The 57,671-nt window shown below is 69.5% G+C and carries 44 protein-coding genes and 1 riboswitch (2 of these 45 running past the window's edge); of the genes, 20 read left to right on the top strand and 24 right to left on the bottom strand.

Annotation, left to right across the window (positions count from 1 at the left end; genetic code table 11):
* The 5 genes in view from QSK32_RS29770 to QSK32_RS29750 are tightly spaced (at most 14 nt apart) and all read right to left on the bottom strand, a layout consistent with a single transcriptional unit that may run on beyond the window.
* Window positions 1–713, bottom strand: partial view of an amidohydrolase family protein gene (locus QSK32_RS29770; RefSeq protein ID WP_285473798.1) — the 5' portion only. It extends 391 nt beyond the left edge of the window; the window shows 713 of its 1,104 coding nt (coding positions 1–713); it begins with the start codon at window positions 711–713; the stop codon falls past the left edge of the window.
* Window positions 710–1,936, bottom strand: coding sequence for a kynureninase (gene kynU / locus QSK32_RS29765; protein WP_045744266.1), 1,227 nt, complete (start codon window positions 1,934–1,936; stop codon window positions 710–712). The genes QSK32_RS29770 and kynU overlap by 4 nt, the downstream gene beginning before the upstream one ends.
* A complete protein-coding gene (locus QSK32_RS29760; protein WP_045744267.1) occupies window positions 1,933–2,784 on the bottom strand; it encodes a tryptophan 2,3-dioxygenase in 852 nt (283 codons plus the stop codon). Before QSK32_RS29760 ends, kynU begins: the two co-directional genes overlap by 4 nt.
* Before the next feature lie 11 nt (window positions 2,785–2,795).
* Window positions 2,796–3,203, bottom strand: coding sequence for a YchJ family protein (locus QSK32_RS29755; protein WP_045744268.1), 408 nt, complete (start codon window positions 3,201–3,203; stop codon window positions 2,796–2,798).
* Window positions 3,204–3,217: 14 nt separating this feature from the next.
* Window positions 3,218–3,697 carry a methyl-accepting chemotaxis protein gene (locus QSK32_RS29750; protein ID WP_045744269.1) on the bottom strand — a complete coding sequence of 160 codons (480 nt, stop codon included), beginning with the start codon at window positions 3,695–3,697 and terminating at the stop codon, window positions 3,218–3,220.
* 165 nt (window positions 3,698–3,862) lie between these two features.
* Between QSK32_RS29750 and QSK32_RS29745 the strand changes: the two genes are divergently transcribed.
* The 7 genes from QSK32_RS29745 (at window position 3,863) to QSK32_RS29715 (ending at window position 14,320) form a co-directional block, all read left to right on the top strand.
* Window positions 3,863–4,852 carry a LacI family DNA-binding transcriptional regulator gene (locus QSK32_RS29745; RefSeq protein ID WP_285473797.1) on the top strand — a complete coding sequence of 330 codons (990 nt, stop codon included), beginning with the start codon at window positions 3,863–3,865 and terminating at the stop codon, window positions 4,850–4,852.
* 181 nt (window positions 4,853–5,033) lie between these two features.
* Complete coding sequence (locus QSK32_RS29740) at window positions 5,034–6,407, top strand: ABC transporter substrate-binding protein (protein ID WP_285473796.1); 1,374 nt, start codon at window positions 5,034–5,036, stop codon at window positions 6,405–6,407.
* Window positions 6,407–7,351 (top strand): carbohydrate ABC transporter permease, encoded by a 945-nt coding sequence (locus QSK32_RS29735; RefSeq protein ID WP_285473795.1) that lies wholly within the window; start codon window positions 6,407–6,409, stop codon window positions 7,349–7,351. Before QSK32_RS29740 ends, QSK32_RS29735 begins: the two co-directional genes overlap by 1 nt.
* Window positions 7,348–8,217, top strand: a complete 870-nt coding sequence (locus QSK32_RS29730) for a carbohydrate ABC transporter permease (RefSeq protein WP_045744273.1) — start codon at window positions 7,348–7,350, stop codon at window positions 8,215–8,217. The genes QSK32_RS29735 and QSK32_RS29730 overlap by 4 nt, the downstream gene beginning before the upstream one ends.
* A gap of 11 nt (window positions 8,218–8,228) precedes the next feature.
* A complete protein-coding gene (locus QSK32_RS29725) occupies window positions 8,229–9,761 on the top strand; it encodes a glycoside hydrolase family 13 protein (RefSeq protein WP_083449222.1) in 1,533 nt (510 codons plus the stop codon).
* A 58-nt stretch (window positions 9,762–9,819) separates the two neighbouring features.
* Complete coding sequence (locus tag QSK32_RS29720) at window positions 9,820–13,092, top strand: galactose-binding domain-containing protein (RefSeq protein ID WP_285473794.1); 3,273 nt, start codon at window positions 9,820–9,822, stop codon at window positions 13,090–13,092.
* 280 nt (window positions 13,093–13,372) lie between these two features.
* Window positions 13,373–14,320 (top strand): endonuclease domain-containing protein, encoded by a 948-nt coding sequence (locus tag QSK32_RS29715; protein WP_285473830.1) that lies wholly within the window; start codon window positions 13,373–13,375, stop codon window positions 14,318–14,320.
* Between the two features lie 266 nt (window positions 14,321–14,586).
* On the opposite strand, the gene QSK32_RS29710 is transcribed toward QSK32_RS29715, so the two are convergent.
* Genes QSK32_RS29710 through QSK32_RS29700 form a run of 3 tightly spaced genes read right to left on the bottom strand, consistent with a single transcriptional unit; the run spans window position 14,587 to window position 20,855 of the window.
* Window positions 14,587–16,473 carry a prolyl oligopeptidase family serine peptidase gene (locus QSK32_RS29710; RefSeq protein WP_285473793.1) on the bottom strand — a complete coding sequence of 629 codons (1,887 nt, stop codon included), beginning with the start codon at window positions 16,471–16,473 and terminating at the stop codon, window positions 14,587–14,589.
* A 9-nt stretch (window positions 16,474–16,482) separates the two neighbouring features.
* Window positions 16,483–18,249: an N-acetylglutaminylglutamine amidotransferase gene (locus tag QSK32_RS29705; RefSeq protein WP_045744278.1), complete on the bottom strand. Its 1,767-nt coding sequence runs from the start codon at window positions 18,247–18,249 to the stop codon at window positions 16,483–16,485.
* A 23-nt stretch (window positions 18,250–18,272) separates the two neighbouring features.
* Window positions 18,273–20,855 (bottom strand): carboxylate--amine ligase/circularly permuted type 2 ATP-grasp protein, encoded by a 2,583-nt coding sequence (locus QSK32_RS29700; protein ID WP_045744279.1) that lies wholly within the window; start codon window positions 20,853–20,855, stop codon window positions 18,273–18,275.
* 199 nt (window positions 20,856–21,054) lie between these two features.
* On the opposite strand from QSK32_RS29700, the gene QSK32_RS29695 reads away from it, so the two are divergent.
* The 5 genes from QSK32_RS29695 (at window position 21,055) to QSK32_RS29675 (ending at window position 27,716) form a co-directional block, all read left to right on the top strand.
* Window positions 21,055–22,125, top strand: coding sequence for an NAD-dependent epimerase/dehydratase family protein (locus tag QSK32_RS29695; protein ID WP_045744280.1), 1,071 nt, complete (start codon window positions 21,055–21,057; stop codon window positions 22,123–22,125).
* 178 nt (window positions 22,126–22,303) lie between these two features.
* On the top strand, window positions 22,304–24,430 hold the full coding sequence (locus QSK32_RS29690; RefSeq protein ID WP_045744281.1) for a SulP family inorganic anion transporter: 2,127 nt from the start codon (window positions 22,304–22,306) through the stop codon (window positions 24,428–24,430).
* A gap of 275 nt (window positions 24,431–24,705) precedes the next feature.
* Entirely contained in the window at window positions 24,706–26,061 is a 1,356-nt protein-coding gene (locus QSK32_RS29685) for an MFS transporter (RefSeq protein WP_045744282.1), read from the top strand.
* Window positions 26,054–27,004, top strand: coding sequence for a hypothetical protein (locus QSK32_RS29680; RefSeq protein WP_045744283.1), 951 nt, complete (start codon window positions 26,054–26,056; stop codon window positions 27,002–27,004). The genes QSK32_RS29685 and QSK32_RS29680 overlap by 8 nt, the downstream gene beginning before the upstream one ends.
* Before the next feature lie 208 nt (window positions 27,005–27,212).
* A complete protein-coding gene (locus QSK32_RS29675) occupies window positions 27,213–27,716 on the top strand; it encodes a mycothiol transferase (RefSeq protein ID WP_083449225.1) in 504 nt (167 codons plus the stop codon).
* Between the two features lie 171 nt (window positions 27,717–27,887).
* Here QSK32_RS29675 and QSK32_RS29670 read toward each other — a convergent pair whose 3' ends face one another.
* From QSK32_RS29670 to QSK32_RS29650, 5 genes are all read right to left on the bottom strand, one after another.
* Window positions 27,888–29,354, bottom strand: a complete 1,467-nt coding sequence (locus tag QSK32_RS29670; RefSeq protein ID WP_045744285.1) for an ATP-binding protein — start codon at window positions 29,352–29,354, stop codon at window positions 27,888–27,890.
* A gap of 3 nt (window positions 29,355–29,357) precedes the next feature.
* Complete coding sequence (locus QSK32_RS29665) at window positions 29,358–31,016, bottom strand: NAD(P)/FAD-dependent oxidoreductase (RefSeq protein WP_285473792.1); 1,659 nt, start codon at window positions 31,014–31,016, stop codon at window positions 29,358–29,360.
* Between the two features lie 12 nt (window positions 31,017–31,028).
* Window positions 31,029–32,147 (bottom strand): NAD(+)/NADH kinase, encoded by a 1,119-nt coding sequence (locus QSK32_RS29660; RefSeq protein ID WP_245674072.1) that lies wholly within the window; start codon window positions 32,145–32,147, stop codon window positions 31,029–31,031.
* A 64-nt stretch (window positions 32,148–32,211) separates the two neighbouring features.
* Entirely contained in the window at window positions 32,212–33,189 is a 978-nt protein-coding gene (locus QSK32_RS29655) for a class I SAM-dependent methyltransferase (RefSeq protein WP_285473791.1), read from the bottom strand.
* 46 nt (window positions 33,190–33,235) lie between these two features.
* Window positions 33,236–33,790 carry a GNAT family N-acetyltransferase gene (locus QSK32_RS29650; RefSeq protein ID WP_285473790.1) on the bottom strand — a complete coding sequence of 185 codons (555 nt, stop codon included), beginning with the start codon at window positions 33,788–33,790 and terminating at the stop codon, window positions 33,236–33,238.
* Between the two features lie 68 nt (window positions 33,791–33,858).
* On the opposite strand from QSK32_RS29650, the gene QSK32_RS29645 reads away from it, so the two are divergent.
* Window positions 33,859–34,818, top strand: coding sequence for an Acg family FMN-binding oxidoreductase (locus QSK32_RS29645; RefSeq protein ID WP_285473789.1), 960 nt, complete (start codon window positions 33,859–33,861; stop codon window positions 34,816–34,818).
* Window positions 34,819–35,080: 262 nt separating this feature from the next.
* Here the strand turns inward: QSK32_RS29645 and QSK32_RS29640 are convergent, their stop codons facing one another.
* Window positions 35,081–36,742: a sulfatase-like hydrolase/transferase gene (locus tag QSK32_RS29640; protein WP_285473788.1), complete on the bottom strand. Its 1,662-nt coding sequence runs from the start codon at window positions 36,740–36,742 to the stop codon at window positions 35,081–35,083.
* A 97-nt stretch (window positions 36,743–36,839) separates the two neighbouring features.
* Between QSK32_RS29640 and QSK32_RS29635 the strand changes: the two genes are divergently transcribed.
* Genes QSK32_RS29635 through QSK32_RS29625 form a run of 3 tightly spaced genes read left to right on the top strand, consistent with a single transcriptional unit; the run spans window position 36,840 to window position 41,201 of the window.
* Window positions 36,840–37,454, top strand: a complete 615-nt coding sequence (locus QSK32_RS29635; RefSeq protein WP_045742866.1) for a TetR/AcrR family transcriptional regulator — start codon at window positions 36,840–36,842, stop codon at window positions 37,452–37,454.
* A 2-nt stretch (window positions 37,455–37,456) separates the two neighbouring features.
* A complete protein-coding gene (locus QSK32_RS29630) occupies window positions 37,457–39,193 on the top strand; it encodes an ABC transporter ATP-binding protein (RefSeq protein WP_045742865.1) in 1,737 nt (578 codons plus the stop codon).
* A 55-nt stretch (window positions 39,194–39,248) separates the two neighbouring features.
* Window positions 39,249–41,201, top strand: coding sequence for an ABC transporter ATP-binding protein (locus tag QSK32_RS29625; protein WP_045742864.1), 1,953 nt, complete (start codon window positions 39,249–39,251; stop codon window positions 41,199–41,201).
* A gap of 63 nt (window positions 41,202–41,264) precedes the next feature.
* Here the strand turns inward: QSK32_RS29625 and QSK32_RS29620 are convergent, their stop codons facing one another.
* The 9 genes from QSK32_RS29620 to QSK32_RS29580 all read right to left on the bottom strand — a co-directional run bounded on the left by QSK32_RS29620 (window position 41,265) and on the right by QSK32_RS29580 (window position 51,650).
* Window positions 41,265–44,261: a Calx-beta domain-containing protein gene (locus QSK32_RS29620; protein WP_285473787.1), complete on the bottom strand. Its 2,997-nt coding sequence runs from the start codon at window positions 44,259–44,261 to the stop codon at window positions 41,265–41,267.
* Window positions 44,262–44,275: 14 nt separating this feature from the next.
* Window positions 44,276–44,355: riboswitch (cyclic di-GMP riboswitch) on the bottom strand.
* A gap of 164 nt (window positions 44,356–44,519) precedes the next feature.
* Window positions 44,520–45,137 (bottom strand): response regulator, encoded by a 618-nt coding sequence (locus QSK32_RS29615; protein ID WP_285473786.1) that lies wholly within the window; start codon window positions 45,135–45,137, stop codon window positions 44,520–44,522.
* A complete protein-coding gene (locus QSK32_RS29610) occupies window positions 45,134–46,312 on the bottom strand; it encodes a sensor histidine kinase (protein ID WP_285473785.1) in 1,179 nt (392 codons plus the stop codon). Before QSK32_RS29610 ends, QSK32_RS29615 begins: the two co-directional genes overlap by 4 nt.
* Complete coding sequence (locus QSK32_RS29605) at window positions 46,273–47,064, bottom strand: ABC transporter permease (RefSeq protein ID WP_045742861.1); 792 nt, start codon at window positions 47,062–47,064, stop codon at window positions 46,273–46,275. Before QSK32_RS29605 ends, QSK32_RS29610 begins: the two co-directional genes overlap by 40 nt.
* The gene (locus tag QSK32_RS29600; protein WP_157411055.1) at window positions 47,061–47,900 is read right to left on the bottom strand and encodes an ABC transporter ATP-binding protein; all 840 of its coding nucleotides are present in this window, start codon (window positions 47,898–47,900) and stop codon (window positions 47,061–47,063) included. The genes QSK32_RS29605 and QSK32_RS29600 overlap by 4 nt, the downstream gene beginning before the upstream one ends.
* Window positions 47,901–47,951: 51 nt before the next feature.
* Window positions 47,952–48,602, bottom strand: a complete 651-nt coding sequence (locus QSK32_RS29595; RefSeq protein WP_285473784.1) for an RloB family protein — start codon at window positions 48,600–48,602, stop codon at window positions 47,952–47,954.
* Window positions 48,599–49,870, bottom strand: coding sequence for an AAA family ATPase (locus QSK32_RS29590; protein WP_285473783.1), 1,272 nt, complete (start codon window positions 49,868–49,870; stop codon window positions 48,599–48,601). The genes QSK32_RS29595 and QSK32_RS29590 overlap by 4 nt, the downstream gene beginning before the upstream one ends.
* A gap of 86 nt (window positions 49,871–49,956) precedes the next feature.
* On the bottom strand, window positions 49,957–50,721 hold the full coding sequence (locus QSK32_RS29585; RefSeq protein WP_245673969.1) for an ABC transporter permease: 765 nt from the start codon (window positions 50,719–50,721) through the stop codon (window positions 49,957–49,959).
* Complete coding sequence (locus QSK32_RS29580; RefSeq protein WP_045742860.1) at window positions 50,718–51,650, bottom strand: ABC transporter ATP-binding protein; 933 nt, start codon at window positions 51,648–51,650, stop codon at window positions 50,718–50,720. The genes QSK32_RS29585 and QSK32_RS29580 overlap by 4 nt, the downstream gene beginning before the upstream one ends.
* 121 nt (window positions 51,651–51,771) lie before the next feature.
* Here QSK32_RS29580 and rnhA point away from each other — a divergent pair, with 121 nt between their 5' ends.
* From rnhA to ligD, 3 genes are all read left to right on the top strand, one after another.
* Complete coding sequence (gene rnhA, locus QSK32_RS29575) at window positions 51,772–52,221, top strand: ribonuclease HI (RefSeq protein WP_045742859.1); 450 nt, start codon at window positions 51,772–51,774, stop codon at window positions 52,219–52,221.
* Window positions 52,222–52,709: 488 nt separating this feature from the next.
* Complete coding sequence (locus tag QSK32_RS29570; RefSeq protein WP_285473782.1) at window positions 52,710–53,951, top strand: ABC transporter substrate-binding protein; 1,242 nt, start codon at window positions 52,710–52,712, stop codon at window positions 53,949–53,951.
* Window positions 53,952–53,971: 20 nt separating this feature from the next.
* Complete coding sequence (gene ligD, locus QSK32_RS29565; protein ID WP_285473781.1) at window positions 53,972–54,925, top strand: non-homologous end-joining DNA ligase; 954 nt, start codon at window positions 53,972–53,974, stop codon at window positions 54,923–54,925.
* Between the two features lie 96 nt (window positions 54,926–55,021).
* Here ligD and QSK32_RS29560 read toward each other — a convergent pair whose 3' ends face one another.
* A complete protein-coding gene (locus tag QSK32_RS29560; protein WP_045742856.1) occupies window positions 55,022–55,543 on the bottom strand; it encodes an SMI1/KNR4 family protein in 522 nt (173 codons plus the stop codon).
* Window positions 55,544–55,699: 156 nt separating this feature from the next.
* Between QSK32_RS29560 and QSK32_RS29555 the strand changes: the two genes are divergently transcribed.
* A protein-coding gene (locus QSK32_RS29555; protein ID WP_285473780.1) for a putative bifunctional diguanylate cyclase/phosphodiesterase crosses the window boundary here: on the top strand, window positions 55,700–57,671 show its 5' portion. The gene runs 782 nt beyond the window's last position; 1,972 of the gene's 2,754 nt are visible here — the first part of the coding sequence; it begins with the start codon at window positions 55,700–55,702; its stop codon lies off the right edge, out of view.

Here is a 57,671-nt window from a genome sequence, read left to right as displayed (position 1 = left end):
ATGTCCGCACCGGCGGCCAACGCCGCGGCAACCGTGCCGGGCCCTTCGGCGTGCACGACGACCGGGAGCCTCGCCGCGTGCGCGGCCGTCACGACGGCGTCGAGGGTGCCCTGCGGCAGCATCGGCCCTCCGGCGTGCGCGGTCACTTTGATCAGCGAGGCACCGTGCCCGGAGGCCTCCGTGACGGCATCGGCCCCGTCCGCGGCGGAGTGGATCTCCCGCCAGCTGCCGGCGGGCGCCCACGACCGGTCGCTGGGATAGCCGCCCGGAGCGATCAGGAACGGTCCCGCATAGCGGATCAGCGGAAGCCCCCGTGCCTTCGCCGCCAAGTCGGCGACGACCGCGGGGTCGGCGCCGAGGTCCCAGACCGCGGCGATGCCACCGGCCCGCACCGCGGCGAGGTCGACCAGCGCTGAGTGCACGTGCGCGTCGATCAGGCCGGGTAGCAGCGTTCCGGGGAGGCTGCGGCTGTCGGCGGGCGCCATCTCGGCCGGCATCGGCTTGGCCCGGCCACCGCCGTCGACCCGCAGCGCGACACCGTTCCGCAGCCGCCCACCCCACCAGACGGAGTCGGCCAGCAGCCAGGTCGCAGAGGGCTGGACGGCGCTTCGCGTGACTGTCGCGGTACACGGGGTACGGCGCAGCGCGGCCACCGCACAGCCGCCCGAGGCCCCACCGCAACATCCGGCAGCCGGTTCCTCCTCGATGCTCACCGGTGCTTCTCCACCAGGTCACGGAGCAGGGCCAGGCCGTCGTGGACCTCGGCGAAGCCGGTGCTCAGCGGCGCCGGGCCGATGCGCAGGCCGTCGGGGCGGCGGTAGTCGGGAATCACGCCGCCATTCCACAACGGCTCCAGCAGCCGCTCGAATCCGGGTCGTCGCAGGGTGACGTGGCCGCCACGCCGGTCCTGGTCGCGTGGGCTGACCACCGTGACGCCGTGCGGCGCCAGCCAGGTGTCGGCCAGCTCCAGCACATAGTCGGTGAGCAGCAACGATTTCGTCCGGACCGCCTCGATGCCGGCCGATTCCAGCATGTCCAGGTTGGCGTGCAGCGGCACCATCGCCAGGATCGGTGGGGTCCCGCTGAGCAGGGCACGGATCCCGGCCGCCGGCTCGTATCGCGGGCCCATCTCGAACGACGCCCGGTGGCCCATCCAGCCCTGGATCGGCTGGCGCACCGTCTCGTGCAGCTCCCGGCGCAGGTAGGCGAACGCCGGCGCCCCCGGCCCCCCGTTGAGGTATTTGTAGGTGCAGCCGACCGCGATGTCCACACCCCAGTCGTCCAGCGCGACCGGCACGGATCCGGCGGAGTGGCACAGGTCCCACAGCGTCAGCGCGCCCGCCGCGTGCGCGATCCGGTTGATCTCCGCGACGTCGGCGAGCCAGCCGGAGCGGTAGGCGACGTGTGAGAACAGCACGAGCGCCGTCTCCTCGTCGACCGCCGCGGCGACCTGCGACGGGTGGATCCCGGTCACCGGGTCGGTCTCGATCCAGACCAGGGTGAGGTCACGTTCGGCGGCGATGCCCTCCAGCACGTACCGGTCGGTGGGGAAGTTGTCGGTGTCCAGGACGACCTTGCGACGGCCGGGGCGGGCGCCGACGGCCGCGCGGGCCAGCTTGTAGAGCAGGACGGTCGTCGAGTCGGCGATCACCGTCTGGCCGGGCGCGGCACCGAGGGCGATCGCGCCGAGCCGGTCCCCGAGGGTGAGCGGCCATTCCAGCCAGCCGTCGGTCCAGCCGCGGATCAGACGGCCGCCCCACTGTTCGCGGACGAACTCCTCGACCGTCCGGGCGGTCGCCTCCAGGGGCCGGCCCAGCGAGTTGCCGTCCAGGTACGACAGCAGGTCGCTGCCGGGCGGGGTGAGGAACGCGTCCCGGTGCGGCGCGAGGGGGTCGGCGGCGTCCAGGGCTGCGGCGCGGGCGAGCAGGTCGCTCAACGAGGAACTCCGATCTCGGTACGCACGGCGAACAGTTCCGGGAAGAACGTGAGGTCCAGGGCCGCCTTGAGGAACGACACCCCGCTGGAGCCGCCGGTCCCCCGTTTGACGCCGATGGTCCGTTCCACCGTCTTGAGGTGCCGGAACCGCCAGAGCTGGAAGTTCTCCTCCAGGTCGACGAGTTCCTCGCAGGCTTCGTAGACGTCCCAGTTCTGGTCGGCGTTCTCGTAGATCTCGCGGAACACGGGCACCAGGGTGGGCTGGTAGTCGTACGCCTCGGTGACGTCGCGCTGCAGGATCTCGACCGGGACGGCGTGCCCGCGGCGGGCCAGGAAGTGCAGGAACTCGTCGTAGACGCTGGGGCTGCCGAGGGCGTCCTCGAGGAGTTCCCGGGCGGCGGGCGCGTCGTCGAAGACGCTCAGCATCCGGCGGTCCTTGTTGCCGAGCAGGAACTCGACGGCCCGGTACTGGTAGGACTGGAAGCCGGAGGAGGTGCCGAGGAAGCTGCGGAACTGGGCGTATTCGGTGGGGGTCAGGGTGGCCAGCACCGACCACTGTTCGGTCAGGGTGCGCTGGATGTGCTTGACCCGGGCGAGTCCCTTCAGGGCCGGCCGCAGCTCGTCCTTGGCCAGGTGCCGTTGCACCGCGCGCAACTCGTGGATGATCAGTTTGAGCCAGAGCTCGGATGTCTGATGCTGCAGGATGAACAGCAGCTCGTCGTGGTGCTCCGGCACGCTCACCGGGTGCTGTGCACCGAGGATCTCGTCCAGGTGCAGGTATTCGCCGTACGACAGGTTGACGTGGAAGTCCTTGACGATCCCGTCCTCGATCGGTCGTTGTGACGCCATGACGCCCTCCCTCACAGGCTCGGTACGGGTCCCCAGTACACCCACCGGCCGTCGTGGTGGACGAAGCGGCTGTTCTCCTCCATCACGCCGGGCCGGCCGTCTTCGGTGTAGTGGGCGCGGAACGCGACGGTGCCCTCGGCGTCGAACAGTCCTCCGCCGGTGGTTCCCAGAATCTCCAGTCGTACCCAGCGCAGGCCCGGCTCAGGCGTGACGTCGGCGGGGCGGGTGTCGGGGTGCCACGAGTGCAGCAGGTAGGCACGGCGGTCCTGCGCGTAGGCGCTGAACCGGGAGCGCATCAACGTCTCCGGGTTCGCGGCGGGTTTGCCGTCGTGCGGCAGGAAGCAGCAGGCGGCGTACGATCCGCCGCCGCAGGGGCACGGCAGGTCGGCGACGTGACGCGGGGGGCGTGGGCGAGGCATCCGCCCATCCTCGCTCAGTGCGCCTGTTGCTCCACGACGATCCCGCTGATGACTTTCTGGCAGCGGTCGAGTTCTTCGATGAGGTTGCGCATCTCCTCGATCGCGGAGACGGCGTCGCCCGTGCCGGACCGGATGCCGTCGACCTGGCTGCCGATCTGGCTGGTGGCGGTGGCGGTCTCGTTGGCGAGGTCCTTGACCTCGCTGGCGACCACGGCGAAGCCGCGTCCGGCCTCGCCGGCGCGGGCCGCCTCGATGGTGGCGTTGAGTGCCAGCAGGTTGGTCTGCCGGGCGATGGTGGCGATCAGCTGCACCACGTTGCCGATCTCGGTGCTGCTCGCTTCCAACCGCTGGATGACCTGGACCGCGGTCTCGGCGGCGCGGACCGCGGACCGGGTGGCGGTGGCCATGTCGTCGCTCACGCTGGCGAGCCGGTGCACGGAGTCGCGCTGCCGGTCCTGCGCCGACCAGTCGTCGTTCTGCTCCCAGTCGGTCATGTGGGGGTGGCCCCTTTCTGCCGTTCGCCACCAACATCCCACCGGACCGTCGGCGGCGCGGCGATTTCCCCGTGCCTGCAAATGTCTGCAAGCACAGCCGGAGCCTGGTCCGCGTACGCAACAAGGAAGTTCATTTCTTGCAAGGATCTGACGTAAGATTCCGACGTGACCAAACGTCTCGCCGAAGTGGCGAAGAAGGCCGGGGTCAGCGAGGCGACCGTCAGCCGGGTGCTCAACGGGCGCAGCGGCGTCTCCGAGGCGACCCGCACGTCGGTGCTGACCGCGCTCGACGTGCTCGGCTACGAGCGCCCCACCAAACTGCGCGGCGAGCGGGGCCGGTTGGTCGGCCTGGTGCTCCCCGAGTTGCAGAACCCGATCTTCCCGGCGCTGGCCGAGGTGGTCACCGCGTCGCTGGCGCAGCGCGGCTTCACCCCGGCGCTGTGCGCCCGCACGATCGGTGGCGTGCCCGAGCGCGACTACATCGAGATGCTGCTGGATCACCAGGTCAGCGGGGTGGTCTTCGCCGGCGGCGCCTACGCGCTGGCCAACGCGGAGCACGCGCACTACCGGGCGCTGATCGACCGGAACATGCCGGTCGTGATGGTCAACGCCGGGGCGGACGTGGGCTTCCCGCACATCTCCACCGACGACGCGGTCGCGGTCGAGCAGGCGTACGGCCATCTGCGCTCGCTGGGCCACGAGCACGTCGGCATGGTGATGGGGCCGGAGGATCACATGCCGTCGCGGCGCAAGCTGGAGGCGCTGACCCGGATCGCCGGGGCCGGCTGGTCGGTGGAGCGCACCAGTTTCTCGATGGAGAGCGCCCGGCTCGCCGCGACCAAGCTGATCGAGCGCGGTGCGACCGGCCTGATCTGTGCGAGCGACGTGCTGGCGCTGGGGTCGATCCGGGCGGCCCGCCGCCTCGGACTGGACGTGCCGGCCGACGTCTCGGTGGTCGGCTTCGACGACTCGGCGCTGATGACCTGCACCGATCCGCCGTTGACCACGGTCCGCCAGCCGATCGAGACGATGGGGCAGGCAGCCGTCGACCTGCTGGTCAACCAGATCGAGGGCGGCGGCGTCGAGCCGGACGAGTTGCTCTTCGAGCCGGAGCTGGTGGTCCGCGGATCGACGGGTCCCGCACCCAAACGCTGACGTAACCAGGCAAAAGGGCGGGCCGAACGGCTCGCCCTTTTTGTGTGTCTAGAAATTTCTCGATCAAGTCGAGTTCTTGCGCGACACAGTCCGTCTTTGTATCGTCACAGCCACGAAACATGCGAGAGCCAGATCACATCTGACTCCAGGCCATAGGTGCGTCTAGGGAAGGACGTCCCCCATGCTCGACACCAGAAAAGCGCTCGGCATCCTGCTCGTGGCCGGTCTGGGCGCCACCCTCACGGCCTGCTCCACCAAGGGCGACGATTCGGGCACCGACACCGACGGCACGGTCACCATCACGGTCGACTGCCAGCCGGTCGGCGCCCAGAAGGAGCTGCTCGACAACTGGAACGCCGACGTCGCGGCCTTCGAGCAGGCGAATCCGGACATCACCATCAAGAGCGTCAGCGTCGGCGAGCAGTGCAACAACCCGCCGGACTTCACCGCACGGCTGGCCGGCGGCACGATGACCGACGTCTTCTACGGGTACATGACCGACCTGCAGCAGGTGCTCGACTCGGGCCAGGCCCTGGACATCACGTCCGCCGTGTCGGCGAGCACCGTCCCCACCTGGGACAGCGTCGACCCGGCACTCAAGGAGGTCTTCACCGACTCCGGCAAGCTCTACGCGGTCCCGGTGAAGAACTACTCGATGGGCCTGGTCTACAACAAGACCCTGTTCACCAGGGCCGGCCTGGACCCGGCGAACCCGCCGACGACGTGGCCCGAGGTCCGCGCCGCGGCCAAGAAGATCGCCGCGCTCGGTGACGGCATCGCCGGATACTCCGAGTACAGCGCCGGCAACACCGGCGGCTGGCACTTCACCTCGCTGCTCTACTCGCAGGGCGGCCGGGTCCTCAGCGAGGACGGCAAGAAGGCCGACTTCAACAACCCGCTCGGCAAGCAGGTCCTGCAGAACCTGAAGGACATGCGGTACGCCGACGACAGCATGGGCGATCGACAGCTGCTCCAGTGGGGTGACCTGCTGACCAACGCCGGTGCGGGCAAGGTCGGCATGTTCATCGGCGCCCCGGACGCCACCCAGGCGATCGTCAGCCAGTTCCAGGGGAAGTACGAGGACTGGGCGATGGGTCCACTGCCCGGCCAGGACGGTCCCGCCAAGGGCACGCTCGGCGGCGGCGAGGGCTACTTCTTCAAGAAGGACCTGAGCCCCGAGCAGGTCGAGGCCGGCCTGAAGTGGATCGCGTACCAGAAACTCACCCCCGGCAAGGGTCAGCTCGACTACGTCCGGGCCAAGCCGCAGAACTACCCGGTCGGCCTGCCGCAGCCGCTGCTGTTCGCCAACGGCAGTGACGCGCAGAAGCAGGAGCTGGAGCTGCGCAAGGCGAACGCGAACGTGGACACCGGCAACTTCGCGGCCTTCGAGAACAACCCGGTCCCGATCCAGGGCGAGCCACGCAACGCGCAGGCGATCTACGCGGTGCTCGACGGAGCGATGTCCGGGGTGCTGACCGACCCGAAGGCGAACGTCGACACCCTCCTGGGGACCGCGCAGGAGAAGGTCGATCAGCTGCTGGCCGCCGGCAGCTGATGAGCGTCCTCACCGCTGCGGCCCGGGTGCACGAGCAGGTCACCGTGCACCCGGCCGGGTCCCGGCGACGCCGCCGGATCCTGGACGACCTCACCGGCCACGCGTTCCTGATCGGCGCGGTGCTCTGCTTCGCCCTGTTCATGTGGTACCCGATGATCCGCGGCGTGGTGATGAGCTTCCAGCGCACCCGGCGCGGCGAGACCACCTGGGTGGGCTGGGACAACTACACCCGGATCGTGGCCGACCCGAGCTTCTGGACGGCCTGGCAGAACACGTTCGTCTTCACGGTCCTGGCCCTGGTCCTCGGGTACGCGCTGCCGTTCTTCGTGGCGATCCTGCTCAACGAGTTCCGGCACGCGACGGGTTACCTGCGGATCCTGGTCTACCTGCCGGTGATGCTGCCGCCGGCCTCGGCACTGTTCCTCTTCAAGTACTACGCGTACGACCCGAGCGAGGCGGGACTGTTCAACGCGATCCTGACGGCGGTGCACCTGCCGACGTCGGAGTGGATGCAGTCGCCGCGGATGACGATCCCGGCCATGGTGATCGCGTCGACCTGGATGAACATGGGCAGCGCCGTCCTGATCTACCTGGCCTCGCTGCAGAACATCCCCGGCGAGTTGTACGAGGCCGCCGAACTCGACGGGGCCGGCGTCTGGCGGCGGATCGTGCACGTCACGATCCCGCAGACCCGGCTGATCCTGGCCCTGCTGGCGATGATGCAGATCGTCGCGACCATGCAGCTCTTCATCGAGCCGCTGATCCTGGCCAACGGCGCCGGGACGCAGGACTCGGCCGTCTCGGTCGCCTACCTGATCTACCAGCACGGGTTCTTCCAGAACGATCTGAACGGTGCCGCCGCCCTCGGCGTGATCATGCTGCTCGTCCTGGCCGTCTTCTCCGCCTTCTACGTGCGGCTGACCACCAGGAAGGACGACGCATGAGCAGCCGGACCCTGATCTCCTCGACACAGGTGAAGCGGGGCCGGGTCGTTTACTGGACGCTGCTCGCGGTCGTCGTCACGGTGTTCACCCTGGTGTTCCTGGGCCCGCTCTACTGGATGGTCACCGGCGCGCTCAAGAGCGGACAGGAGATCGCGCAGACGCCACCGACGCTGTTCCCGCAGGACCCCCGGGTGCAGAACTACGCCGACGCGTGGAACCACCTGAACCTCGGCAAACTGCTGTTCAACACGTTCTACTACGCGGCCGGGGCGGTGGTGTTCCAGCTGGTGCTGGACACCGCGGCGGCGTACGCGCTCTCCAAGCTGCGCCCGGTCCTGGGCACCGCGATCCTGGGATCGATGCTGGCCACCCTGATGATCCCGGCGATGGTGCTGATCGTCCCGCAGTACGTCACCGTGATCGAGCTGCCGGTCGTGCACCTGAACCTGCTGGACTCGCCGTTTGCGATCTGGCTGCCGATGGTCGCCAACGCGTTCAACATCTTCCTGCTCAAGCGGTTCTTCGACGCGATACCCGACGAACTGGTGCAGGCCGCTCAGGTGGACGGGGCGAGTCCGCTGCGTACCCTCGCCTCGATCATCCTGCCGATGGCGCGACCGATCCTCGGGGTGGTCTCGATCTTCGCGGTGACCGCGGTCTGGAAGGACTTCCTCTGGCCGAAACTGGTCATGCCGCACCCGGACACCCGCACGGTCAGCGTCGGCATCTACGCCTTCGCCGGCGGCACCCCGATGAACGTGGTGATCGCGGCGTCGGTGATCGCGGCGATCCCGACCGTCGTCATCTTCCTGATCTTCCAGCGCAACATCATGTCCGGCCTCACCTCGGGTGGGCTGAAGGGTTGAGAGAGGTATCGGTGTCCACAGCTTGGTGGCGTGATGCGGTCATCTATCAGGTCTATCCGCGCAGTTTCGCGGATGCGGACGGCGACGGGATCGGTGACATCGCCGGCATCCGGTCCCGGCTCGGTCACCTGCGGGATCTCGGGGTCGACGCGATCTGGACGAGCCCGTGGTACCCGTCGCCGATGGCCGACGCGGGGTACGACGTGGCGGACTTCCGCGACATCGACCCGGTGTTCGGCACGCTGGCCGAGGCGTCGGCGCTGATCACGGAGGCCCACGAGGCAAATATCCGGATAATTATCGATATTGTGCCGAATCACGTGTCCAGTAAGCATCCCTGGTTCCAGAAGGCTCTGGCCGGCGAGGGACGCGACCGATTCTGGTTCCGCAACGAGCCGACGAACTGGACCGGCGAGTTCGGCGGGAAGACCTGGACACGGCTACCGGACGAATCCTGGTATCTCCATCTCTTCACCCCGGAACAGCCCGACCTCAACTGGGACAACCCCGAAGTCCGAGCCGAATTCGAGAGCATCCTGCGGTTCTGGTTCGACCGGGGCGTGGACGGCATCCGGATCGACTCGGCCGCCCTGCTCGTCAAGGACCCGGCCCTGCCCGAGGTCGTCGACGGCGAACCGCACCCGTTCCACGACCTCGACGCGGTACACGACATCTACCGCTCGTGGCGGCGGATCGCCGACGCGTACCCGGAGAAAGCCCTGATCGGCGAAGTGTGGATGCCGGACGTCACACGGTTCACCAACTACCTGCGCCCGGACGAACTGCACGCCGCCTTCAACTTCGACTTCCTCGGCTGCGCCTGGGACGCCACCCTGATGCGGGCCTGCATCGACCGCACCCTGGCCGCGCACGCGACCGTCGGCGCCCCGCCGACCTGGGTGCTCTCCAACCACGACGTGACCCGGCACGTCACCCGGTACGGCCGGGCCGACACCACGTTCAGCTTCGACAACAACCTCGACGGCACCCCGGTCGACCTGGCGCTGGGCACCCGGCGGGCCCGGGCGGCCGCGCTGCTGACCCTCTCGCTGCCCGGGGCCACCTACGTCTACCAGGGCGAGGAGCTGGGACTCGGCGAACACGAGGGGATCCCGGAGGACCTCGTCCAAGACCCGATGTTCGCCCGGCGCGGGCACACCCGGGACGGCTGCCGGGTGCCACTGCCCTGGTCCGGTGACGAGGCGCCGTTCGGGTTCAGCGGCTCCGCCGTCGAACTGTGGCTGCCGCAGCCCGCCGAATGGAAGGGCCTGACCGTGCAGGCCCAGACCGGCGACCCCGGCTCGATGCTGGAGCTGTACCGCACCGCGATCCGGCTGCGCCGCGGGTTCCGGGACGCGCCGATGGACTGGGTCGGCACGGGCGCGGGCGTTCTCGCGTACACCCGCGGTCCTGACCTCGTCGTCGCCCTGAACCTGTCCGAACGTGCGGTCGCACTCCCGGATCACACGTCGGTGCTGCTGACCAGCGCACCCCTCGACGGCGACCTGCTGCCCCCCGACACCGCCGTCTGGCTCCGCCGCTGATTCGTCCGGGTCCGTCCCGGCGCGCACCACCCCCATCCCCTGTCAGAGAGGCGCTCCCATGTCTCGAACAAGGGTGCTCGCGGTCGTCGCGATCACCGTGGCAGCTCTCCTTCACGCTCCCGCCGCGGCGAACGCCGCCGACACCGACCTGGCCGCCGGAAAGACCTTCACGGCCGCCAGCCGCAACGACGTCTACCAACCGTCCAACGCCGGCGACGGCAACGCCGCCACCTACTGGGAGAGCAGCAGCAACGCCTTCCCGCAGTGGCTGCAGGTCGATCTCGGAGCCACCGCCGCGATCAACCGGACCGTGCTCAAACTGCCGCCCGCCACCGACTGGACCACCCGCACGCAGACCCTCACCGTGCAGGGCAGCACCGACGGCTCCACGTTCAGCACCCTCAAAGCGAGCGCCGGGTACGTCTTCAACCCGGCGAGCGCGAACACCGTCAGCATCGACGTGTCCGGTTCGGTGCGCTACGTACGGCTGAGCTTCTCGGCGAACACCGGCTGGCCCGCGGCCCAACTGTCCGAACTCGAGGTCTACGGCACCGGGGGTTCCGAGCCGCCGCCGACCGGAAACGATCTGGCCGCCCAGAAACCCGCCGAAGCGTCGTCGACCGTCGGCGGCTTCGTCGCGACGAACGCCAACGACGGGAACACCGCGACCTACTGGGAGAGCGGCGCCCACCCGGCGAACCTCACCGTCAAGCTGGGTGCCAACGCGGCCCTGACCTCGGTCGTCGTCAAACTCAACCCGAACGGCGCCTGGGCCACCCGGACCCAGACGTTCGCGGTCCTGGGACGGGAGCAGTCGTCGTCCTCCTTCGCGACGGTGGTGGGCTCGGCGGCGTACACCTTCGATCCGGCCACCGGCAACACGGTGACCGTCCCGGTGAGCGCGACCCTCGCCGACCTGCGCCTCTCCTTCACCGCCAACACGGGAGCGCCGGGCGGCCAGGTGGCGGAGGTGCAGGCTTTCGGCGCGCTCGCTCCGAACCCGGATCTGACGATCACGGCCACCTCGTTCACACCGAGCGCCCCGATCGAGACCGACACGATCACGGCGTCGGCCACCGTGCGCAACGCCGGCACCGCCGCATCGGGATCCTCCGAGATCAACTTCTATACGGGTACGACTCGCGCCGGCACCGTGGCGGTCCCCGCCCTCGCGGCCGGCGCCTCGACGACGGTGTCCGCCACCATCGGAACCCGGGAGGCGGGCAGCTACCAGCTGTCCGCCAAGGTCGACGAGTCCGGCTCGGTCGTCGAGACCAACGAGGCCAACAACGCGTGGACCCATCCGACGGCACTCGTCGTCACCCCGGTCAGCAGTTCCGACCTCGTCGCCTCGGCGGTCACCTGGTCCCCGGGCACCCCGGCGGCGGGCAACACGGTGACGTTCGCGGTGACCTTGAAGAACCAGGGTTCGGCGGCCTCGGCGGGCGGCGCCCACAATGTGACGCTGACCGTCCTCGACGGCAGCACGGTCGTCCGCACCCTGACCGGATCGTGGACCGGCACGCTGGCGGCCGGCGCGTCCTCGCCGGCGATCACCCTGGGCACGTGGACCGCGGTGAACGGCCGCTACACGGTCCGGACCGTGATCGCGAACGACACCAACGAACTGCCGGTCAAGCAGGCCAACAACACCAGCGAGAAGTCGTTCTTCGTAGGGCGCGGCGCGAACATGCCGTTCGACTTCTACGAGGCGGAGGACGGGCAGGTCGCAGGTGGGGCGGCGGTCGTCGGGCCGAACCGCACGGTCGGTGACCTGGCCGGTGAGGCGTCCGGCCGCAAGGCGGTCACGCTGAACCAGACCGGCGCCTCGGTGCAGTGGACGACGCGGGCGGCGACGAACACCGTGGTGGCCCGGTTCTCCATCCCGGACAACACGACGAGCTCGATCAATGTGTACGTCAACGGGACTATGATCCGGTCGTTGCCGCTGACCTCGCGTTTCGCCTGGCTCTACGGCAGTGAGAGCGCGCCGCAGAATTCCGGGACCGGGCCACGGCACATTTACGATGAGGCGAACATACTGTTGCCGGCGTCGTATCCTGCCGGTAGCACTCTTCGATTGCAGAAGGACGCGGCGAATACCGGTCCGATTGCGATCGACTTCATCAACTTGGAGCAGGTGACCGCTGCCCCCAATCCCGACATTTCACGATATGTCGTGCCGAATGGATTTGATCAGCAGGCGGTTCAGGCAGCTCTGGACGCCGCCCGGCAGGACACCTCGAAGCTGGGCGTCTACCTGCCCGCCGGCGACTACCAGACCAGCTCCAAATTCCAGGTGTACGGGCGGTCCGTGCGCGTGATCGGCGCCGGACCCTGGTACACCCGGTTCTTCACCCCGTCGGCGCAGACCGAGACGGACGCCGGTTTCCGGGCCGACGCCACCGCCAACGGGTCGACGTTCGCGAACTTCGCCTTCTTCGGCAACTACACGATCCGCATCGACGGGCCGGGCAAGGTGTTCGACTTCGCCAACGTCGCCGACATCACCATCGACGGCATCTGGGCCGAACACGTGGTCTGCCTCTACTGGGGCGCCAACACCGACCGCATGAAGATCACCAACTCGCGGATCCGGAACACGTTCGCCGACGGCGTCAACATGACCAACGGCAGCACCGACAACCTGGTCGACAACAACGAGGCCCGCGCCACCGGCGACGACAGCTTCGCCCTGTTCTCGGCGATCGACGCCGGCGGCGCCGACGAGATCAACAACGTCTTCTCGAACCTGACGACGATCCTGACGTGGCGGGCGGCCGGTATCGCCGTCTACGGCGGCTACGCCAACACCTTCAAGAACATCTACATCGCCGACACGCTGGTCTACTCGGGCATCACGATCAGCTCGCTCGACTTCGGGTACCCGATGAACGGCTTCGGCGCCTCCCCGCCCACCACCTTCGACAACATCTCGATCGTCCGCGCCGGCGGCCACTTCTGGGGCGACCAGGTCTTCCCGGCGATCTGGCTGTTCAGCGCCTCGAAGGTCTTCCAGGGCATCCGCGTCAACAATGTGGACATCGTCGACCCGACCTACGCCGGCATCATGTTCCAGACCCAGTACATCGGCGGCCAGCCGGTCAACCCGATCAAGGACACCGTCCTGACGAACATCTCGATCACCGGCGCCCACCGGAGCGGCGACCAGTACGACGCCAAGTCCGGCTACGCGGTCTGGGCCAACCCGCTGCCGGAGGCGGGCCAGGGGCCGGCGGTGGGCGCGGCGACCTTCACCAACCTCCGCCTGTCCGACAACTACCGGGACATCGAGAACCCGACGACCACCTTCACCATCACCCGCAACTGACCTCCTCCAGGGTGTATTAAGCGCCCAAACTCAACACACGCCGGGGAGGCGTGTTGACTTCGGGCGCGCTGAACGCCCGAAATCACCACACCCCTGATGGCGTGTTGAGTTTGGGCGCGCTGGACGCCCGAAATCACCACACCCTGGGAGGCGTGTTGAATTTGGGCGCGCTGGACGCCCGAAATCAACACACCGCTTGGGGTGTGGTGACTTCGGGCGCGGTGGGCGGCTGTCCACAGGGGCCCCGTCACGGATCGGGCGGACCTGCGACCGTGTGCCGATGACCGCCACTCCCCGACCGGACGACGACGAGCTCACATGGACCGCCTTCCGGCAGTCCGGCATCCTGACCACCGCTCAGGCGACCGCCCTTGGCAGCCGGGACCTGGTCCGCGGCAGTCTGACCGCAGGCCGGTGGCGTCGCGTCTGCCGCGGAATCGTCGCGACCACCAACGGCGGGCTGCTTCGGCCTCAGCAACTGTGGGTGGCCTTCCTGGCGGCAGGCCCCGGCGCCGCGCTCAGTGGAACGACAGCCCTTCTGGAGTCCGGCGTCCGCGGCCTTCGCGAAAGCGCGCTGTGTGTTCTCGTCCCCGCGGAACGTCAACGGTCCACCCGCCTGCCCAGGATGCCGACCGACATGCCGCCGATCCGCATCACCCGTACGCGATTCCTGCCGGACGAACACCGCCAGGTGGGAAGCCCGCCGCGTGTCATCACGGCCCGTGCTGTCATCGACGGCGCTTCGTGGGCGTCCAGCGCCGACGCCGCCCGGACGATCATCGCGGCGGCATGTCAGCAGCGCCGGGTGACGCCCGAAGAGATCTTCGCCGTTCTCGCGACACGTCGCGGATCACCCCGGCATTCCATGATCAATCGCACGTTGATCGACGTCGCCGGCGGCAGTCAAGCCCTCTCCGAACTGCAGTTCCTCGAACTGTGCCGAACGTACGGCTTCCCTTCCCCGAGCCGGCAGGAGAGGCGGCGCGACTCATCCGGACGACAGCGCTTCCTCGACTTCTACTGGAAGGCTTGGCGCCTCCACGTGGAGATCGACGGTTCTCATCACATGGAGGCCACTCACTGGAGCGACGACATGGTCCGGCAGAACGAGGTCTGGATCAGAGGCGACCGGGTGCTCCGGTTTCCGGCCGGGCTTCTCCGTTCCCGGCCTGAAGTCGTCATCCGACAACTCCGCGCGGCGCTCGAGGCAGCAGGTTGGCGCAGCTGACCCACATCACGGTGACCTCACACGCCCACAGCCCCCGAATTCACCACACCCCAAACTCCGTGGCGATTTCGGGCGCCCACCACGCCCAAACTCAACACACCCCGAGCAGCGTGGCGAGTTCGGGCGCCCACCACGCCCAAACTCAACACACCCCCGAACAGCGTGGCGAATTTGGGCGTCGTGGACGCCGCAAATCAACACAGGCTGGGGAGTGTGGCGAGTTTGGGCGGACACCACGCCCGAACTCGACATGCGTTGAGGGGCGGTCAGGGGAGCAGGTGGGTGGAGAGCCAGTCGATCGTTTCGCGGAGGTAGACCGCCCGGGAATCGCGGTGCAGCAACTCGTGGCCCTCACCGGGGAACAGCAGGTAGCGGTGCGGGACGCCGCGCGCGGACAGGGCAGCCACCACCTGCTCGGCTTCGATCAGCGGGACGTTGGAGTCGTTCTCGCCGTGGACGACCATCAGCGGTGTCCGCAACTGGTCGATGCGGGTCATCGGGGAGAGGTCGTGGAGCAGGTCGGCGTCGTGGACCGGGTCGCCGTACTTGCTGACCGCCGCCGCCGCGATCCACGGCTCCGTGTGCTGATAAAACGTGGAAAAGTTGGACATGCCGCACACGTCGATCCCGACATCGAACAGCCCGGGGAACGTGGTCAACGCGGCAAGGGTGAGGTACCCCCCGTACGACCGTCCCATGATGCCCACGCGGCCCGCGACACCGGCCGACCGCAGGTAGTCGACGCAGCTCCGCACGTCGGCGATCGCCCCGTAGCGTAACGCCCCGTTGTCCGCGTCCACGAACGATCGGCCGAAACCGCTGGAACCCCGCACGTTGGGGGCGAACACCGCGATCCCGCAGTTGACCAGCGACTGGAACAACGGTCCGTGGCCGGGTCGTTCCTGCGCCTCCGGTCCGCCGTGCAGCCACAGCACCGTCGGATGCGGCCCGGGTGTCGGCGGCGTGAAGAGCCAGCCGGTCAGGGACAGGCCGTCGTGTGCCGGGAAGGTCCGCAGCGTCGGCCGGACCGCGTCGTCCGCCGCGGGCAGCGCCGCCACCCGGGACACCGTCCCGGACGCATACGTCCAGACCCCGTGCGGTTGTCCGGGGCCTTCGGCGGTGAACGCGAGCGTCGAGCCGTCGAAGCTCCACGCGAGGTCGCTGACCACCGGGCCGGGCAGCGGCGCGATCACCGCCGGGACGCGGTCGCCGTCGTGGTCCAGGCCGATCAGCGCGACCTCCGACTCACCGCCGCGCACGTTCCAGAGAACCGCTGCGGTACGCCCGTCGGCCGTCACCGCAAAAGTTTCGATCTCCCCGGAGAGCGTGCCGAGGGCGCCGGCCGGGTCGGTGGTCCCGCCATCAGCGTCCGCCCCGTCCGCACCGAGGTCACCCGGGCCGGGATCCGAACCCGGGCCGGGATCCGAACCCGGGCCGCCGGCGAGCACCTCGACGGCGTCTCCGGCGACCCGCAGCAGGGACGGGAACTCGCCGTCCAGGCTCAACGCGTACACGCAACCGCCACCCGGGCTGAACATCGCCTGTTCGCCACTGGTCACCGGCTTCTCGCTGCCGGTGGACAGGTCCCGCAGGACGATGTCGCGACTCCCGCGGGGACCGTACCGCAGCAGCGCGAAGCGCCCGGCCGGGTCCACGTCGAGGAGGGTGACCAGCTCACCGTCGGTGACCACCGCCCGTGTTCCGGTGACCGCGTCGACGAGCACCGCCGTCGTCAGGTTCTCGGTGAACGCCAGCAGCGGACGGCCCGGCAGCCAGCGCATGTTGTCCGCCGTGCCGGTGCCGAACCCGGCCACCTGGTGCAGTTGTGTCCCGTCCGGCCGGACCAGCCAGATCTCGTGGCGCGGCGCGCCTCCGGGGGCGATCTGGCAGGCCAGCCAGCCTCCCCCGGAGGACCAGCGGACCGCGGACACCGGTTCCGGTCCGGTGTCGACCCGGAAGGTCAGCTCGCTGCCGGCCGGTTGCACCCAGACGGCGGGCACACCACCCCGGTCGGAGACGTACGCCACGTGCCGCCCGTCCGGCGAGAGACTGGGTGACCAGTTGCCGGCCACCTCGGACTCGATGCGCGGGTCGGGACTGTGCCAGCCGACCGGCAGCACGGTGACGTCGACGCGATGGAGCTGACCACTCATCCGGCCTCCTCAGATTCCGTTGTCCTGCAACCACATCTCCAGCAGCGCGAGCTGCCACAACTGGTTCGCCCCGAGCGTGGTGCGCGGGGTGTTCGGGTCGGCGAGGAGCGCGTCCACGTACTCCGGCCGGAACAGTGCCCTGTTCCGGGCGGCCGGGGCGTGCAGCGTGTCGCGCACCTTCGCCAGCATCGGGCCTTCCAGGTGCCGGATGCCGGGCACCGGGAAGTATCCCTTGGTGCGGTCGATGACCTCGTCGGGGACGAGTCCACGGGCCGCGTCCTTGAGTACGCCCTTGCCGTCGCGGGCCAGTTTCAGCTCGGGCGGGCAGGCCGCCGCGAGCTCCACCAGCTCGTGATCCAGGAACGGTACGCGTGCTTCCAGGCCCCACGCCATAGTCATGTTGTCGACCCGTTTGACCGGATCGTCGACGAGCATCACCTGGGAGTCGAGCCGGAGTGCGGCGTCGACCGCGGTGGTGGCACCCGGGCGTCCGAAGCTCGCGGCGACGAATTCGCTGCTGACGTCGGTGTCGGGCAGCCATCCGGGGTTGAGCTGCCGGGCCAGGTCGGCGTGTCGCCGGTCGAAGAACTCCTTCGCGTACGCCTCGACGGCCTGTTCCCGAGGCACACCGGCGAGGGGCGGATACCAGCTGTAGCCGGCGAGGATCTCGTCGGCTCCCTGCCCCGATTGTACGACCTTGACCTGCTTTGCCACATCCTCGCTGAGCAGGTTGAACGCGATGCAATCGTGGCTGACCATCGGCTCACTCATCGCCGCCACGGTCCGGTCCACCGCCGGCAGGAACCGGTCCGGACCGATTCTGATCTGATGGTGTTCGGTGCCGAACTTGCGGGCGATCAGGTCGGAGTACTCGAACTCGTCGCCCCGCTCCCCGCCACCGGCCTCGAACCCGATGCTGAACGTGGTCAGCCCGTTCTGCCCCTGCTCGGCGAGCAGCGCGACGATCAGGCTGGAGTCCAGTCCCCCGGAGAGCAGGACACCGACCGGCACGTCCGCGACCATCCGCCGTTCGACCGCGATCCGGAGCCTCTCGCGGACCGCTTCGGTCCAGTCCGTCGCGGCGATCTCGCGGGTGAAGGAGGCCTCCCAGTAGACCCGCTCCGTGGACGTCCCGTCGGCTCGGATCACGCGTACCGTCGCCGGGGGGAGCTTGCGCACCCCGGCGAGGATGGTCCGCGGAGCCGGCACCACCGAGTGGAACGTCATGTAATGGTGCAGCGCCACCTTGTCGATGGTGGTGTCCACCCCGCCCGCCGCCAGCAGCGCCGGCAGCGTCGACGCGAACCGCAGGCGCCCCGGCGACTCGGCCAGGTAGAGCGGCTTGATCCCCAGCCGGTCCCGGGCCAGCGTCACCGTCCCGCTGTCGTGCTCGACGATCGCGAACGCGAACATCCCCAGGAACCGGTCCACGCAGTCGGCGCCCCACCGGTGGTACGCCTTCAGGATGACCTCGGTGTCCGAGGTCGAGAAGAAGGTGTACCCGTGGCCGCGCAACTCGTCCCGGAGCTGCCGGTAGTTGTAGATGCAGCCGTTGAAGACCACGGTCAGGCCCAGCTCCGGGTCGGTCATCGGCTGGGCGCCGTTCTCCGACAGATCGATGATCTTCAGGCGCCGGTGACCGAGGGCGATCCGCCCCCGGTCCCAGAGCCCGTCACCGTCCGGCCCCCGCGACTCCATGCAGGGCAGCATCCTCCGGACGGCGTCGATGTCCGCGGGTCGTTCGCCGTAACAGATCTCTCCGGCGATTCCGCACATGAACATGACCTCCTTGAATCGGGTTATCCGAGCAGCCAGGTGTCCTTCGAACCACCGCCCCGCGAGGAGTTGACGATCATGCTGCCCGCCGGGGCGACCCGGGTCAGCGCGGCCGGCGCCACCACCGAGCGGCTCGTACCGGTGAAGACGAACGCCCGCAGGTCCACGTGCCGCGGGGCGAGCCGGTGACCGTCGAAGACCGGGTGGGTGGAGAGGCTGACCACCTCCTGCGCGACCCACCGGTGCGGGGCGGCCTGGATCTGCCGGCGCAGCGCGTCCAGCTCGTCCGCGGAGGCGTGCGGCCCGATCACGATCCGGTCGCCGCCGTACCCGTCGACCGGCTTGCAGACCAGCTCGTCGAGGCGGGACAGCACCTCGGTCCGCTGCTCCGCGATCCCGCACAGATAGGTGGGGACGTCGGCGAGCAGCGGCTTCTCGCCGAGGTAGTACTCGATGAAACGGGGGACGTAGGCGTACACCGCCTTGTCGTCACCGATGCCGTTGCCGAGCGCGTTGGCCAGCACGACGGTGTCCGCGTGCAGCGCGGCCACCAGGCTCGGACCGAGCGGCATGCCGTCCGCGCCCGGCGAGTGCACCAGGCTGTCCTCGCCCATCCGCAGGTAGATGACGTCGACGGGGTACCTCTTGCCGTCCCGCAGACGCCACACCCGGCCCTCGTCGACGAAGAGTTCGGCGCTGCGGACCACCGGGACACCCATCGCCTCGGCGAGCATCCGGTGCTCGAACCAGGCCGAGTCGTCCGGGCCCTGGCTGAGCACCACCAGCGCCGGGTCGTCCCCGGCGGACGGGCCGGCCGCCTCGATCAGCGCCCGCTTGAGCAGGTGCGGTGTCTCCTCCACCGACAGCAGGCCGGACGGGCGGGGCAGCTCGGGCAGGATGCTCCAGGTCAGGCGGCGGTTCTGCATCGCGTACGCGATCCCGGACGGCACCCGCAGGTTGTCCTCCAGCACACACCAGCGGCCGGTGGCCGAGTCGAGGACCAGGTCCACCCCGGCGACCTGGGTGCGGACCGCCTTGCGGCCGATCAGGGCACCACTGGCCCGCAGCTCCGGCGACCCGTTGATCACCCACTCCGGGACGATGCCGTCGGCGACCACGGCACGCTCGCCGTAGACGTCGTTCAGGAACGCGTCGAGGGCGCGTACCCGCTGGATCAGGCCCTCGCTGAGCCGCTGCCAGTCGCGGGCCGGCACGATGCGCGGCACCATGTCGAACGGGAACAGCCGGGTCGCCGCCTCGCCGGCCACGCTGAACGTGATGCCGCGGGCCCGCTGCTCCTCGTCGCGGGCGTCCTCGCGCTGCCGCAGACCGGTCGCGCCCAGGTCACTGAGAACCGAGATCATGCCCGTGTACGCCGGAGCCACCGTCCCGCCCGGGAAGGCCTCGTCGCCGTCCGCCCGGTAGGCGCCGAGTTTCGCCGGCGCGGCGGTATCGGCGGTCGCCGTCGTGGTGGTGCCGCCGCGGGTCTCGGCCACCAGCAGGTCCACCACGTCGGAGAGCCGGCCGCGACGGGCCAGCGCCCGCCGCTGCCGGGACGCCGAACTGCCCAGGCTCAGCGCCCGGACGGTCAGGTCGAACACCTGGTCCCAGTCGCCGAGTTCCTCCAGTTGCGGGCGCAGTTCGTTGACCAGGCGCTCCACCGCGACCGCGGCCGGCACCGGAACCGGCGACCGGGGCAGGTCGAGCAGGTCACCCTCCAGGCCGGACCGGGCGGCCCGCCACATCGCGGCCCGGTGCAGCGGCGGACGGGCCGGCGGCAGCGGCGCCCCGGCCCGGTGCTCCTGCTGGGCGCGCAGCACCAGCGCGCGGAAGAGACCGGCGATCAGCACCACGGTCTCGGTGTCCGGGCTGGCGTCGGTCACCCGCAGCTCGACGGTGGGCACGTGCGCGGACGGCCGGACGTCGAAGTAGACCATCTTCGGGTCGCTGATCGTCCCGGACGCGATCAGGTCGCTGACCAGGGCCTCGTGTTCGGCGGCGGAGTGCAGCACGCCGCTGTCGCCGGCGGTGGGCCAGCGCATCCAGACCAGGGAGCGGACGCTCGCGTACCCGGAATCCTCGCCCATCCAGAAGGGTGAGCTGGTGGAGAGTGCCAGCAGCACCGGCAGGGTGGGCGCGACGCGCTGGGCGACCGCCACCGCCTCGTCGCGGTCGGGCACGCCGACGTGCACCTGGGTGCCGCAGATCAGCTGCTCACGGACGAGCATCTGGTACTCGTGGAGCATCCGGTGATACCGCGAGGTGGGTGTCACCGGCAGGGTGTCCAGATCGACCAGTGGCACGGTTCCGGAGGCGACCAGCCCCAGTCCGAGCGACTCGGCGACCGCGATCGCCGCGCTGCGCCGCTGGGCGATGCCGTCGCGCAGGCCGTCCAGGGTGGTGCTCACCGGGGTGTTGGTCTCCACCACGGAGCGATGCAGTTCGGCCGAGAAATGGGCGCCGTCCAGGCGATCCAAGATCTCCGGGGCGCGGGGTACGAGCTCCCGCGTGCCGAGGTCGACCACATGGAGCTCCTCCTCCACACCGAGAGTGAGGGCGCCCAGGTCGGGCGCGGGGGTGGTGGGCGCCTGGAGCGACTCCGTCATCAAGAACCGCCTTCACATCTGTCGTCTCACGCCGGGCCGGATCACGGAAGCCTTCCCAGCTGATGTAGCGAACCTGTGACGTGCCCGTTTCCTGCTCTCGCCGAACATGACAAGGGCGACACTGCCGACCGCCCCATCCCGGACATGCATGCCGTGTGTAATCTCGGCCCGTGGCGCCCCACACCACTCGGAGGTCCTGATGAGCAGCGTCGTCGTAATCACCGGTTCGGCCGGTCTGATCGGGTCCGAGTCGGTCCGGCACTTCGCCGGGCTGGGCATGGACGTGGTCGGTGTCGACAACGACATGCGCGGTTACTTCTTCGGCAAGGACGGCTCCACGAAGTGGAACCTGGACCGGCTGACCAAGGAGATCGGCGACCGCTACACGCACCACAGCATCGACATCCGCGACCGCGAGGGGCTGGACAAGCTCTTCGCCTCGCTCGGCAGGAACGTCGGCCTGGTCATCCACGCGGCCGCGCAGCCGAGCCACGACTGGGCCGCGAAGGAGCCGTTCACCGACTTCGACGTGAACGCGGTCGGCACCCTCAACATGCTCGAGGCCACCCGCCGGCACTCGATCACGGCGCCGTTCATCTTCACCTCGACCAACAAGGTCTACGGCGACACGCCCAACTCGTTGCCGCTGATCGAGCAGGAGACCCGCTGGGAGCTGCCCGAGGACCACAAGTGGTATCAGGGCATCGACGAGACCATGTCGATCGACAGCAGCCTGCACTCGGTCTTCGGTGCGAGCAAGGTCGCCGCGGACGTGATGGTCCAGGAGTACGGCCGGTACTTCGACATGCCGACCGCGGTGTTCCGGGGCGGCACGCTGACCGGTCCGGGTCACTCCGCCGCGGAACTGCACGGCTTCCTCGCGTACGTGATGCGCTGTGTCATGGAACAGCGGCTCTACAAGATCTACGGCTACAAGGGCAAGCAGGTCCGGGACGCGATCCACTCCAGTGACCTGGTGTCCGCGTTCGAGGCGTTCCACAAGGCGCCGCGGATCGCCGAGATCTACAACATCGGTGGCGGCCGGTTCTCGAACTGCAGCGTGCTGGAGGCGTTCACGCTCGCTTCCGAGATCGCCGGGGTGCCCGCCAACACCGAGTACGTCGACCAGAACCGGACCGGCGACCACCAGTGGTGGATCAGCGACACGGCCCGGTTCCAGGAGCACTACCCGACCTGGAAGCACACGTACGACGTGCCGGCGATCCTGCGCGAGATGTACGAGGCGAACCAGGACATCTGGAAGGCCTGACCTCCACTTTCTCGTTTCGACGGCCGTGCGGCGTTTCGCCGCGCGGCCGTTCGTCGTTGTTTCCGGTAATTATTGGCGTTATCGGATTTCTGGGCGAATAACCCTAACTTGCTGTGTTTTACCTGTAAGGAGCGGGTGGGTAATCACCCGTTAACCGCACTTGAGCTACATTTACGAAATGTCCGACTTGACGCAGTCTTTGCGCCGGGACTTGCCGGCGTCCATCGTCGTGTTCCTCATCGCCATCCCGCTGTCGCTCGGCATCGCCGCGGCATCCGGGGCCCCGCTCCTGGCGGGGTTGGTCGCCGCGGTCGTCGGCGGCATCGTCGCCGGAGCCCTGGGTGGCTCCGTCCTTCAGGTCAGCGGCCCCGCCGCCGGCCTGACCGTCATCGTGGCCGGTGCCGTCTCCGAATTCGGATTCGCCGGCACCGCCGCCATCGTCGCCATGGCCGGTCTGGTCCAGATCGTGCTCGGCGTCTCCCGCCTCGGCCGCGCGGCCCTGGCCCTCTCACCCGCCGTCGTGCACGGCATGCTGGCCGGCATCGGCCTGACCATCGCCCTCAGCCAGATCCACGTCATGCTCGGTGGCGCCGCACAGAGCGCCGCCTGGCAGAACCTGATCGACCTGCCGCAACAGATCGTGTCCCACCACGGCACCTCCGCCCTGCTGGGCGTCCTCACCGTGGCGATCCTGATCCTCTGGCCCCGTCTCGTCCGCTTCTCCCTGCTGCCGCCCGCGCTGGTGGCGGTGGCCTCGATGACCGTCCTCGCGATGTTCATCGGCGACGGCGTGGCCCGGGTCGACCTGCCCGACGACCCGCTGGCCGGCATGATCCGCCCGGTCTGGCCGGACGCCCCGATCCGCTCGATCTTCGTCGCCGTGATGACGATCGCCCTGGTCGCGAGCGTCGAATCACTACTCTCCGCGGTCGCGGTGGACCGGCTGCACAACGGGCCGCGCGCCAACCTCAACCGCGAGCTGGTCGGCCAGGGCGCCGCGAACACGCTCTCCGGCCTGCTCGGCGGCCTGCCGGTCACCGGAGTGATCGTGCGGAGCTCGACCAACGTGGCGGCCGGGGCGAAGACCCGCGCGTCCGCCATCCTGCACGGCGTGTGGATCGCGGCGTTCGTGCTGCTCTTCGCGAACGTGCTGGAGGCCATTCCGATGGCGGTGCTCGCCGCGGTGCTCATCGTGGTCGGGATCCGGCTGGTCAGCCTGGCCCAGATCCGCACCTACGCACGGCACCGGGAACTGCCCACGTACGTGGTGACCGCACTCGGCGTGCTCTTCGTCGACCTGCTCACCGGGGTGGCCCTCGGCATGGTGACCGCCGCCCTGATGATCCTCTGGCGGCTCACCCGCTCGGAGATCCACCGGACCGAGACCGCGCCCGGCAAGTGGCTGGTCACGATCACCGGCACCCTGGCGTTCGTCGAGTCGGCCCGGCTCACCCGGGAGTTCGGCGAACTGCCGCCCGAGGCGGACGTCGACGTCGAACTGCACCTCGACTACCTCGACCACGGTGCCTTCGAGACGATCCGGGAATGGAAGGAGGGGTACGAGCGGGCCGGCGGTCACGTCCAGATCCGCGAAGTGCACGACTCCTGGTTCCATCAAGCCACCTCGGGGCGGCTCGGCAGCGGCAAACGGTCGCCGCGGGTGCTCGGATCGTGGAGCCGCTGGCAGGACATGGACCAGCAGCGCCGGGACGCGATGGCGATCGGGATCGCGGAGTTCGAGCGTACGGTCGCGCCCCTGGTCCGCCCGCATCTGGCCACCCTGGCCCGGGAAGGACAGCGCCCGCAGCAGCTCTTCATCACCTGCGCGGACTCCCGGCTGGTCCCCAACATGATCACCGCGAGCGGTCCGGGTGACCTGTTCTGCGTCCGTAACGTCGGCAACATCGTGCCGGCGCACGGCACCGGGGACTCCTCGGTGGGGGCGGCGATCGAGTACGCCGTGGACGTTCTCGGCGTCGGCACCATCACGGTCTGCGGCCACTCCGGCTGCGGTGCGGTCCGGGCCCTGATGAACGGGGCCGCGCGGCCGGGCTCGGCGCTCGGCGAATGGCTGGAGCACTCGCACGTGGGCTTCACCGACGTGACCGACGAGGAGCGCTGCTGCACCGACAACGTGCTCAAGCAGCTGGCCAACCTGCGGACCTATCCGACCGTGCAGGACGCGGAGGCGGCCGGCCGTCTCCGGATCACCGGGATGTTCTTCGACCTGGCCGAGGCCCGGATGTACGAGATCGACCCGTTGCTGGGTGACGCGCGGCCGGTGTCGACGATCCCCGCCGCCTGATCCTTCTCCTCTCCAGGTGGGGAGTGCGCGTGCGCACTCCCCACCTTTCTGTTTCCGCCTTCGTCCGCGCTGTTTCCGCCCGGCCGCGCTGTTTCCGCCCTCGGCCGCTCATCCCACGCGTCCGCGCGTTGTTCGCCCGCTCGTTGTTCGTCCGTTCGTCCGTTCGTCCGTCCGTTCGTGCTTCGTCTGCTCGTGAGGGAGCGCACGTTGCAGGTCACCTGCGGCACGGAGAAAGGTAAGGGGCAGATCCCCCGAAGAATCCGAAAGGCCGAGCCATGCCGCTGCGTCCCGGAGCCCGGGCCTGGGCGGTGTGGGCCGCGGGCCTCGCCGCATACATCGTCGCTGTGCTGCACCGGACCTCCCTCGGCGTCGCCGGGCTGGACGCACAGGTCCGTTTCGACGTCGGCGCGAGTGCCCTGGCCGGGTTCGCCGTCCTGCAACTGCTCGTCTACGCCGCTCTACAGATCCCGGTCGGCCTGCTCCTCGACCGGTTCGGATCACTGCGCCTGGTGCTGGCCGGCGCGCTGTTCATGACCGCCGGGCAGACCCTGATGGCCTTCGCCGACGGGGTGACCGGCGCCGTGATCGCCCGGGTTCTGGTCGGCGCCGGCGACGCGATGACGTTCATCAGCGTGCTGCGCCTGGTGCCGCACTGGTTCCCCGCCCGGCAGGTGCCGGTGCTGACCCAGGTCACCGGCATCATGGGGCAGTTCGGTCAGCTGCTCTCGGCCGTGCCCCTCGCTGCTCTTCTCGCCGGACCCGGCTGGACCACCGCGTTCGCCGGTGCCGCCGGGGTCGGGGTCCTCGCCACCATCGTCATCTTCGTCGCGTTGCGCGACACCCCGGAACGCCGCTTCAACAGCGGTCCGCCGATCAGCTGGCAGCATCTCGGCGCGGAGGTCGGCGCGGCCTGGCGGCACCCGGGCACCCGTCTCGGTCTGTGGACCCACTTCACCACCCAGTTCACGGGCACGGTCTTCGCGCTGATGTGGGGTGTGCCGTTCCTGATCGCCGGCGAGGGTCTGACCCGCGGTCAGGCCAGTTCACTGCTCATCCTGTTCGTGGTGACCAGCATGGTGTCCGGCCCGTTCCTCGGCCTGCTCACCCAGCGGCACCCGCTCCGGCGCTCGTGGATGGTCCTCGGCATCGTCGCCCTCAACATGATCGCCTGGGCCGTGGTGATCGCCTGGCCCGGCCGCGCGCCGATGTCCCTGCTGATCGGTCTGGTGATCGCCATCGGGCTGGGCGGCCCCGGCTCGGTGATCGGGTTCGACTTCGCCCGCACCTTCAACCCACCGAGCCGCCTCGGCACCGCGACCGGGGTCGTCAACGTCGGCGGTTTCGTCGCGTCGCTGCTCGCGATCGAGTTGATCGGCCTGATCCTGGACGCCCGCACCGGCGGCAGTGCCGACTATCACATCTCCGATTTCCGGGCCGCGATGTCGGTGCAGTTCGCCGTCGCCGCCATCGGTGTCGCAGGCATTCTGCGGACCCGCCGCCTGGCCCGCCGCAAGATCACGGCGGAGGAGGGCATCGAGTTCCGCCCCCTCCGTCAGGTTCTGGTCGGTTTAACGACCGGCCGTGAGGTAAAGGCAGAGAGCTTGCGCGATGGAGAGGAGGCACATGACTGACCACGCGCAATCCCGGCTCCTGTCCGGTATCGACATTCCCAAGACCATCGCGGGAACGCTCGCCGCAGTCTCCGCAGCGGTGGTCGGATCCTTCCTCGGCGTCGCCGGCACCATCATCGGCGCCGCCGTGGCAAGCCTGATCAGCTCGGTGGGCACCGAGATCTACCACCGTTCGATCGACAAGGGCACCAAACGCCTGCAGAGTGCGTTCACCGCCGCGCCCGCCGCGGTGGGCACTCCCGAGGTGGTGGCTGCCGCCGACGTCTCACCGTCGTCGGCTCCGGTCTCCGGGGCGCCTGCTCCCGGGGCTTCCACTTCTCCGGATTCCACCGGCGGTGCCGTGGTGTCCGGGGCGGCCGCCGGCGGGGCCGTCCACTCCTCGGCATCCACCTCGACCGGGGTCACCAAGATCCGGTGGAAGCGGGTGGCACTGGTGGCGGGCGCGTTCTTCGTGCTGGGCATGGGCACGCTGACCGCGGCGGAACTGTTCGCGGGCCGTTCGGCGGCGGACGCCACGAGCGGACGGGACAGCGGGTCACCGACGATCCTCTTCCAGTCGGACTCGTCGGACTCGTCCGATCCCGGTTCCGGCTCGCCCGACGACGAGGAGACCACCCCGTCCCCGGACGAGACGACCACTCCGGCACCCGGCGACACCGCGGGGACGACGGAGACGGTCGAGCCCGGCACCGAGTCGACCACCGACCCGGACCCGGCGGAGACCGGCCCGACCGAGCAGCCGACCGAGGCCACCGAGCCGACCGAGGCTCCCGCCGAGGAGGAGACGTCCGACGGCGGTTCCGGCCAGGACCAGACCGACAGTGGAAGCGACACCGGCTCGACAGGTAGTGGTTCGAGCGGCGCCGACTCCAACTCCACCGACTCCGACTCCAACAGCTCCAACCGCTCCACCGGTTCGTCCGATTCCTCCGCCGAGAACTGACCTGCTTGATCACTAAGGAACGAACCACCCCGGGCCCGGCGGTGCCAGCACCCAGAATTGTTCACCTCTGGGCTGGCCCCGTCCGGGCCCGGCGGTGCCAGCACCCGGAATCGTCCACCTCTGGGCTGGTCCGTCCGGGCCCGGCGTCATCGTCCGGACTGATCCACTTTCAGGTCGGACATCGTTTCTCTGCATGAAGGGTGATTTCATGGACGCGAAGGACATCCTCATCGAGGCCCACGGGCGGCTGCCCGAGCTGGTGGAGACCGCCGTCCGCGGCCTCACTCCCGAGCAGCTCCGCTGGGCGCCCGCCCCGGGTGCGAACCCGATCGGCTGGCTGGTCTGGCACCTGACCCGGGTACAGGACCACCACCTGACCGACATGATCGACGGCACGGACCAGGTCTACCTGTCCGGCGGCTGGGCGCCCCGCTTCGGCTTGGAGCCCGAGCCCGACGACACCGGTTACGCGCACACGCCCGAGCAGGTCGCCGCGGTCGCTCCGGAATCCGACACCGTGCTCATCGACTACTACACGGCGGTCCACGAACGCACGGTCGGCTACCTCGAGTCCCTGACCGAACCCGACCTCGACCGCATCATCGACAAGGCGTGGGATCCCCCGGTGACGGTAGCCGTCCGCCTGGTCAGCGTCATCGACGACGACGCCCAGCACGCAGGCCAGGCCGCCTACGTCCGCGGCCTGCTCTGACCCGGAGGACACCGGCCCGCCGTCCGGATGACAGCAGGTGCCCCTCTCCCCCAAGCCGTTGCGGGGTGAGGAGACGCCGGAGGAATTCATCAGGCGGACGGCGGTGCCGACCGGGTCAGCGTTCGGAGGCTGATCGCCGGGCCGCGCATCGCCGACCGCCCCTGACCGGCATCAGGCCGACGACGGCTCGGTGAGCGGCAACCGGACCAGGAAACGGGTGTCCCCCGGCGCCGACTCGACCGTGATGTCACCGCCGTGCCCGTTCGTCACGATCCGGTAGGAGATGTCGAGGCCGAGACCGGTCCCCTGCCCCACCGGCTTCGTGGTGAAGAACGGCTCGAAGACGCGTTTGCGCACCTCGGGTGTCATCCCCGGGCCGGTGTCCCGGAGCGAGACGAGCACATGATCGCCCTCGCGGGACGTGTGGATCGTCAGCGTGCCGGTGTGCTCCATCGCCTGGATCGCGTTGTCGATCAGGTTCGTCCACACCTGGTTCAGCTCGGCCGGGTGCGCCGGGATCTGCGGCAGGGAACGGTCGTACTCCTTCACCACGCGTACCCCGTCGCCGATCTTGTGGGACAGCATCACCAGGGTGCTGTCCAGGCCGGTGTGCACGTCGATCCACTGGTGCGCGGCCCGGTCCACGTGCGAGTACTGCTTGGCGGCGAGGACCAGCGACGACACCCGGCTGGTGGCGTCCTCGATGTCGCTCATCAGCTGTTCGGTCTCCAGGGCGTACCCGATCCAGTGGATCGCCTGATCGAGCAGTTCCGGCGAGGCCAGCCGGGATTCGATCTCGGCGAGGCAGTCCACGTCGATGCCACCCTGGGCGAAGACCGGGGCGACGTCCCAGGGCGCGGTGACCTCGCGGCTCTCCATCCAGTCGCCGAGTTCGTCCTCCAGGTCGGCGGTCTGCATCGCGGTCAGCACCGGGGCCTTCGCGGCCCGTTCGATGACCTCCTCCTGCAGTTCGAGGAGGGCCGTCAGCCGGTCCGGGGCGACCTTGCCGGCCGCCAGCTTGCCGAGCTTCATCCGCATCGCGGCGACCCGCTGACGCAGCGCACCGGTGGCCCGGGAGGCGGCCGCAGCCGGGTTGTTCAACTCGTGCATCAGGCCGGCGGAGAGCGCGCCGAGTGCCGCCAGCCGCTGGCGTTCCCCGATCGCCGCCTGCGAGCTGCGCATCCCGAGAGCGAGGCCCTCCAGCAGGTGGATGGCCATCGGGAACCAGTCGCGCATCAGGGCGCCGAAGTCGGCGGACGAGAGCACGAAGAACTCGCTGTCGGAGAGCGCCCGCATGGACTGCATGTAGGTGCGGGGCACCCCGTCGTCACGGATGTACGCCTGGGTGGCGCCCATGTAGACGCCGCGCTGCTCGGTGCGGTTGGTCTCCACGTCGTCGGCGCCGACCCGCCGGGTGAGCGCGATCGTCCCGCTGAGCAGCACGAAGAACTTCTCGGCCGGGTCGCCCTCGCGCAGTACCAGGCCACCGGCCGGGACCCGCATGGTGCAGCCGTGTGCGGCGATCCAGGCGAGCTGGTCGTCGGTGAGTTTCTCGAAGAGGAAGAGACCGCGCAGTTCCTCGGTGGTGAGCGCGCCCGGCTCGCACGGTTCGAGCCGGATCTCCTCGGTGTCGGGCATGGTTTACTCCGCTTCCAGGTAGCGATGGACCAGCGCGACGGCCATGGCTCCCTCGCCGACCGCCGAGGCCACCCGCTTGATCGAGTTGGCCCGGACGTCGCCGGCGGCGAAGATGCCGGGGACACTGCTCTCCAGATAGAACGGATCCCGGTCGCGATCCCATCCCCGCGGGCGTTCCCCGTTGGCGAGCAGATCCGAGCCGGTCCGGATGAATCCCTTCGCGTCGCGGGCCACCACGTCGCCGAGCCACTCGGTCCGCGGTTCCGCCCCGATGAACACGAAGAGATAACCGCATTCGACGGTGGCCTTCGTGCCGTCCTTGCTGTCACAGATGGTGATCGCCTGCAGGTGGCCGTCGCCGTGTGCCCCGACCACCTCGCACCGGGTCCGGATCGCGATGTTGTCGATCCGCCCGAGTTGCTGGATGAGGTAGTACGACATCGACGCCTCGAGGGAGTCGCCGCGGACGAGCAACGTGACCTTCCGGGCGTACCGGGAGAAGAAGAGCGCGGCCTGACCGGCGGAGTTCGCACCACCCACGATGTAGACGTCGGTGCCGGCGCACGCCGGTCCCTCGGTGGACGCCGAGCCGTAGAAGACCCCCGAACCGGTCAGCCCGGACACGCCGTCGGCGAGCAGCGGACGGTATGAGACGCCGGTCGAGAGCAGCACCGCCCGCGACGAGATCTCGCTGCCGTCGGAGAACATCAGGGTGTGCGCGGAGCCGTCGGTGCGCAGCCCGGTGACCTCCCGGGTGTTCAGCGTCTCGGCGGCGAACTTGTCGGCCTGCCGGCGTGCCCGGTCGGTGAGCTGGGCGCCGGAGATGCCGTCCGGGAAACCCAGGTAGTTCTCGATCCGGGAACTCTGGCCGGCCTGCCCGCCGACCGCCTGCCGTTCCACCAGCAGCGTCTTGAGACCCTCCGATCCGCCGTAGACCGCGGCGCCCAGACCGGCCGGGCCGCCGCCCACGATGACCAGATCGTAGAAGTCCCGGTCCGGGCTGGTGGACAGGCCGGCTGCCTGGGCCACCTCCTGCACGGTCGGCCGGACCAGCGCCCGCCCGTCGGCGGTCACCACCAGCGGGATCGCCTCCGGCCCGGCGTCGGCCGCCTCCATCAGGCGGCGTCCCTCCGGCTCGTCGGCGCCGAAGTAGCGGTACGGGACCAGGTTGCGCGCCAGGAAGTCGCGGATCTGGAACGACGGCTCGCTCCACCGGTGGCCGACGACCCGGATGTCCGGCATCTCCTTGTCACCGGTCGCCTGCCACGCGTCGAGCAGCGCGTCCAGCACCGGGTAGAGCTTCTCCTCCGGCGGGTCCCAGGGCTTGAGCAGGTAGTGGTCGACGTCGACCACGTTGATCGCCTGGATGGCGGCGTCGGTGTCCGCGTACGCGGTGAGCAGCGCCCGCCGCGCGTGCGGGAACAGGTCCATCGCCTGCTCGAGGAACTCGATGCCGTTCATCTGCGGCATCCGGTAGTCGGCGAGCATCACGGCCACCCGGCCGCCGCGCAGTTTCAGCTCACGCAGCGCGTCGAGCGCCTCGGATGCCGAAGAGGCCCGGACGATCCGGTACCTGTCGCCGTAACGGCGGCGCAGGTCGCGCGCGATGGCCCGGGAGACGGAGGGGTCGTCGTCGACGGTCAGGATCGCGGGGTGTCCCATGCTTGAAAGTCCTCAGCTCTCGGGGTGGCGTTCCAGATATCCGGCCACGAACGGGCAGGTGGCGACGACCGGCAGGGAACGGGACCGGGCGTCGCCGAGGGCGGCCGCGGCGAGCCGGCTCGCGAGCCCCCGGCCGGAGAAGGCCTGATCGATCTCGGTGTGCAGCAGTTCGAGCCGGTCGTCGTGCCGGACGTAGTGCAGGAACCCGGCCACCTCACCGCCGAGCAGCACCTCGTAGCGCCGGCTCTCGAAGCTGTCGACCACCACCGCCTCGGCCGGGTCGGCCGCACCGACCTGGGCGCTGCCCTCCACCCGCAACTTGCGGCGGGCCCGCTCGTAGAACGAGGTGCGACCGAACCTGATCACCTGGGCGGCGGCCGGCAGCGGCTGGATCTCGAGCCGGGCGCCGGGTTCGGCGTAGCCCTCGATGATCCCGTCGACCTCGATGGCGAGCCGCCCGCTGGTCGGCAGCACGTCCAGGGCGACGTGTTCGGAGGTGTCCAGCACCAGGGACCGGTTGAACGACGAGTGCGCGGCGGCGGCACTGACGATCAGGGCCTCCACGTTCGGCGAGACGATCGGACCACCGGCCGAGAAGCTGTACGCCGTCGACCCGGTCGGCGTGGAGACCATCACCGCGTCGGCCGCGTAGTTGACGAACCCGCGGCCCTCGACCCGGATCCCGACCGCGGCGAGACCGTGTCCCGGCACCCGGACCAGTGCGATGTCGTTGAACGCGGTGACCGTCTTGCCGTCCGGCAGTTCCACCCGCACCGCGGTCCGCGACTCGACCGTGTAACGGTGCTCGTCGATCGCCGACAGCGACTCGGGCAGGTCCGGCAGGTCCACCTCGGCGAGGAAGCCGAGCCGTCCCACGTTCACCCCGAGCACCGGCGTCTTCCGTCCCTCGACCAGCCGCATCGTACGCAGCATGGTCCCGTCACCGCCCAGGCTGACCAGCAGCCCGGCCCGTTCCACCATCTCGTCGGCGGAGACCGGCACCGCGTTGCAGTCGATCCGGGTGATCTCCTCGGGCAGTCCGAGGACGGTCACGTCCCGGTCGGCCGCCCAGCGCACGATGGTGTCGACCGCCGACCCGCAGTCCCGCCGCGGATGCAGCACCAGTCCCACTACTCTCACCATGCCCATGGCCGTCAGCCTTGCACGCGACGATGAAATCGGCGAGAACCGCCCGTCACCGGCGGTCGGCGAGGGCCAGGAACCGGTCGGGGACGTCCTCGTACGACCGCAGGCGCCAGCCGGAACCGTCCAGCAGCGGCCCCAGTCGTTCCTCGCTGAGCGGCTCGCCCGGTCGCAGCGTGCGCCCGTGCCGCGCGGCCAGCTCGGCCCGCCCGGTCGGGTGGAAGATCACCAGCGTGCCGCCGGGACGGGTGGCCCGGGCCAGTTCGGCCAGGCCGGCCGCGGGGTCGGGCAGGTGGTGGACCAGTCCGGCGGCGAAGATCACATCGGCGCTGCCGGCACCGACCGGCAGCCGGCGGGCGTCGGCCACCGCCAGGGTGGCGCAGTCGCCGCGGCCGGCCTTGCGGGCCACGTCCAGCATGTCCGGGGTGATGTCGAACCCGAACACCCGGCCGGCCGGCCCGACCGCGGTGGCCAGTGGGGGCAGCGCCCGGCCGGTGCCGCAGCCGACGTCCAGCACGACCTGCCCCGGGCGGACGCCGGCCAGCCGGACGGCTTCGGTGTATCGCGGGATGTCGTCGCCGAACCTGCTGTCCCAGCCCGCGGCCCGGGCGGTGAAGAACGCCCGGCTCTCCGACAGATACCACCGGTCGGGGTCGGCGAGGTCGGGGTGCAGGTGCCGGATCACCGGCCACTCCGGGTCCCGGTGGTCGATCACCACCTGGGCGCGGCGCTCGCCGTCGCCCTCGGCGAACCGGTGCCGGGGGCCGCCGCGCAGGTAGACCAGGACCCGGTCGGTGGCCGGCTCGAGCACGTTGAGCGCGGAGTCGAAGCCACCGCGGCCGGGGCCGCTCAGACCGAGGACCGCGTCGACGCTCCAGGCCCGCGCGGCCGGCGGGAAGGCGGCGGCCAGCCGGGCGGCGAACACCGCGGCGGCGCCGGGATCACCTCCGTCCACGATCACGGTGAGGGGGGCCCGCGGCGCCAGCACCTCGGCTAGCAATGCGGTGACTTCGGCGATGCGTTCCGGCACGCCCACAGCATGCCGGGACGGGTGTGACCCGCGCAACGCCTGGTTTTTAGACTGTTTTGTCCGCCAACCACTCCGGTGCGAGCACCGCCCAGATCTCGGTGTCCCGACGGCGTCCCTGCCAGGGGTACGACTCCCGCTTGCGTCCCTCGGCGGTCATCCCGAGCCGGCGGGCCACGTTCGCACTGGCCGTGTTGTCCGGATCGCACAGCCACTCGACCCGGTGCATGCCCCGCTCCCGGATCGCCCAGTCGATCAGGACCCGGACCGCCGTGGTGATCAGTCCGCGGCCGGTGCCGGCCGGCTCCAGCCAGCAGCCGACCTCGCAGTTGCCGGAGCCGGTGTCGAACGAGGTGAACATCGTGCCGCCGACCAGGGTGCCGTCCAGCCAGATGCCGAACAGGCCACCGGTGTCCGCGGCACGCTTGTCCGCGTACCGCTGGAGGGTCGCCGTGGCACTCGGCAGGTCGGTGCTGACACTCGCCCACGGAATCCACGGGTCGACGGTGGCCCGGGCGCGGTCCATGTGTTCCAGAAACTCGACGGCGTTCCACGGTTCCAGCGGACGCAGCTCGGCGCCCCCACCCAGAGAGATCGAGAACATGCGCGAAGCCTAGGACCTAGGGGCGAAAGGCCGTACATGACCGGGCGTGTACCGGGCACGATGAAATCATGAGCGAACAAGCACGGGCATTGGCTCAAGCGGCGGACGCGGCCCGGTTCGCCCCCTCCATCCACAACACCCAGCCGTGGCGCTGGGTGGTCCGGGGCGACCGTCTGGAGCTGCACGGCGTCGCCGAGCGGCAACTGCGCGAACAGGACCCGGACGGCCGGATGCTGCTGCTGAGCTGCGGGACCGCCCTGCACCACGCCCGGGTGGCGCTGACCGCCGAGGGCTGGGAGCACGAGGTGGAGCGGCCGGCCGGCGACCCGATCGCGGTGATCCGGATCACCGGACGGCAGTCGGCGCCCGCGGAGGCCACCCGGCACTTCCAGATGCTGCGGGTGCGGCGCACCGACCGGCGGATCGTCACCGACGAGACCGTTCCCGAGGAGACGCTGCGCCACCTGGTGACCGAGACCGAACAGGGTGGCGCCGCGCTGCACCTGCTCGGCGCCGACCAGGTCCTGGAGCTGGCGGCGGCCGTCGACCGGGCGCAGAAGGCCGAGGACACCGACGAGCGGCTGCGCGCCGAACTGGCGACCTGGGTGGGCGGCGAACGCCCGGACGGCACCGGCATCCCGGCCTCGGTACTGCCCGAGGAGGTCCCGCTCTCCACCGTCGCCGAACGCGATTTCCAGACCAGCGGGACACTCAAGGCCGGCGAGGGGCACGGCCGGGGTGCGGCCTACGGCGTTCTCTACGGTACGGGTGACGAAGCCGCCGACTGGTTGCGCGGCGGCGAGGCGCTGAGCCGCCTCTGGCTGGCCGCCACCGAGAAGGCCGTCAACCTGCTCCCGCTGAGCGGTCCGGTGGAGATCCCGTTCACCCGCCACGAACTGCGCCGCATGCTGGGTGGCATCGGCCACCCGTTCCTGGCCCTGCGCCTGGGGGTGCTCGACCCGGCCGAGTCGGCCCCGCCGCACACCCCCCGCCTCGACACCGACCAGGTCATCGAGGTCGTCGCCTAGCCGCTGGACACCTTTCGCAGTCAGGGTCTGCCTCTGTGGTGATTTCGGGCGCTCAGCACGCCCCAATTCACCACACCACCAGGGGTGTGGTGAATTGAGGCGTCCAGCGCGCCCGAAGTCACCACACCACCAGGGGTGTGGTGAATTGGGGCGTCCAGCGCGCCCGAAATCACCACACCACCAGGGGTGTGGTGAATTGAGGCGTCCAGCGCGCCCGAAGTCACCACACGGATGGGCTTCGCACCCTGACTGCGAAACGTGTCTAGTGCGGGTCGTTCTCGGGCCCGTAGGCGGCGAGGAAGCGGTCCCGGAAGGTGTCCATCCGCCAGACCGGGGCCGCGGTGTCCGGCTTGATGCCGTCGGTCCAGCCCCAGGAGGCGATCCGGTCGAGGACCTTCGGGTCCTTGGCCACCACCGTGATCGGCACGTCGTGCGAGGCGTTCAGGCCGACCACGATCGAGTTGGGCTGGTGGTCGCCGAGGAACACCATCACGGTGTTCTCGTCGCCGTACTTCTCCAGGTACTGCATCAGCGAGTCGACCGAGTAGGCGATCGAGCGGGCGTACTCCGTGCGTACCCGATGATTGTCCTTGTAGAGACTTTGCGGGGTCTCGGCGTCGGCGACGACCGGGCCGTAGACGCTGCCGTCACCCATCGCGTCCCAGTCGAGCATGCCCGGCACCGGCGCCCACGGGGTGTGGCTGGACGTCAGTGTGATCTCGGCGGCCAGCTTCGGCCGGTCGGTCTTGCTGTGCTCCAGGTCGTGGTACGCCTTCATCACGAACTGGTCGGGCATCGACGACCAGCTGAACGCCGGGCCGTTGTAGCCCAGGGTGTGCGAGTCGTAGATGTGGTCGTATCCGTAGAACTGTCCTTCCGGCCAGGCGAAGGAGATGCCCGGTTCGACACCGACCGACCGGTGCCCGGAGTTCTTGAACGCCCGGGTCAGCGTGAGACGGTCCGAGGCGACCAGGCTGCGGTACCGTGCCTCGTTCTCCACCCACATGCCGGACAGGAAGGTGGAGTGGGCCAGCCAGCTGCCGCCGCCCGAGGTGGGTGAGGTGAGCCAGCCGCTGCGGGCGGAGAAACCGGCCTTGGCAAGCCGCTCGGTGTTGGCCGCGAGGCTGTTCAGGACCGCGCCGTTGAATTCCGGGTTCTCCACCGCGTCCCGGCCGTAGCTCTCGATGAACGCCAGCATCACGTCCTTGTCGCGCAGGGCGGTGAGCAGCTGGTCGCCGGGCTGGTCACGGTAGGCGTCGATCTTCACCTCGGCGGCGAACCTCTCCCGGTCCCTCAGATCGTTCGGCAGTGCCAGCGCGGTGTGCGCCGCCAGTTCCGAGGCGGTGTAGGACGCCACCGGGATGCCGCCGATCAGCTGTACGCCGAGGGCGGCGAGCGCGACCCAGGCGACACCCACCGTGCCGAGGCCCCGCCAGGCCCGGGCACGGTGGGCGGTCAGGATGCCGCCGAGCCGCTGGATCGCCCAGGTCATCCCGGCGACCAGGCCCACGGCGAGGACGGCGACGCCGACGGCGACACCGATGGCGGAGGGCCGGCCGAGCGAGTCGACGAGGAAGTTGAAGCCGTCGTCGAAGAGCGCCCAGTCGAGCACCGGGTCGAACCGGCGGGCCAGCACCGCGAAGAAGCCGACGTCCACCAGTTTGACCACGGTCAGCAGGCCGAGGATCACGCCGATGGTGATCGTGAACACCCGGCGGAACCGTCCCTTCTGCGGTAGCGACAGCAGAAGCATCCCGGCTACCAAGGCTTCGACCGGAATGCGAACCAGCGCCGTCCACACCGAGTTTCCGGGCGGGAGCCGGGTGATCTGGTCCGGGACGATCAACGCCAGGAAGACCAGAAGCAGGGCGAATCCCGTGGTCACGTGCCGGAGGACGCGGCGGTACGGCTTGGTTGGGCTCACGTTCCTTTCATACGCCAACCGGCTGTTCCCGGTTCGACCGGTCACCCGTGACAAAAGTCAGTGGCTGAGTGAGCACTCGCTCATTACAGTGTGCGGCATGGAACCACGACGCCGTCGTGTCCCGGCCCTGGCGCCGGAGGAACGACGGGCCGCATTGATAGCCGCCACCATCCCACTGCTGCACCGGCACGGGCTCGAGGTGAGCACCCGCCAGATCGCCCAGGCCGCCGGAGTGGCCGAGGGCACGATCTTCGGCGTCTTCGAGAGCAAGAGCCAACTGGTGACCTGCTCCGTGATCAAGGCGCTCGACCCGCAGGCGACCCTGGACGGCCTGGCCGCCATCGACCGCGGGCTCGGGCTGCACGCCCGGGTCGCCCGGGCCGCCGAGCTGGTGAACGCCCGGTTCACCGAACAGGCTCACCTGATGCACTCCGCCCGCCGGCTGATCCTGGCCGGCGAGGGCGACACCGATACACAGGCGCGGATGGCCGCGTCCCGTGAGCAGTTGCAGGCCGCCATCGCCGACGTCATCGCGCCGGACGCCGGACGGCTGCGGGTCTCCCCCGCACGGGCGGCCCGCCTGCTGCTGCTCTTCTGCGGCGCGGAGGTCTTCGGGCCCTACGGCGAGCCGGCCTCGTTCCACGGCGACGACGCGGCATCCCTGCTGCTCGACGGACTGACCAAACCGGAATTCACTCGGGGGGATCGGTAACTGTGCTGATCAAACTGCTTCGTGTGCATCTGCGGCCGTACCGGAAGGAGATCACCCTGGTGGTCCTCTTCCAGTTCCTGCAGACGCTCGCGACGCTCTATCTGCCGGCGCTCAACGCCGACATCATCGACAACGGCGTGGTCAAGGGCGACACCGGCTATGTGATCCGGGTCGGCGGCGGCATGCTCGGCATCACCGTGCTGCAGATCGCCGCGCAGATCGTCGCGGTCTACTTCGGGGCACGGACCGCGATGGCGGTCGGCCGTGACCTGCGCGCCTCGATCTTCGACAAGGTGCAGGACTTCTCGGCCCGCGAGGTCGGACAGTTCGGCGCCCCGTCACTGATCACGCGGACCACCAACGACGTCCAGCAGATCCAGATGCTGGTGCTGCTCACCTTCACCCTGATGGTCTCGGCGCCGATCATGTGCGTCGGCGGCATCGTGCTGGCCATGCGCGAGGACGTCGCGCTCTCCGGCCTGCTGCTGGTGATCCTGCCGATCCTGGTCACCGTGATCGGCCTGCTCATCGTCCGGATGCGGCCGCTGTTCCGGTCCATGCAGACCCGTCTGGACCGGGTCAACAAGGTGATGCGCGAGCAGATCACCGGCATCCGGGTGATCCGGGCGTTCGTCCGCGACGATCACGAGCGGGAGCGTTACAGCGCCGCCAACGCCGACCTGAGCCACGTCTCGTTGCAGGTCGGCCGGGTGATGGCGCTGATGTTCCCGACCGTCATGCTGATCGTGAACATCTCCAGTGTCGCCGTGATGTGGTTCGGCGGTCACCGGATCGAGGACGCCGGCATGCAGGTCGGCGCGTTGACCGCGTTCATCGCGTACCTGATGCAGATCCTCATGTCGATCATGATGGCCACCTTCATGTTCATGATGGTGCCGCGTGCCGAGGTCTGCGCCGAGCGGATCAAGGAGGTGCTCGACACCGAGTCGAGCGTGGTGCCGCCCACCGCAGCGGTCACCGAGCTGGCGAGACACGGCGAACTCGAGCTCCGCGACGTCGACTTCCGCTATCCGGGTGCCGAGGCCTCGGTCGTCTCCGGGGTACGCCTGACCGCGCGTCCCCGGGAGATCACCGCGATCATCGGCAGCACCGGCAGCGGCAAGACCACCCTGCTCAACCTGGTCCCGCGACTGTTCGACGCCACCGGCGGCACGGTCCTGGTCGGCGGCGTGGACGTGCGCGAACTCGATCCGGACCTGCTGGCCCGCACCGTCGGCATGGTTCCGCAGCGGCCCTACCTGTTCAGCGGGACGGTCGCGTCCAACCTGCGCTACGGCAACCCGGACGCCACCGACGAGGACCTCTGGGCGGCGCTGGAGATCGCCCAGGCTCGGGACTTCGTCGAACGGATGGACGGACAGTTGGACGCCCCGATCGCGCAGGGCGGCACCAACGTCTCCGGCGGGCAGCGGCAACGCCTGGCCATCGCCCGGGCACTGGTGCACCGGCCGGAGATCTACCTGTTCGACGACTCGTTCTCGGCGCTCGACTACGCCACCGACGCCGCGCTGCGGGCCGCGCTGACCGGTTACATCGCCGACGCCACCGTGGTGATCGTCGCGCAGCGGGTCAGCACCATCCGCGACGCCGACCGGATCGTGGTCCTCGACGACGGCAAGGTGGTCGGCACCGGCACCCACGACGAGCTGATGCAGTCCGTACCCACGTACCGCGAGATCGTTCTTTCCCAGCTCACGGAGCAGGAGGCCACGGCATGACCGAGCGAAGCGAGTGTCATGTCCGTGCTCTTCACGGCTCTCCTGGAGGCACAGCATGACCGAGCGACCTCAGCCTCGGCCGGTGGGTGGGCCGCCGGCCGCCCGGATGATGATGGCGGGCGGACCGCCGGAGAAACTCGAGGACTTCAAGGGCTCCACGAAACGGCTGCTCGGCCTGCTGCGCCCGCAACGTGCCCTGGTCGGGCTGGTGCTGCTGTTCGGCGTCGCCGGCGTCACGCTGTCGGTGCTCGGGCCGTACATCCTCGGCAAGGCCACCGACGTGATCTTCGCGGGCGTGGTCGGCCGGATGCTGCCGGCCGGCGTCAGCAAGGCGGACGCCGTCGCCGGTCTGCGCGCCGAGGGCAACGACACCCTGGCCGACCTGCTCTCCTCCGTCGAGGCCGTCCCCGGACAGGGCATCGACTTCGACCGGCTGATGCGGATCCTCGCCTGGGTGGCGCTCATCTACGTGTTCGCATGGGTGTTCGGCGTGTTCCAGGGCCGGATCACCGCACGGGTGGTGCAGACCGCCGTGTTCGACCTGCGTAACCAGGTCGAGGAGAAACTGGCCCGGCTGCCGCTGTCCTACTTCGACAAGCAGGCGCGCGGCGAGGTGCTGAGCCGGGCCACCAACGACACCGACAACATCGCCCAGACCCTCCAGCAGACGTTCGCACAGATGGTCACCGCGATTCTGATGATCGTCGGCGTACTCGGCATGATGTTCTGGATCTCGCCCCTGCTGGCGTTGATCGCGCTGATCACGGTGCCGTTGTCGATCTGGCTGACCACCGTGATCGGCAAGCGGTCGCAGCCGCAGTTCGTCGCACAGTGGAAGACCACCGGCAGGCTCAACGGCCACATCGAGGAGATGTTCACCGGGCACTCCCTGGTCAAGGTCTTCGGCCGGCAGCACGAGGCCGCCGAGACGTTCCGGGAACACAACGACCGGCTGTACGCGTCGTCGTTCCGCGCCCAGTTCATCTCCGGCCTGATCCAGCCCGCGATGATGTTCATCTCGAACGTCAACTACGTGCTGGTGGCGGTGGTCGGCGGTCTGCGGGTGGCGTCCGGCACCCTGACGCTCGGCGAGGTGCAGGCGTTCATCCAGTACTCGCGGCAGTTCAGCCAGCCGCTGACCCAGGTGGCGAGCATGGCCAACCTGGTGCAGTCCGGGGTGGCCTCGGCCGAGCGGGTGTTCGCCCTGCTCGACGCCGAGGAGCAGAGCCCCGACCCGGCGCCGGCCGACATGCCCCGGGTGCAGGGCCGGATCACCTTCGAGAACGTGTCGTTCCGCTACCTGCCGGACAAACCGCTGATCGAGGACCTGTCCCTGACCGTCGAGCCCGGCCAGACCGTGGCGATCGTCGGGCCCACCGGCGCCGGCAAGACCACCCTGGTCAACCTGCTGATGCGCTTCTACGACGTGACCGGCGGCCGGATCACCCTGGACGGGGTGGACATCGCCACCATGCCGCGGGCGCAGCTGCGGGAGCAGATCGGCATGGTGCTGCAGGACACCTGGTTGTTCGGCGGCAGCATCGAGGACAACATCGGGTACGGCGCCGACGAGCCGGACCCCGCTTCGGTACGCGTCGCCGCCGAAGCCGCCCACGTGGACGGGTTCGCCAGGACCCTGCCGGACGGGTACGCGACGGTGATCGACGAGGAGGGTTCCAACGTCAGCGCCGGCCAGAAACAGCTGATCACGATCGCCCGGGCGTTCCTCGCCGAGCCGAGCATCCTGATCCTGGACGAGGCGACCAGCTCGGTCGACACCCGTACCGAGGTCCTGATCCAGCGGGCCATGGCGACCCTGCGGACCGGGCGCACCAGTTTCGTCATCGCCCACCGCCTCTCCACCATCCGCGACGCGGACGTGATCCTGGTGATGGAGAACGGCACGATCGTCGAGCAGGGCACCCACGACGCGTTGATCGCGGCGGACGGCGCGTACGCCCGGCTCTACTCGGCCCAGTTCGCCCAGGCCGTCACCGAGGTCGACTGACCTTCCCGGATCGCGAGAACGGGGGCGGCCATCCGGCCGCCCCCGTTGTCTACCGCTTGCCGGCTACTTGATGGTCACGGCCTTCGAGCCGCTCCACTCGCCGAGGATGCCCTCGGGGGTGTAGCCCGCGATGTAGGCGCGGAACGTCAGCTTCTTACCGCTGGCGATCTTCACCTGCTTCCAGTACGAGCCGTTGTCGCCGGTCTTGCCCTTGTAGACGGTCTTCCAGGCGCCGCTGACCCAGCTCTGGACGATGACGTCCTGGCCGGCGTCCTTCGGGTTGCCGGTGACGGCCACCTTCAGCCAGCCCTTGCCGGGCGAGGTGACGACCAGCGCCGGGTTCTGCTTGACGCGGACGACCAGCTCGTCGGAGGTCATCTCGCCGGACTTCACCTTGAACCGGTAGCCCTGTCCGATCCACCGCGAGAAGGAGTACATCCCGCTGCCGTCGGCTTCCACCGACCGGAGCTTCACGAACTCCTCCGGCTCCTCGCTCATCGGGGCGCCCCACAGCTCGACCCACGCCTTGGGCTCGTGCACCTTGCCCGCGATCGGCACCGCGATGGCGCCGGTCACGACCGGGTTCGGGGTGGTGATGGTCGGCTTGTCGCCGGTGCCCGGGTCGGTCGGGTCCGTCGGGTCCGTCGGGTCGGTCGGGTCCGTCGGGTCCGTGGGGTCGGTCGGGTCGGTCGGGTCGGTCGGCTTGCCGCCGTCGTTCGCCGCGATCTTGATGACGCCCTCGGTCACGGTGCCGAAGCCACCCAGCGGGGTGCCCCAGACCCGGATCGTCTCGTCCGGCTCCTCCTGCTCGTCGTCAATGATCTTGACGTCGGCGATGTGCAGGATGCTGCCCGACTCGGTGCCCGGGTCGATCGTCACCGTCTGGGTGCCCGGGTTGACGAAGTCACTCGGGTCGGCGGCCTTGTGGCCGTCGATCGCCGCACCGCCGAACTGGATGCTCGCGGTGAGCGCCTGGTCCGAGATGCCGGTGACGGTGCCGTTCACGACGACGGTCTCGCCCTCGTGGCCGACCACACTGTTGACCTCGAAGTCCGGGGCCTTGTCGTCGTTCTCCAGCATCAGCGTCGCGGCGAACGGTCCGGCCGTCTCCACGTCGCTGGAGTTGGCCGAGGCCGGTGCCACCTTGAGGTTGACCGTCTCGTCCCGCTCGTTGATCAGGTCACCGTTGACCAGCACCACGCCGTACCCGGTCGTGCTCTCCGCCGGGATCAGGATGCTGGTGGTGGTGAGCAGGTAGTCGTTGCCGCCCACGACGCTCGGATCGGTGGTCGCCGTGCCGGTCATGGCGTCGGTGACATCGATGCTGATCGGCTTGTTGCTCGGGTTGCTCAGCTTGACCTGCAGCAGGAGGGCGGTGGTCATGTTGCCCTCCTTCATCTTGTAGTCGTCGAAGGTGATCTTCGGCTTGTTGTCGTCGTCCTTGATGTTGATGTCGTAGCTGGACGCGCCGAGCGTGGCGCCGACCGGGCTGCTCAGCTTGATGGCGAACTTCTCACCCGCGCCCTCGTAGATCATGTCGCCCACGATGTCGACGGTGAAGGTCGCGGTCTGGGCGCCGGCCGGGAACACCAGGGTGCCGGTCTTCGCGATGAAGTCCTTCACCGGCGAGGCGTCGACCGGGCTCTTCGCCTCGGCGGACCAGTTCACCTTCACGGTACGACCGGACGGGGTGTCCAGCTTCGCGGTGATGGTCCGGGCCGTCTTGCCGCTGTCGCCCTCCTGCACGTCGGTGGTGGCGATGCTGATCACCGGCGGCGTGCTGTCCTTGTCGATGATCGTGACATCGGCGGCCGACTTGGAACCGAGCACCGCGTTGGTGGGGTTCGCCAGCTGGAGGTTGAAGTCTTCCGGTGCCTCGTTCAGCGGGTCGGCGGTGATCGGCACCTTGCCGGTCGCCGTCTTCTCCTTGGCCTTGATCGTGAGGACGCGCTGCGAGGCGGCCGGATAGGTGAAGTCGGTGCCCGGCGTGGCGACCTCGTGGTCCTCGACCTTGGTCATCGGCGGGCCGGCGTCCCAGCGGACCGTGATCGGCTTGTCGGAGGCGATGTCGGCGACCAGCGGCACGTTCAGGTCGGTGCCCTCGTCGGCGGTCGGCAGGATGTCGCCGAGGCTGACCTTGGGCATCGGGTCGACATCGGTGATGCCCACCTGGAGCGACTTGTTGGCCGGCGCCGCCACGGCCATGGCGGACGCGTTCACGGTGAAGGTCTCGACCTCGGCGGTGTCCCGGAGGTTGTCCTTGGTGATCGGCACCTCGAGGGCCCCGCTCGTCTTCCCCTCGGGGATGACGATGGAGTCCTCCGCGACCGTGGTCGTGGCGACGTCGTCGGTGATCGTCGTGTAGTCACCGTTCGGCGAGTCCACCGTGGTCGCGATGGCCGTGCCGTCGACGGAGCTCAGCTTGACGGTCGTGTCCCGGCCGGAGGGGACGTCCAGCTTGGCGGTGATCACCGCTTTGGCACCGGTCGCCTCGGTCACCGGGCCGTTCGACGACAGCGAGTACGCGGGCGCGTCGTCGTTGTCGAGGATCTTGCCTTCGGCGCTGAACGGACCACCCGTCGTCGGCGCGACCGGAGTGACCTTGAAGGTGACGATCTCCGGAAGAGGGCCCTCGTAGAGCGCATCGTCGATGGTTCGGATGTTGACCGTCTTCTTCACGTCCGCCGTCGTGGTGCCGGACGGGAATGTCACGGTCGTGGTCGACGCGACGAAGTCGGATCCGGCCTTCGGCGCCCAGCTGACACCCGGATCGTTCGCTTTGGCCTCGACAGTCACCGTGTAGACAGCGTTGGCCGTCGTGGTCCCCGCCGGCTGGGTGATGACGAAGCTGAGGTCGCCGCCCTCGACCGTCGAAGCGGCCGCGACGGTGATGTCGACGGGGTCCGCGAGGGCATAGGCAGGACTGACGAACGCTACCGTCGGGACCAGGCCGACGGCTGCCGCTACTGCCACGGACATGGCCGTTCGCAGGGACTTCTTGCCACGCAGCGCGAACGGAACCGAGCCGCTCTTGGCCGCATGGGCTTGTGGATAGCGCATGTCTTTCTTTCTCCTTCGGCGGCTGGGCTACCTCCGAACCGGGAGGCCCCTGGCTTTGCGTCCCCGTCTCGCGACGGGTTTGCCTTGTCGGGTACACGGCGCCCCAGGCGCCGGAAAACCGGCTTGAGCAGCGCAAACGCAGGATCGGCGATCAAGCGTGAGGTCGCGCCTTCCGTAATGTAACCGGCGTAAAGCACCCTTACCGAAGGATTAGAATATTTCTCGTAAACCCTCCCAAAGCAGATGCGCGTCGATGAGTCAGAGCAGGCCGTGGCGCATCGCGGTGGTCACCGCGGCGGTACGGTCGGCGACGTCCAGCTTGTTGAAGACCCGCAGCAGGTGGGTCTTCACGGTGGCCTCACTGATGAACAGCTGCCGGCCGATGTCGGCGTTCGTCGAACCCGCGGCGACCAGCCGCAACACCTCGGTCTCGCGCGCCGACAACGCCGGCGGGGCCGGGCTGCGCACCTGGCGGATCAGGGTCGAGGCGACACTCGGCGCCAGCACCGTCTCGCCGCGGGCCGCCGCCCGGACCGCGTCGGCCAGCTCCGACGGGGAGGCGTCCTTCAGCAGGTAGCCGCTGGCGCCGGCCTCGATCGCCCGCAGGATGTCACGGTCCGACTCGTAGGTGGTCAGCACCATCACCCGGATGTTCCTGTCCGCGGCCAGGATCCGGCCGGTGGCCTCCACCCCGTCACCACCGGGCATGCGCAGGTCCATCAGCACGATGTCGGGGCGTTCGGCGAGCGCCATCGCGGCGCCCTCGGCACCGGACGAGGCCTCACCGATCACCGTCAGGTCCGGCTCGGCGTCGAGCATGCCCCGCAGGCCCATGCGTACGACCGGATGATCGTCCACCAGCAGCACCCGGATCATGCCGGCACCTCCACCTCGATCGTCGTCCCGGTGTCCGCGTCGCTGCGGATCGTCAGCACCCCGCCGACCTGCTCGACACGGGACCGCATGCCGGGCAGACCGTATCCGCCGGCCGCCCGCGGGTCGAAACCACGGCCGTCGTCGCGGACCACCAGGCGTACCGTGTCCGGCGCGTACGCCAGCAGCACCGCCACCTCGTTGGCCCCGGCATGCCGTCGCACGTTCGTCAGCGCCTCCTGGGCGGCACGCAGAAGTACCACCTCGACCGCGGTCGGCAGGTCACGGGGTTCGCCGGTGGTCCGGAAAGTGGCCGGCACCGAAGCCTCTTCCGCGAATCGCGAGGCTTGACGGCGTACCGAATCAAGAAGGCCTGAAGCCAGCGCAGCGGGTGAGAAAGCCGCAATGATCTCCCGCGACTCGGCCAGATTCTCCTTCGCGGTACGCACCGCGAGCGCCAGCCGTTCGTCGCGCAGCGCCGGGTCGGCCGCCTGGATCAGCGTGATGATGCTGGTGAAGCCCTGCGCGAGGGTGTCGTGGATCTCGCCGGCCAGCCGGGTCCGCTCGGCGGCGACGCCCGCCTCGTGGGAGAGGCGGGCGAGTTCGGCGCGGCTGGCCTCCAGCTCGGCGATCAGCGAGGCCCGTTCCTTGCTCTGCTCCACCATCCGCATGATCCACAGACCCATGCAGATGCCGGCACCGGTGGAGATGGCCGCGACCACCAGGTCCATCCCGATGCCGCCCGGGTCGTTGACCTGCTCGGTCGCCACCGGGATCAGGTTGACCAGCACCACCAGCACGATCGCCCGGCGCAGCGACACCATCTGGAACAGCAGCGGGATCATCGCGAACAGCAGCCAGGCGGCGACCGGCACGGCGGCCACCGTCACCGCGAAGAAGGCCATCTGGACGAGCGACACCACCAGCGAGGCGGTGCTCTCCCGCTCCCGCGTGATCAACTGGTGCCCCACCACCAGGTGCAGCACGACCATGGCGGCCAGCGCACCGAGGGCGACATGGCGGCGCCCCGGCGTGGAACCCTCGTCCAGCAGGATCGCGGCGACCATCGACGTCGCGACCATCACGAAGAACACGTCCCACAGCCAGGGAGCCGGAATCGAGGACCCGGCCCGGTCCGTCACTTCGACCGGGAGCTCCACCGGAAGGTCAGCAGGCACAGCGCCAATCCGACCACACACCAGACACCGAGCACCATCGCCACCTGGCCGAGGTGCCATGCGCCACCGATCTCCTGCGCCTTGGCGGCATCCGGCAGGAAGACCGACCGGAAGGCCTGCGCCACCCAACGGACCGGGAAGATCGACGCGACGTTCTGCAGCCACTCCGGCAGCTGGATCACCGGGTAGATGAAGACACCGGAGATGAACTGCAGCGCCACCACCGGCACGTTCAAAATCGCCCCGGCGCTGCGGGCGTTCTTCACGATGGCACTCACCGCCACACCCAGCAGCGAACACACCACCACCGACAACACGAACACCCAGGCGAAGGTGAGCCAGTGCGCGGCCGGCGGCAGCGGCATGTCGAACACCAGGACACCCACCAGCAGCAGAAGCACCGTCTCGGCGACGCTCAGGAGCAACACCAGAAGGGCTTTTCCGATCATGTACGCGACCATCGGCATCGGCGTCCCGCGGAGGCGCTTGAGCGTCCCGTCCTCCCGGTCCAGTGCCAGCCCGGAACCCATCGTGACGAACGCGGTGGTCAGGATCCCGTACGCGATCATGCTGGCGGTGAAGATCCGGCTCGCGGCGGCACCGCCGTCCTCCCCGTCACTGCCGAAGATCGTCCCGAAGAGCAGCAGGAGCATCGCCGGGAACAGGAAGGTGAAGACGACCGCCGCCCGGTCCCGCAGGAACTGCAGAATCTCGACGTGACCGCGGCTCAGGCTGACGGTGAGGGTGCTCATCGGGTGGCTCCGATCAGGCTCAGATAGGTGTCCTCGAGGGTCGGCCGGGTGACCGTCAACGTGGTGAGATCGGTGCCGTCCGCGAGCAGCCGCCCGAGCAGTTCCGCCGGGTCGTCGACGCGCTCCGTACGCGGCGTCCCGCCGGTGTCCCGCCAGCTGACCACGGCCTGAGCCGAGGCCCGCCCACCGAGCGTCGCCGGGGTGCCGGTGGCGACGATCTTCCCGGCGGCCACCACGGCGAGCCGGTCGGCGAGCGCCTCCGCCTCGTCGAGGTAGTGCGTGGTCAACAGGATCGTGGTGCCGTCACCGGCCAGCGTGCGGATCAGATCCCAGAACCGGCGGCGCGCCTCCGGGTCGAACCCGGTGGTCGGCTCGTCCAGGAACAGCAGCTCCGGACGGCCGACGATGCCGAGCGCCACGTCGACGCGACGGCGCTGGCCGCCGGAGAGCGTACGGATCTTGCTGGTGCGCTTGGCGGTGAGCCCGACCAGTTCGATCACCTCGTCGGGCTTCCGCGCGTCCGGATAGAACCCGGCGACGTGCCGCACCATCTCGTGCACCGTCAGGTCGGCGGCGTCCTCGGCGTCCTGCAGCACGATCCCGATCCGGGACCGCCACGCGCCGCCCGCCGTGCCGGGGTCCTCCCCCAGCACCCGGACGTCCCCGCCGTCCCGGCGCCGGTGCCCCTCCAGGATCTCCACAGTGGTGGTCTTGCCCGCGCCGTTCGGCCCGAGCAGGCTGAAGATCTCCCCCCGGGCGACGACGAGGTCCACTCCCGCAACCGCGTCCCGCCCGCCGTATGTCTTACGAAGTCCGGTTACCTCGATGGCTTCCATGCCGTTGATGCTGCCGCCCGAACGCCTCCACACGGGACGACCGCGCGACTGTCATCCCCTGTCCACCGTTCGGTGGACAGACTCCCCCTCCACCGCCGCCAGAAAACGGTGCATTCCTGACGAAGGGTTGTCGTGGGGAAGCTTCCGGCCGTCCTTGGCATGCCGCTTCTCCAACGCTGCGGCTCGCCGAAACGCCTCTTTACGCAGCGGCATGTAAGCGGCCGCGTCGATACCCTTGCCCTTCCGCCTGTCCAGGATCCGGCTCCTCCGCTCGATCACGTCGGTGTTCTCGAACCGGAATTGATCCTCGTGATGCAGGATCAGCCAGACCTCGAAACAGGGGTTGGAGATGGCCAGGTGGATGTCGTTCGCCTTGGCCAGGGCGACCGCGGCGTCGAGACTCGGGTGGTTCAGCGGCCACTCGACATCGAAGAGGCACCAGCACTCGTCCACCTCGGGATCGCTCTTACGCGCCACGGCCATCTCGACCAGGGTGATCGGAGCGCCCTGCTCGGGGTGGATCTCGATGTTCAGCGCGGTGTTCTCCGCAATCTCCGGAAGGCGTTTCAGCCCGAGAACGTAATCAGGCTCTGATCTGATGCCCTCGCAGAAGACGACGATGGTCCGAAGCTCCGGCCGTCTCCCCGGCGCCCTCCTGAGCGGTTTCCCGCCGGTTCGGCGCCGCCTCAGGCCACCGCTCATCCGATCAGCCCGAGTGCGCGGAGCAGCGCTGGCTGGTCGATCTGCGGAAGCGCGCCGAATCTGCCGTGCAGGTAGGCCGTCTCCAGGTTCTGTGATCGCCGGACACGCTCGCCGGCGAAGTCGGACAGCGGTCCGAGGCGCGTCGCCCCGTCGTCGCCCTTGTCCGTCAGCCAGACCTCGTCGCGATTCAGGTGGTTGAGCAGGCTCGTGTCATGCGAGGTGAAGATGAGTTGCGCACCGCGGGGATTGAGAACCGGACTGTGGAAAATCTTGATGAGTTCCGCGGTGACCGTCGGGTGCAGGCTGGCGTCCAGCTCGTCGAAGACGATGAGCGACCCGTAACGCAACGCGGTGAGAACCGGCCCGATCATCCGGAACCACATCTTCGTACCTTCGGACTCCTTCGTGAATTCGAGCGGCACGTTCCTCGATCCCGCCCGATGCATCAACCGGAGCCTTCGCTGGCGTTGCACCTCGCCTGGCGAAGCCGAGTAGGTGACCTCCTCCTCGTCGATGACGACATCCGAAATACCGAGATCAGCGAGTTGAAGTAGCGCAAGAGCCTGTTGCCGATCACCAGAACGGCCAGCATCCTCAAAAAGAGATTCTTGTTCCGGGGCCTCTTCGAACCATCGCATGGTTGCGACGGGAGTCAACGCCCGACGACGAGCCCCGAACCGAGATTGATGTGACACTCCGAAAATTCCGGCAGAGCCGAAGGCGCGAGCGAAGTCGGCAACCAATGGCTCGCCGAACCGGCGAGCGATCGACAGCGCGAGCGTCGTGGGAGTCAGTAGTTCCCGCGTGCCGGCAAGACCACCGATCCCCCGCTGGACCTTGAAATCGAGATCATCCCGCTCGAAGATCCGCCGCCGCTTCTTCTCGGGGTAGTGAAACAGGGCCTCGTAGTGGACCCTGGCCCTGTCCAATTCAAGAAGATATTCGAATCGGACCCCGCCCACGAGCATCTCGAGAACGAACTCACTGCTCTTGTCACCACCCTCACCGAAGGCGAAGGGTTCGATGGGGATCGAGTCCTCCCAAGACAGGAGAGAGTGGGCCACAGCATCCCTCAGCCATGCGAGAGCCGCCAAGACGTTCGACTTGCCAGACGCGTTAGGGCCATAGATGGCAGCGACGGCGAGCAGGCTCTCACCCAGACGTTCCGCCGGTCGGGCCTCTTCCCTATCACGATCGACTGCCACCAGCGACAACTCGACGTTCTCCGCCAAGGAACGAAAGTTGGAGGCCTCGAACCGGATCAGCACCAGACCACTCTAGCCCCCACTCAGCTGCTGACACGGCCACGATCTCGTCGTGATTTGACGAATTCGCGACCATATCGGCGTGCGAGTCACTCCCAGCGGAAGTTGCGGGCGGCGGCGGTCAGCCAGACGACGGCCCACAGGGCCAGGCTCAGCCAGATGGTGAACGGGACGGACGCGCCGTTCATCAGGGTCTCGCGCAGCGCGTGGGCGTGCGCCGCCAGGGGCAGCAGGAACCAGCCGGCGGTGCCCAGGTCAGGGGCCTCGAACATGATGCCGCCGACGGACAGCATCACCACGTAGATCAGGGTGGCGGCGCCGGTGGTGGTCTCCGGTTTGAGGATGCTGGCCAGCAGCAGGGCCAGACCGGTGTAGCCGGCGGCGGCCAGCACCGTCACGCCGGCGGCCGGCAGCAGGTCGCTCAGCTCGGGGCGCCAGCCGACCGCGACCGCCACCGCGGACAGGACCAGCACCTGCACCACGACCTGCACCAGGATCGCGGCGACCTTGGCGAGCAGCAGGCCGGGCCGGGTCAGCGGCGAGGCGCCGAGGCGCTTCAGGACACCGTAGCTCCGCTCGTACCCCGTGGTGATGGCCTGTCCGGTGAAGGCGGTCGACATCACGGTGAGGGCGAGGACTCCGGGGACGACGTAGCCCAGACGGTCGTCGGTGGGAAGTTTCGTGACGTCGAACAGGCCGGCGCCGAGCATGACCAGCAGCGGCACGCCCATCGCCAGCACCACCGCCTCGCCGCGGCGGGCGGTCAGCAGGAGTTCCATCCGGATCTGCCGGCCGATGATGGCGCGCATCGGGGCGCGGCCGGGCGCCGGGGTGAACGTTCCGATGCTGCTCACTTGCCGGCTCCTACGGTGGCGTGTGCGGCGGTCAGGGAGAGGTAGACGTCCTCGAGGGTGCGCCGGCGGCTGTTGACCGCGGTGACCTGCGCGTCGGCGGCGGCGAACCAGGTGAGCACGCCGGCCAGGCCGGTGGTGTCGAGCGCGCCGGAGATCGTGTACTCCCCCGGGGAGGTCTCGGTGACGGTGTGGTGGGCGCGCAGCCCGGTCAGGTCGAGTCCCGGGTCGGCGCGGACCTCGAGCAGGTCGATGCCGGCCGCGGCGGTCAGTTCGGCCGGGGTTCCGGTGGCGGCGACCCGGCCGTTGCGCATGATGACCACGTCGTCGGCGAGGCGTTCGGCCTCGTCCAGCAGGTGGGTGGTGAGCAGCACCGAGACGCCGTCGGCCCGGAGTTCCTCGATGAGCTGCCAGGTGGTGTGCCGGGCCTCGGTGTCCATCCCGGCGGTCGGTTCGTCCAGGAACACCAGTTCGGGGCGGCCGACCAGGGCCACCGCGAGGCTCAACCGCTGCTGTTCGCCGCCGGAGAGCCGGCGGAACCGGGTGCGTTCGACTTTGCGCAGGCCGAGACGGTCCAGCAGCATGTCCGGGTCGAGCGGGTTCGCGGCGAAGCCGGCGAACAGCCGCAGGATCTCGCCGGCCGCCGCCCAGGGGTAGACGCCGCCGGACTGCAGCATGATGCCGAGCCGGGGCATCAGCTCGTCGTGGTCGCCGACCGGGTCCAGGCCGAGGACCCGGGCGGTGCCGTCGTCGGGGCGCCGGAAGCCTTCGCAGACCTGCAGCAGGCTGGTCTTGCCGGCCCCGTTGTGGCCGAGCAGTGCGAGCACCCGCCCGCGCCCCAGTGACAGGGAGACCCCGTCGACCGCCGTCGTGTCGCCCCAGCGCACGACGGCGTCCTTCACCTCGACCGCGGCCACGTCGCCACTCACCATGAGTCCCGCCCCATCGCTGTCAGTCCGCCAAGGCCACCTTACGGCGGTGTGTTGGGGCCCTCGGCTCGGCGGTACGCGGGATGGGATCAGTCACCTGATCAAACCCGATAGGGTGCGGCCCATGAGTGGCGTCGTGGAGATCTACACCGACGGTTCGTGCGCGCCCAACCCCGGGCCGGGCGGCTGGGGCGCGGTGTTGCGGTACGGCACGGCCGAGAAGGACCTGTACGGCAGTGAGGCCACCACGACCACGAACAACCGGATGGAGTTGATGGCTCCGATCCGCGCGCTGGAGACGTTGAACCGGGCTCCGCTGGTCGTCGACGTCTACACCGACAGTGTCTACGTCCGCAACGGCATCACCCAGTACATGGAGCGGTGGCGGAAGAACGGCTGGCAGACCGCGGCCCGTCAGCCGGTCAAGAACGTCGACCTGTGGCAGCGGCTGGACGCCGCGGTCCGCCGTCACGAGGTGCGCTGGCACTGGGTGAAGGGACATGCCGGGCATCCGGAGAACGAGCGTGCCGACCGCCTCGCGGCGCGGGGACTGGAGGAGGCCCGCTCTCGGTGACCGGCGGCCAGGTGGGGTCGGGCAGGGACGTGTAGACCACGCCGCCGACCGCGGCCGGATCCGGCATGCCCGGCCCGACGTGCGGCCGGGGCAGCGGGAAGCTCAGGTGCATCTCGGGTGTGATCGGCGCGATCCGGGGTGCGACCGGCGCCGGTGGCTGCTCCAGTGAGGCCCGGACCGCCATACTGAAGGTGCTGCGTGTGCCCGTGTCGTCCGTCGACGTGTTCTTCCGTCGCTGGTGCAGACGACCGGCCGCATATCCGGCGCAGGCGGTGAGTGCGGCGGCCAGGCCGGCGAGGATCACGATGTCGCCCGGAGCGGTCATGTCACGATTCTGGCGAATTCGATAGACCACGAGCTATGGCCCGTTTGACGGACCACGAAGGAATTAGCTCGAAGGTTCAACCAAGATGCACCTGAAACGGCGCTGTTGACACATTTGCGTGTTTCCGGCACCGTGGTCGCAGACAGTTGATAGGGGTCCATCGATGAGCCACACCTGGCGGGTTCTCCTCGCCTTAATCCTGACCCTGACCACCGCCGCGGCCTGCGGTTCCGAGGACGAGAGCGTCCCCGAGGTGGAGATCTTCTCCTGGTGGGCCGACGGTGGCGAGAAGGCCGGGCTGGACGCCCTGGTCGACGAGTTCACCGAGCGCTGCCCCGGTGAGCGGTTCGTCAACGGCGCGGTGGCCGGCGGCGCGGGCGTCAACGCCAAGCAGGAACTCACCTCCCGCATCCAGCGCAAGGACCCGCCGGACACCTTCCAGGTGCACGCCGGCGCCGAGCTGCTCGACCACATCGACGCGGGCCAGGTCCGGGACCTCACCACCGAGTACGACACCTGGGGGCTCCGCGACGCACTGCCGGCCGGGCTGGTCGACGACCTGACCGTCAACGGCAAGATCTACTCGGTGCCGGTGAACGTGCACCGCGCCAACGTGGTCTGGGCCAACACCGAGGTCCTAGCCGCGGCCGGGATCACCCGCACGCCGAAGACCGTCGACGAGTTCCGCGCCGACCTGGCCACGCTGCGCAAGGCCGGCGTCGAGGCACCGCTCGCCCTCGGCCGGGACTGGACCCAGCTGATGCTGCTCGAATCGGTGCTGATCAGCGAACTCGGGCCGGACGGCTTCGACGGCCTCTTCACCGGTGCCACCGCCTGGGACGGCGCCGACGTGCGGGCGGCGCTGCGCGAGTACGCCGGCCTGCTCGACTACAGCAACCGGGACCGGGACACCCGGGACTGGCCGCAGGCCGAGCAGCTGCTGATCGACGGGACGGCGGCGTACCAGGTGATGGGCGACTGGGAGGCGGCCGACCTCACCGCGGACACGTACTCCTGGTTCACCTTCCCGGGCAACGGCACGGTGTTCCAGTGGCTGGCCGACTCGTTCGTGCTCGCCACCGGCGCCCCGAACCCGGAGGGCACCGACTGCTGGCTGCGCACTGTCGGCTCGGTCGAGGGTCAGCGGGCGTTCAACGCGCGCAAGGGGTCGATCCCGGCGCGGACCGACGTGCCGGGCAAGGGGTTCACCGCGTACCAGAAGGCGGCGATGAAGGATTGGCGGACGGCGACGCCGGTGCCGTCGTGTGCGCACGGCTCGGCCTGTCCGCAGGCCTGGCAGAACGTGATCAACACGGCGCTGAGCGGCTTCTCCGCCGACGGCGACCTGACGGCACTGCAGAACTCCCTGGCGACCGCCGCCGGCCGATTCGTGAGAAAACCCTGACCGACCGGCAGGATGGGAGCATGGCGGACGACCGTGACGGGGTGGCGCTGACCAACCTCGACCAGGAACTGTTCCCGGAGGCCGGCGCGACCAAGCGCGACCTGATCGACTACCTGGACGCGATGGCGGGGCGGCTGGTGCCGGTGCTGCGCGACCGGCCGCTCACGGTGATCCGGGTGCTGCGCGGCCAGGACCGTTTCGTCCAGAAGAACCTGCCGAAATACACGCCGGAGTGGGTGCCGCGGGCCTCCGTCTGGGCGGAGGCCTCGCACCGCGACGTCACCTACGCTCTCGGCAACGACCGGCGCACCCTGCTCTGGTTCGGCAACCAGCGGGCCGTCGAGTTCCACCCGGCCCTGGCCCGGGCTGCGACGCCGCAGCACCCCACCCACCTGATCATGGACTTGGACCCGCCGGAGGGCGGCACGTTCCCGCTGGCCGTGGCGGCGGCCCGGCTGGTCCGCCAGGTGCTGGCCGACGCCGGCCTGGACGGCGCGGTGAAGACCAGCGGCGCGAAGGGCGTCCACGTGTTCGTCCCACTGCCCGACGACGTGGCCGCCGACGACGTGGCCGCGGCCCAGCGTGCGGTCGCCGCCCGCGCCGAACGCCTCGACCCGGCGCTGGCCACCACCGCGTTCATCCGCGACGACCGGCACGGCAAGGTCTTCCTGGACGCCACCCGGGCGGGCGGTGCGACGGTGGCGGCCGCGTACAGCCCGCGGGCCCGTCCCGGCGTCCCGGTCTCGTTCCCGCTCGACTGGGCCGCCCTCGACGACGTCGGGCCGGCCGATTTCACCCTGCACACCGCGCCTGCCCTGCTCGACGGCCGGGACCCGTGGGCGGACACCATGCCGCCGCCCCGCCCGCTCCCGTCCGACCTGGTCGCGGAGGGCCACACCATCCCGGTCGCCCGCGTCGCCGCCATGCACGAGGGCAAGCGCCGGGCCGCGGCACGCCGTAAAGCAAACCCATGAGGGGGTACGACCTACCTCCGTACCCTGGCTGATCGCCCGCTCCGACCCTGGTCACCCCCGTGCCGCCCGCGCCGGGCTGAGCGCGCGGGGAGACCTTCAGGTGACGAGGGCGCTCCAGAAGGGGACGGTGGGGCGGGAGCGGTGGGCGGCCGGGGAGCCGATGCCGAACTCGCGGTGCAGCCAGTCGGGCAGGTCGGCGCCGTACCCGATCACGTCGGTCTGGTAGATGGAGAGGACCGGGTGGCCGGGGATGACGGCCGGCAGGTAACGGTGGGCGTAGAGCGGGATCATCCGGGGGGCGATCATCAGGGCGGCGCGGGCGGTGCCGACGCGGTCGCCGAAGGGTGCGCCCCAGCCGTCGTACCAGAAGTCGTTCTCGGCCACGTCGAAGAGGACGCCCTCGACCGGCGCGGTCAGGGCGAGGCGCAGGGCGGTGCGGTCCGGTGAGCGCCAGTCGGGCCAGCCGACACCGGTGGGCAGGCCCGCGGCGAGGAACTCGCGGTGGTCGGGGGCGAACGTGAAACCGAACTCGGACTCGATCCCGGTGATTTCGTCACCGGACAGGCCCGGCGCGATCGGGACACGGCCGGAGGCGGCGAGCAGTTCCGCTGCGGTCACCCGGACAGCCTATGCACAACGGCGGAAGATATCGAGATCCGTCCCTCGTCGGGGAACCGGCCGGATCTGAATCCGCAGGATCTCCTCAGGCCACGGCCCCGGATCCCGATGACCCGGGTTGACCACCCACCGCGGGTGGTGGACCGGAGGCGCCTGATGGCAGTCAACAGGGCAGCGCACGACCCCGACGTGGCACGTCGCTGGGTCCGTCTCTGCGTCGCGGTCGGCTCGGTCGTCGCCGTCATGGCGATTCTGATCGGCGCCGGTGTCGGTGGGCCTCGCGGGGACCATCTTCTCACCGCGTGGACCCTGCTGTTCGCCGCGGGCGCCGCGGCGGTCGCGTGCGCCTGGCGGTCCCGCCGGTTCACCGGCCGGGCGCGCTGGGGCTGGTCGATGCTGGGCCTGGGCATGGCGGTCTGGGGGTACGGCCAGTTCTCCTGGCTGACCACGTTCCTGCCGAACGGCACCCCGGTCGCGCTGCTGGGCACCCCGCACCTGAGCGTGCTGGCGATGGCCGCGCTGGTCCCGGCCGGTCTGCTGATCCTGCCCAGCTCCTCGCAGCCGCTGGTCAACCGGGTGCGCAGCGTGCTGGACGGTCTGCTGATCGCCACCTCGCTGTTCCTGGTCGCCTGGGTGTTCCTGCTGGACCCGCGGATCGAGGCGGGCGCCACCACCGGCCTGGCCTTCTATGTGAAGGCGTTCCTGCCGATCACCGAGGTGGTCATCGCCACGATGATCGTCTACATGCTCCCGCAGCAGCGCCGGCACCACGGCTGCGGCAGCGACCTGGCCTTCGTCGGTGCGGGCATGCTGGCCTTCGCGATCTCCGACGCCGGGTACGTCTTCCTCGACCTGATCGGTGACCCGCGGACCGGCAGCACGCTGCTGGACATGGGGTGGGTCGCCGGGTTCGCCCTGGTGCTGATGGGTGCCGCCCGCCCGTTCACCGGCCGGATCGCCCCGATCGAGGTCCCGCAGCGGGTGCTCACCGGCGTCGTGCTGGTGCCCTACCTGGCGATGCTGACCGCACTGGCGGCGAGCGTGATGTACCACATGCAGAACGGGCACAGCCACCCGTTCGTGACGTACAGCCGGTCGTTCCTGATCCTGCTGATCGTCGGCCGGCAGCTGCTGACCCAGTTGGAGAACCGGGCGCTCACCCGCAACCTGGAGAACCGGGTCGCCGACCGTACCGCCGAGCTGTACGCCCGGGAGCAGCACTTCCACGCCCTGGTGCAGCAGAGTTCGGACGTGGTCACGGTGGTCACCCCGGAAGCGGACGTGATCTATCAGAGCGATTCGGTGCAGCGGGTCTTCGGGTACGCGCCCCGCACGCTCACCAACCGCCGTCTGACCCAGCTGCTCGAGCCGGAGTCGGCGCTGCGGCTGGCCCAGGCTCTGCGGCAGGTGGCCGGCCGGCCGCACGCCACCACCGTGCTGGAGCTGACCGTTCCGCACCGGGACGGGCGTGCCCGGCAGGCCGAGATGACCATCACGAACCTGCTCGACGACCCGCACGTGAGTGGTCTGGTGCTGAACACCCGGGACATCAGCGAGCGGATGGAGCTGCAGGAACAGCTGGTGCACGAGGCGTACCACGACTCGCTGACCCAGCTGGCCAACCGCGCGCTGTTCCGGGACCGGACGGCCGCCGCGCTGGAGCGTTCCGGCGACGCGGTGACGGTGCTGCACCTGGACCTGGACGGTTTCAAGCGGGTCAACGACAGCCTCGGCCACCTGGCCGGCGACCAGCTGCTGGTGCAGGTCGCGGACCGGATCCGCAACTGTGTCCGGGGCGACGACATGCTCGCCCGGTTCGGCGCGGACGAGTTCGGCGTGCTGATCGACACCGGTGCCGACGAGCAGAGCGCGGAGCTGGTGGCCCGGCGCATCCTGGACGACCTGGACGCCCCGGTGGCGGTCGGTGACCGGCAGATCCACGTCCGGGCGAGCATCGGGCTGGCCGCCGCGCACCTGCTGGAGGAGCACGACGGGACCGTGCCGGCCGAGCGGGCCGAGCAGCTGATGCGCAACGCCGACCTGGCGATGCACGCCTCCAAGGCGAGCGGCGGCGGACTGTTCTCGAGTTACCGCTCGCAGATGCGGGAGGGCCTGGTCGAGCGTCTGG

This window comes from Actinoplanes sp. NBRC 101535 (assembly GCF_030269225.1).
In the GTDB taxonomy this organism is placed as follows: Bacteria; Actinomycetota; Actinomycetes; order Mycobacteriales; family Micromonosporaceae; genus Actinoplanes; species Actinoplanes rectilineatus.
The sequence above is the reverse complement of the archived record's forward strand: the minus strand, read 5'-3'. Positions and strand labels throughout refer to the sequence as shown.

Excerpts from the sequence above, each read along its gene's own strand:
- rnhA (WP_045742859.1), top strand. The coding sequence starts at position 51,772 with ATGAGTGGCGTCGTGGAGATCTACACCGACGGTTCGTGCGCGCCCAAC.
- QSK32_RS29615 (WP_285473786.1), bottom strand. The coding sequence starts at position 45,137 with ATGATCCGGGTGCTGCTGGTGGACGATCATCCGGTCGTACGCATGGGC.
- QSK32_RS29685 (WP_045744282.1), top strand. The coding sequence starts at position 24,706 with ATGCCGCTGCGTCCCGGAGCCCGGGCCTGGGCGGTGTGGGCCGCGGGC.
- QSK32_RS29695 (WP_045744280.1), top strand. The coding sequence starts at position 21,055 with ATGAGCAGCGTCGTCGTAATCACCGGTTCGGCCGGTCTGATCGGGTCC.
- QSK32_RS29625 (WP_045742864.1), top strand. The coding sequence starts at position 39,249 with ATGACCGAGCGACCTCAGCCTCGGCCGGTGGGTGGGCCGCCGGCCGCC.
- QSK32_RS29680 (WP_045744283.1), top strand. The coding sequence starts at position 26,054 with ATGACTGACCACGCGCAATCCCGGCTCCTGTCCGGTATCGACATTCCC.
- QSK32_RS29635 (WP_045742866.1), top strand. The coding sequence starts at position 36,840 with ATGGAACCACGACGCCGTCGTGTCCCGGCCCTGGCGCCGGAGGAACGA.
- QSK32_RS29700 (WP_045744279.1), bottom strand. The coding sequence starts at position 20,855 with ATGACGGAGTCGCTCCAGGCGCCCACCACCCCCGCGCCCGACCTGGGC.
- QSK32_RS29605 (WP_045742861.1), bottom strand. The coding sequence starts at position 47,064 with ATGAGCACCCTCACCGTCAGCCTGAGCCGCGGTCACGTCGAGATTCTG.
- QSK32_RS29620 (WP_285473787.1), bottom strand. The coding sequence starts at position 44,261 with ATGCGCTATCCACAAGCCCATGCGGCCAAGAGCGGCTCGGTTCCGTTC.
- QSK32_RS29675 (WP_083449225.1), top strand. The coding sequence starts at position 27,213 with ATGGACGCGAAGGACATCCTCATCGAGGCCCACGGGCGGCTGCCCGAG.
- QSK32_RS29730 (WP_045744273.1), top strand. The coding sequence starts at position 7,348 with ATGAGCAGCCGGACCCTGATCTCCTCGACACAGGTGAAGCGGGGCCGG.
- QSK32_RS29665 (WP_285473792.1), bottom strand. The coding sequence starts at position 31,016 with ATGGGACACCCCGCGATCCTGACCGTCGACGACGACCCCTCCGTCTCC.
- QSK32_RS29645 (WP_285473789.1), top strand. The coding sequence starts at position 33,859 with ATGAGCGAACAAGCACGGGCATTGGCTCAAGCGGCGGACGCGGCCCGG.
- QSK32_RS29670 (WP_045744285.1), bottom strand. The coding sequence starts at position 29,354 with ATGCCCGACACCGAGGAGATCCGGCTCGAACCGTGCGAGCCGGGCGCG.
- QSK32_RS29595 (WP_285473784.1), bottom strand. The coding sequence starts at position 48,602 with ATGAGCGGTGGCCTGAGGCGGCGCCGAACCGGCGGGAAACCGCTCAGG.
- QSK32_RS29600 (WP_157411055.1), bottom strand. The coding sequence starts at position 47,900 with ATGGAAGCCATCGAGGTAACCGGACTTCGTAAGACATACGGCGGGCGG.
- QSK32_RS29580 (WP_045742860.1), bottom strand. The coding sequence starts at position 51,650 with ATGGTGAGTGGCGACGTGGCCGCGGTCGAGGTGAAGGACGCCGTCGTG.
- QSK32_RS29705 (WP_045744278.1), bottom strand. The coding sequence starts at position 18,249 with ATGTGCGGAATCGCCGGAGAGATCTGTTACGGCGAACGACCCGCGGAC.
- QSK32_RS29650 (WP_285473790.1), bottom strand. The coding sequence starts at position 33,790 with ATGTTCTCGATCTCTCTGGGTGGGGGCGCCGAGCTGCGTCCGCTGGAA.
- QSK32_RS29740 (WP_285473796.1), top strand. The coding sequence starts at position 5,034 with ATGCTCGACACCAGAAAAGCGCTCGGCATCCTGCTCGTGGCCGGTCTG.
- QSK32_RS29715 (WP_285473830.1), top strand. The coding sequence starts at position 13,373 with ATGACCGCCACTCCCCGACCGGACGACGACGAGCTCACATGGACCGCC.
- ligD (WP_285473781.1), top strand. The coding sequence starts at position 53,972 with ATGGCGGACGACCGTGACGGGGTGGCGCTGACCAACCTCGACCAGGAA.
- QSK32_RS29750 (WP_045744269.1), bottom strand. The coding sequence starts at position 3,697 with ATGACCGACTGGGAGCAGAACGACGACTGGTCGGCGCAGGACCGGCAG.
- QSK32_RS29720 (WP_285473794.1), top strand. The coding sequence starts at position 9,820 with ATGTCTCGAACAAGGGTGCTCGCGGTCGTCGCGATCACCGTGGCAGCT.
- QSK32_RS29760 (WP_045744267.1), bottom strand. The coding sequence starts at position 2,784 with ATGGCGTCACAACGACCGATCGAGGACGGGATCGTCAAGGACTTCCAC.
- QSK32_RS29735 (WP_285473795.1), top strand. The coding sequence starts at position 6,407 with ATGAGCGTCCTCACCGCTGCGGCCCGGGTGCACGAGCAGGTCACCGTG.
- QSK32_RS29710 (WP_285473793.1), bottom strand. The coding sequence starts at position 16,473 with ATGAGTGGTCAGCTCCATCGCGTCGACGTCACCGTGCTGCCGGTCGGC.
- QSK32_RS29690 (WP_045744281.1), top strand. The coding sequence starts at position 22,304 with ATGTCCGACTTGACGCAGTCTTTGCGCCGGGACTTGCCGGCGTCCATC.
- QSK32_RS29755 (WP_045744268.1), bottom strand. The coding sequence starts at position 3,203 with ATGCCTCGCCCACGCCCCCCGCGTCACGTCGCCGACCTGCCGTGCCCC.
- QSK32_RS29570 (WP_285473782.1), top strand. The coding sequence starts at position 52,710 with ATGAGCCACACCTGGCGGGTTCTCCTCGCCTTAATCCTGACCCTGACC.